Here is a 45890-nt window from a genome sequence, read left to right as displayed (position 1 = left end):
AAAAGCCCTGAACAGTTTGAGCAGGAGTATTATACTAAACTTGCAAGTTCAGTGTGCCGCTAAACCGGACCACCTCATACAGTATTTACCCATTGCCTAAACAGATATTTTTTATCGAATGCCTTGATTTGGTTAGACAAAAGGCATATGCTAACTTACAAGTTCAAAAACAACCTGCACGTTTGTAAGCATCTATGTTGAATATGCCTGCACTCTCTTTGAAAGTCGCCCGGATTCCGTTTGCAATAGCAGTACTGATACTACCCTTTCTGAATCTGTTTTTTCCGTTATCGCCAATAGACCCGTCTGGCTTTGGCTACCGCCTTACTGATTCGTTTAGCCGTGTTTTTCTCAACAACCGGGTGCTGGTTACCCCGGCCTTCCAACTGATACCAGGTGAGTCGGTGGCAAGTCTCAAAAAGCGAATCCGGCAAACATATACACCCAACCTTCACCCTTATTTAGTTTCGCACGGGCACTCATCGAACGTGCCGACGGGCTGGATCTATACAGAGTTGACCAATCCCACGGCTAAGCCCTCGGAGGTAGTGCTATCGTTCCTGCCGCACCGTTGCGGGCGGGCTACGTTATTTCTGGTTCGGCCGAGCCACGTTCGGCCGGGCCACGTTCAGCTCGACTCAGTGGCAACCCTACGCCAAAACACGCCCCTTTCGCAGCGGTTTTTCACCACCTATCAGTATGCCCTGCCCTTTACCGTGCCGCCAGGCCAAACCATAGGCGTGCTGCTCCGTACCGACACCTATGTGGGTTACAACGAGGTAGACCTGACCCTAAGCAGTCGGGCTTCGTTTATGGAAAAGTTACTGGTTAACAACATGATGGAGCTATTGGTCATTTTCAGTTGCCTTGTTATCGGGCTTACTACCCTGGCGGTGGGTATCGCTACACCCAGTCGGTTCATGAGCATCTTCGCCTGCATGATGCTGGTCATTATGCTACAGGTTGCTGCGTTTTATGGCTATCTGAGCGCCCTTCCTTATCCCGGTTTTATGTCTTTCAATAGCAGTAACATTATTTCCTGCTGCTGGTTTACGCTCATCGTTACGAGTCAGCTATTTATTTATGAAGTCTTTAAACCGGCAATCCAGGCGGTGCGCTGGTATAAACCCTGTATGTACACCCTGATTGGGATTTGTCTGGTTGGGGTATTGCTGCATTTGCTGCCCCCCCAGGTATATTCGTATCTGAATGTACCTATTAACCGAACCTTGATGGTGACGACCTATGTGGGCCTGTGCTTTCTGGGTTATTTCAGTTTTGTGGCCTACCGGCGGGCAGGTATTGCCTATATGGGATTGTTTACGCTGGTGTTTGTTGGCGATATGGTGGTGCGAAAATTGATCGAATTGTTGATAAACCAAAACTTGTCGCTGCTCAAATTTCCGTCGCCGGTCCATAATCCGCTGTTGCTGATTGGCTTGCTCACCTACCTGACCGTGATGCAGTTCCGGCGCGAACTCATTAGTAAACGCCGGATGGGCCAACAGCTTCGGCAAACTCAGGAACACATGGACGCATTGCGCCGACAGGAAATTGAGCGCATTGGCCGCGACCTGCACGATCAGGTGGGCAATACCTTAGCCTCAGCCACGGGCTACCTCAGCCACCAGCAGGCCGACCCGGGTAAAAGCCTTCAGCTCATTCGCACGGCCATTACCGAGCTGCGCTTTCTGAGTCATAACCTCGTCAAAGACGACAACCGCCCCCTGACCGAAAAAATCCAGACGCTGGTGGAGCGATTCAATGACTTCTCCGACATCCGGTTTGTGTTTAAAGATTATTCGGGCAACCGGGCCGACCAACTCACGGCTACTCAGCAACAGAGTATCTATCACATTGTGCAGGAGTTGTTTACCAACATTGTGCGGCACTCAGGCGCAAGCCGGGTGTATGTGCAGTTTTTTGTCGATGACCAAACCCTGGAGGTGTCCGTAGAAGACGATGGTGTTGGCTTTGACTTGACAACCGCCCTCGAAAAGGGCGTGGGCCTGCAAAATATGTTTAAACGGGCCGAACTGGCCCGGATTACCCTCTATTTCGATTCGACCCCTACCGGAACGAATGTCCAAATGACGCTACACAATGAAAAAGCCCTACCGAACCATTCTGATCGACGACCACAAGTTGTTTAACGATGGCCTGAGCCTGATCCTGAACAACTCCCCCGACTTCACGGTGGTGGCGCAGGTTTTTGACAGTCAACTAGCCCACGATGCCTGCGACCAACACCGCCCCGATTTGGTGCTGGTGGATTTCAATATGCCCGATCTGGATGGGTTGGCCGTTGTGGCGCAGATCCGGCAATTGCCTTTCCGTTGTCGGATTGTGGTGGTCAGTATGTATGCCGAGCAACCCGAAATTGCCCGTTTCATGGCCCTGAACGTGGATGGCTACCTGGCCAAAACCATTCCTGCCGTGCAACTGCTGGAGTCCTTGCAACGGGTGATGCAGAGAGAACGCGTGTTTTTGAGTGACAAGCGTCCCGTCACATCAACACTCCCCCCCGATTATTTCTGGCTCAACTACCAGCTCACCCGGCGCGAAGTGGATATTCTGCAACAGCTCAAAGCCGGTCTGTCGTCGGAGCAGATAGCTGTTGCGCTGGAGCTCAGCTATCATACAGTACAGACTCACCGCCGGAATATTAACCGCAAACTGCCCTTCAAAACGGATAAGGAGTTTTATGATTTTCTGAATATGCTGGGTGAGTGAGCAATTTTTACAGACGTACTGATCCAACGATACTCTGAAGATATAGGTTTTAGAATTGATGCGCTAAGGCTGGCAGGGCAAAGCGACAACCAGGTAAGAAAGGCCCTATCCAAACTCAAAACACATCATGACTCATTGGGCCCGGTTTCTCATTGGGAATCGGGCCTTTTTTGTAGATAGGCGCCCTTTTTCGCGCGCCAACCACTTCATTTTGATGTAGATCCCCACCAAAATTTTAATCTAAAATACCGGGTACCCGGTATTTTTTAGTAGTCTGATTTTTTCTTTTTCGAGAAAAACAGTAAGTTCTTTGGGGTTTGATAATCTAAACCGCTTTTTATGCAAACCTCTCTACTTACTACCCGAACTTCCACGGCGGGCATGTCCTGCCCGGCGGGCCAATCGCGGGACTATGCGCTGCTCCGTTTCCGGAGTGGCTTACTCTTCTCTCAACAGCTGCTGCCCCTAACCAGCCCCGACCTGAGCCGTTGACCTCATTATGGTGGCAGCAGCGCATCCTTAATGAGTGATGATCCGGAATAGCTACCACCTGCGGCTTTGGCCCAACCAAGTGGGTTGCTGTTCATTCTGTGGGTATCAGACAAACAGCATAGCCAAAGCCATAAGGCGCAATGCAATGTCACGTAAGTTTTTCAAAAGTACAGATACAATCAAGTCATTTATTAGTCAAAGCATGATTACCAATACTCTATTCTCTCTTGAGCGGCTGCGGGCTGCCTGTTTTCATTTGCTATCCGGGGCCGTCCGTAAGCGCACCCCGCCGGGCATCCCCCCCCTATTCCTGAGCCTGTTGGTTTGTTTATTTACCGCCCCCGACTGCTTTGGCCAGGCACCCACCAGCACCACGTTCAGCTACAATGGAACCAACGGCACCGATGGCTCGGTGCAGAGCTTCACGGTTCCCACGGGCGTTACCCAACTCACGGTGGTGGCCTTTGGGGCAGGGGGAACAAACAGTTCTGGGCTAGGTGGCCGGGTGGATGCGGTGATGAGCGTCACCGCCGGTCAGGTACTGAACATTTACGTGGGTGGATCGCCCGTTAGCATCGGGAACATAGGCGGCTACAATGGGGGGGCTGCCGGTGGTAGTGCCGGGAATAGTGCGGGTGCGGGTGGTGGTGCTACGGATATCCGGATTGGGGGTACTGCATTAGCCAACCGCGTGCTGGTAGCCGGTGGTGGTGGTGGTAGTGGTAATCAGAATCCTGGTCCGGGTGGTAAGGGTGGTGATCTAACGGGTGGTATTGGTGGTGGTACTGCTGGTGGTGGTGGTGGCACTCCATCCGCTGGTGGTGCTGGTGGTACTGGTAATCCTGGTGCTGGTTTTGGCGGTGCTAACGGTAATCCTGGTAGTCTGGGGCAGGGTGGTGTTGGTGGTAGAGGTGCTAGTCCTGCTGTGGGTGCTGATGGTGGTGGTGGTGGCGGTGGTTATTATGGCGGTGGTGGTGGTGGTGTTAATAGTGTTAACAGTGGTGGTGCTAGTAGTACTGGAGGAGGTGGTGGTGGTAGTTCCTATGCCGACCCCACCCTCGTTACATCGGTATCTCACACGCAGGGAGGCAACCTTAACGTTAGTGGTAATGGGTCCAGTCATGGGCGGTTAACGATTTCGTATCAGACTGGCCCCGCCCCGCAGACCAGTCCCGTCTCGTTCAGCTACAATGGCACCGACGGCACCGATGGTTCAGTACAGAGTTTCACGGTTCCCACGGGCGTTACCCAACTCACGGTAGTGGCCTTTGGGGCACGGGGACGGACAGGCGGGACCGCGGGCGTAGGCGGGGGCAGGGTAGATGCGGTGATGAGCGTCACGGCTGGCCAGGTACTGACCATTGTCGTGGGTGGGCAACCCACGGTCCCCCAAACGGGCGGCTACAATGGGGGTGGCACAGGTGGTACCACGGGTACCGGCGGTGGCGGTGGTGGTGCTACGGATATCCGGACTGGTGGTACAGCGTTGAGCAATCGCGTGCTGGTAGCCGGTGGTGGTGGTGGTGGTGGTTGTAATATTAATTTTGGTGGTCCTGGTGGTGGTCTTGGTGGTGGTGGTGGTTTTCCAGTTCTTGGTGGTGGTGCTGGTGGTCAGCAAGGCAATGGTGGTAATAGTGGTGGTGGTACTAGTACTTCTGGCGTTTTGGGTATTGGTGGTGATGGTGGTGATGGTGGTGGCGGTGGCGGTGGTGGTTATTATGGTGGAGGTGGTGGTGATGGTGGTAGTGGTTGTGCTACTGATGGTTCTGGTGGTGGTGGCAGTTCCTATACCGCCCCCAGCATTACATCGTTCACGCACACGCAGGGGGCAGGGTCCGGCAATGGGTTGTTAACGATTTCGTATCAGACTGCCAGCCTCTCGCTTTCCCTCATTACACAGACCACTCCCAACCCAACCAGTAGCAGCGCAACAGTCTCTGTCACGGCCACCAATGGAACTGGACCTTACAGCTACACATGGATTGCTCCGGCAGATATTACGCTCACACCCGGCACTAACAGTTCGTCGGTACAGGCCACGGCTAACGCGTGTATCACGGGGACTCGCACCCTGACGGTTCTGGTACAGGATAGCTCGTCGCCTCCCGTCAGCACGTCAGCCACGGTCACCCTCTCCTTTACCGGGGTTTCGGTTTCAGTCATAGCCACACCGTCGCTCACCATCGCCTCAGGCAGTAGTGTAACGCTCACCGCATCGGGGGCTGATAGCTACACCTGGAGCAATGGCTCAACAGCCAACCCGCTTGTTTTGAGCAGTGTAACCTCAGCTACGGCTTTCTCGGTGACGGGCGTAAGGGGCGTGTGTTCGGCAACGGCCAGTGCGGCTGTGAGTGTAACCCGGTCGTCGCCCTGTACAGATGGGTTAACCACCCCACCCTCGGCGAGTGGGTTTGCCGCATCGGGAACTCTGGACGCGAGCCACTGCACTATTGATCTGGTGGCAAATGGTTTTGGGTCATCGTTTGTGGTAACGGGGCCCGGCGGTTATGTGTATAGCTGTGTGTTCCGCTGCACGGGTCAGTATGCGTTGGTATTCAAAGGAGTGAAACTACCTGGTGAGTACACCTTGCGGGTATATAACCAGAACCTGTTTGCGCCGGTTGTACAGACCATCACAGTGGGCGGTACAGGCTGTAATTGATGCGAATCAATGGTACGGCTATTCGATAAATTAACGTAACAAACGGAAATAAACAGTCTGCTATGAGTCATAGCAGACTGTTTGAAGTGCCAAATATTGATCTGTAGTATCACAATCTAAGGATGAATATTTAGACATTTTTCTATAAAGGAAGTAAAAAAGTCCGGAGTACGAAGAAGAGGTAAGCTTTCTTCATGCTCCGGACTTTTTCATTTTATGCCAGGCAGGCGGGTATCATTTCTTATGATATGGCGTTTAGTAAGTGCATCAGGGAAGGTCTCGCCTCAACAGAGTCCCCTTCCCCCTACTCCCGCACCAGCGTCACCGCCAGTAGCCCGATGATTACGTCGTTGGCGATGGCCCGTACCCGCAGTTGTTTCAAGGTCTTGCCCGGCTGAAGCGGCAGGTCCAGCACGGTGGCCGCCCCGCCGTCGATGGCACGGTTGGTGAATCCCTTGATGCTGGTATAGTCAGTCTCTCCGCGTACGATCCTGCCCGTTTTCAGATGGACCCGGTACGGCACCGGCTGCGCCAGCCGGAAGGCATAGCCATCGACATAATAATCCTGCTCAACCGGCCACCAGGTATCGGGGTTGCGTAACGCTAACCGGTCGTGGGTGCCGTCGGTGTACTCCACCAAAACCTCTCCGTTATCGAGCTGACTCTGCATCGGGTTTGAGGTTCCGGCCATCAGCAGGTAGGCGTGTGCGGCACGGCCGGTCAACGGGACACTGGCTTCGTGCGGGTAATTATCCCACTGCGAGACGAACAGCGTGTTCGGCTGCGCGCCAACGCCCGGCGTCCGGAACGGGATACCGCCCGGCAGGTAAATCTCCTCTTTCGCACCGGCGAGCTGCCGCAGACCGGCGTCATCAATAACCGCGTCAGTGTTCGGGTAGCACCAGTTGCCGATGCCCTGCTCCGGTAGCTGCAACGTGGGCGAATCAGGGCGGGGCGACAGATACTTATTGCGGAAAATGTTGGTAATCCGGTCATTGAACAGCCCGGCCATCGGGACCGGTTCTGTGCGTTTGGGCGATGTGGTGGCCGTCCAGTTCATCAACTGACCGGTTGCCGGCTGACCACCCTGCCAACGCAGTGCCAGCGTGTTACTCCCCAACACAACCTGACTGGCGGGCACCGTAATCTCGCCGGACGCACTCCCCGCAGCCACCGAAACCGGCAGACTGTAGGTTGCATTTACCCGCAGGGTTCCCCGAACCGGTGTCTGCGTATGGTTCACGATGCGGAAGCGCAGTTCAGGGCTTTCTGCCGTCGTCGTGTGTTCAAACGATATCGGGTCGGTTACGGTAATGTGCAGCGGCTCCCACCACGTAAATGCCCCCTGCCGGAGCTGAACAAACATCGTCCGGTGTCCCTTTTCACCGGCAACGGTGCCGCTCAGGCTGCGGTCATCGTTTGTTAACCGGCCTGCGACCTGCTGCGGGTCAGCTACCCCGACAACCTTTGCCCTGGCAAACCGCGCCGATAACGCCGCACCAATCGCCTGTTCCGGCAGGGTCGGTGCGGCTTCCAGCGCTGCCCCCGACCAAACCAGGTCTATTTCATACTGTGCTGCGGCCTCCGCCTGTATGGCCACTACCGGACTACCAACCGAAGCCGGTACAACCGACCAGGAAACAGGCTTCCCATTGACGGTTACCTGCGTGAGTTGTTCCGTGTGCGCTTTTACCTGGAGCCGGAGCGCCATCGGCTGACCAAACGTTGGCTTGATCGCGTAGCGTTCGGTGGTCTGCCCACTCCTGCGTTCGCGGGTAAACGAAAACTGCACGTCGGGAATCGTCAGATGAGCCGTATCCCAGGCGTCGGGCAATCCCGGACGGATGGTCAGCGTATGGCTCAGGGCATCGGGCACAATCCCGAACAGGCCTTCCACCACCGACCGCGCCGCCATGCCGACCGGATCGGCAAAGTCGCGGTAGAGCTCGCCCCGGTTGGCATCGTAAAACGACAGCTGCTGAAAATTGCCCGGACTGGCGCCCACATACATGCTCTCGACCAGGGCACTTTTCCAGAGCCGGAAGGCTTCGTTCGTACGCCCTCCCTGCCAGTAGGCCAGGCTGGTGTGCATCAGTTCGGCCAGCACCACATTATTCAGCGACCAGTCATACGGCATCCAGTTGGTGGTTGACAGGGTATACAGGCTGGTGTCGGCCAGGCCCGTCGCCCGGATCGGGATGTGCGGGATTTCATGGTCGACATACCGAAGGGTCTGGTAGGCCCGCATCGGGTCGGGCACGTCAGAGTCAATGGCGTGGTAAACGGTCCAGAGTCCGGCCGCCGGATGCAGCAGTTGCTTACCCAATAAATCCTTGTATTCTGCGTACCAGCCTTTGCGCGGCAACCAAAGCTGGCTGTTTACCGCCCGTAAAATCGTATCGGCTTCCTGCCGGTACGGTTCCGGATTCTCGCCGATGAGTGCCGCCAGCCGCGCGGCTATGCGGTTAGCGCGGTAGTTATAGGCCGACGAATGCGTCACCCCGCCCCCGCTGTACTGTAAGGCATCGCTGGCCCAGATACAGCAATAGGCATCGTAAAGGCCGTCGTTATTGGCGTCGAAATTGCGTTTCTCCCAGGCCAGGTGGCGGGTCAGCACCGGCCAGATTTCACGGACAAAGGCTAGGTCGCCCGTCCAGTTGATGTGCCAGAGGAGTTCGTCGATGTAGACGAGGTTCATGTCATAGTGGTGTGGCCGGAAATCACCGTTGGGGTTCCGGCAGATGTAGCCGCTGCTGAACACGGTATTCCCCAGCTTTTCCTGCTGCCGGGCAAAATGCAGCAGGGTGTCCGGCACATTCGGGCCCGTCAGCGGTTCGGTGAGCTGCGATTTGGCATAGGCCCGGAAGTGGGTCCGCGACCGGTCGTGCCAGCCCAGCGGGTCACCGGCATACGGTCCCCGCCAGCCATTCAGCCGCATGCGCCAGGCCACGGCCCCGTGCATGTACGTGGGCGTTTCCCAGATGGCATCGGCCGCCACGCTCAGGGCACCACCCAGGGTATTGATCCATGGGTCCGGCGTCCGGATAATGACCCGGTCAGCCAGTGCTTTCCGGGCCTGTTCGGCCTGCACAGCCAGCGCCGGCAGTTCGGCAGCGGTCAGTGTCTGGCGCGTACCGGGCACCTGAATGCCCGCAACCACCGGCACACCGGCCGCTAACACCACTGACCCGACTACCACCGGCGCACCGGCGGCTTCCGAACGCAGCAGCTCAGCCGGAGAGGCTTGCTTCCCGGCGTCACCGGTTTTCAGTGTGGTACCGGCGGGGAACGTCCCAATCAATTTCCGCCGCTGAGCAGCAGCCCCGAAATGGAGCGTAAAGCCGGACGCGTTCAGGTCAATCTGGTTGGCCGCACAGTTTTCGGGTTTCAGGTAAAAGCTCGATTCCGGGTCGGCACCAATATCACCGTCGCGGTTCAGCTTTTTACCCGTCGCACCGCCAAAGGCATACACCAGCGACACCCCTTCGGACAACGTTCCGGTAGCACGTGCCTCAACCAGCAGCCCCTCGGCATCGCTCATGGCCCATACCGTCAGGTGCAGGGTAGCCTTGCCTAACAAGGGGTCTTCAATGGTATAGAGCATGGCTCCCGGCCGGTAGCGGGCGGTAATGGTGCCGGCGTCCATCAACCATTTACCCGTTCCGTTTGCCGCCAGCCCCAGCCGCAGCGTACCGCCGATACCCGGCAGGTAGAGCGCAAACTCCGGAAGATCCCCCGCTTCGGCGCGGAAGGCGGTGTTGGTCCCGTACAATGCCCGGTTAAACCGCCGCTTCCCATTGACCGTGACAAAATCGCCGCCGTCAGGGCGGTAATGCAGGGTACGCGGCTGGTTGTGCCAGCCCGGCTGCATCTGGGCGAACAACGCTGTATGCAGGCAAAGGCCGGTAAGCAACAGAATGAGTTTTCTCATAACAAACAAAACTTCCCGAAAGCAAAGGCAATCGGGAAGTCGGTTTACAAACAAATAATCAGCAAACTAGTCCGGTAACACGGATTGCCAATCCGTGCTACATAATAGCCTAATAACCGGCGTTCTGGACGTACAGTCCTTGTTTTACGTCCAGCTCGGTTTGCGGAACCGGATACAGGATGTAGTTTTTCTGGAACGGCAGCATCACTTTCTGGACATCTTCGGCCGTTACCCAAGCCGGAATAACCGTATCCACCACGCCAAACCGCACCAGATCATGCCAGCGCGAGCCCTCCGCCGCAAATTCGAGCCGGCGCTCTTTCAGCAACTGTGTCAGCGTTACGTTGGTCGTTGCGGCCAGCCCGGCGCGGGTCCGGATCTGGTTCACGATGGCATCTACATCGGCCTGCGCACCCGACGCCCCGCGCAGGATGCATTCGGCTTTCAGCATCAGAATATCCGCATACCGGAAGACAATGAAGTTGATCGGCCAGTCAACACGGTTAGTCGGCACCTTGGTCAGGTCAACGTATTTCTTGAAGAACGAGCGTGTTTCAGCCACACCATTGTAGACGTAGCCCGACTGGATGGTAAATGCCTTGCGCGTGTCTTTGGCATCATAGGCGTTCAGCAGGTCGGTCGATACCGGCCGGATCGTCAGACCACCCTGCACCGCTTTCCCCTGCGACTGAAACCAGGTATCCGGCACCAGTACCCACGGGAATGTGCCGCCCACCACCGGACTCAGACCCGTCTGGTACTGAATGTCAAAAATCACCTCGGCGCTGTTCTCGTTGGTGTAGGAGAACACGTTGGCATAGCTCGATTGCAGCGAGAACTTACCGCTGGCAATGATTTCGTTCAGCAGCGACAGCGCATTGCCCCACTCATTGGCACCCACACCCGGCCCTTCGATGTCGTAGTTTTTGCCGGAGCGTGTCATATACACCAGTGCCAGGGCCGCCTTTGCCGCAAATTTGGTTGGCCGGCCTTTGTCGGCCGTGGCGTAGGTTTCGGGCAGGTTGGTATTGGCAAACTGTAAATCGGAGATAATCAGCTTGTACACGTCTTCAACCGGACTGCGCGGAATCGCCAGTACCTCGTTGGCCGTAGCCGGTTTGTCGATCACCGGCACCTTACCGAACCAGCGTACCAGGTCAAAGTAAAAGAATGCCCGCAGGAACTTCGCTTCGGCTTCGAGGCGCGTTTTCAGGCTCTGGTCGGTAATGACCTTGCCGTTTTTCGCCAGCTGATCGAGCAGGACGTTGGCGCGGTAAACGCCGTTGTAATTGGCACTCCACGCATCCGACACGTACGGGTTCGAGGCAATCGTTTTGTGGAAGCTGTTGATGCCTTCCCAGTCACGGACACCACCATCCGACACGGCATAGAGGTTGTCTGAACGCGTTTCGGACAGGTTCAGCTGCCGGTCCGGATAGCCCCGCAGATCGTTATAGATTGCGTTTGAGGCTTGCAGGAAGTCATTGGTCTGCGTATAGAACGTAGCCGTTGTCGCCTGCGAAATAGGAATCTGCGTCAGATCGCTGGTACACGATTCCAGTACCAGAGTCGTTAAAGCAGGGAGTATATAGGATTTGAATGATTTCATGTCTGTTTTATTAAAACGTTACGTTCAGACCAAAGACCAGCGAACGAGGCAGCGGCAATCCGCCGTAATCACCCGGCTCAGGGTACTGCGAGCTACCCGACAAATCGGTATTCGACGCTTCGGGGTTGAATCCACCCTTGTATTTATCGAATCCGAAGAAGTTTTCAGCCGTCATGTAAATCCGCGCGCCCTGAACGAATTTCGTTTTCATCAGGCTACCCAGGTCATAACCCAGCGTAATGTTCCGTACCCGTACATAGTCCGATGAGTACAGCCAGTCCGTATTTTTAATCCGTCCGAAGGTTGAATACGCTTTACCCACAACACCATCGCCCGGGTCTGACGGCGAACGCCAGCGGTCACGGTAGAAACCCAGGGCGTTGTCGGTGAAGCCCTGACCTGTCCGGCCCAGCGCACGGCCCAGCAGTGAGTAAATCGAGCCGCCGTTCTGGCCCTGTACCAGCACCGTCAGGTCAAAGCCTTTGTAACGCAGGGTATTGGTAATACCCCACATGTATTTCGGCGTCGGCCGGCCCACAATCATGCGGTCGTTGGCATCAATGACACCATCGCTGTTGGCATCGAAGTATTTCGGATCACCCACGGTTTGCGACCCGTATAGCGCGGCCTTGTTGTCAATGTCCTGCTGACTCAGAATACCGGTTTGCTTCACTACGTAGATGCTGTACAGCGGCTGACCGATTTTCAGCATTGAATGCGAAATATCAAACGACGACGGAATCAGGATCTGATCGACACCGCCGGCCAGCGACACCACCTTATTGGCGTTGTGGCTGAAATTGAGCGAGGTATTCCACTTCAGGGCGCCGGTGGTATTCCGCGTATTCAGTTCAATTTCCCAGCCCGTGTTCCGGACACTACCCGCGTTGCTCAGGTACGAGGCGAAACCGGTTGCACCCGGCAGTGGTACGTTCAACAACAGATTCGTGTTCAGCTTGTTGTATACATCAAACGCAGCCGAAATACGGTTATTCAGGACTGATACGTCGAAACCAACGTCGAATGTCCGTGAGTTTTCCCAGCCCAGATCAGGGTTGGTCACCCCTGCCGGTGCCTGACCAACGGCAGCCACTCCGTTAAAGGTATAGTTGTACGTACCCAGTGTCGGGATGGTGCTGTAATCGCCGATGTTGTAGTTCCCCGACGTACCCCAGCTGGCCCGCAGTTTCAGGTCATTAATCGCCGGCACAGCCTTCATAAATGCCTCTTCCGACACGCGCCAGCCGACCGAAGCCGACGGGAATACGCCCCAGCGTGTGTTGGCCCCGAAGCGCGACGAACCATCGCGGCGGATACTGGCCGACAGCAGATACTTGCTGGCATAGCTGTACTGAACCCGACCGAAATACGAAATCAGGACGTTACGGGCTTCCGACGTGTTGCCGGTTACGCCGTTTGCTGCATTCAGCGTTGTAATGGCGTTGCTGCTATAACCGCCGTTCGAGCTCAGCGATGCCGACTCAATTTTATCGGAGTTATACGAAAGACCGGCCAGAACGGTTACGTCATGCTTGTCGGCAAAGAGTTTGCTGTAGGTCAGCGTATTTTCGTTCACAAACGTCCGTTTCCGGTACGTGCTGAACGAACCCGAAGTCAGGGTGGTCAGCTGTGCCAGACGGGTCTGGTATGAACCGGATACGCTGTACGGCGTGTATGATTTTGACGCGTTGTCGGTGTTATCGAGGTTGATGGTTGTCCGAAAGTTCAGGCCGGGAATGATCTGGTAATCCGCGTAGGTCGATGTCAGCGTGCGGAACCGCTTCGTTTCGCCGATGATGTTCTGCAACTTACCGATCGGGCTGTTCGGCGACACGCTCCAGCGGTACTGACCGTTGTTACCCACGTTCGGATAAACCCCCATTGTGTCTTCCTGTACCGGTGTAAAGCTCACCATCTGGTGCAGAATGTTATCTTTACCTTCTACGCCCGGATCGTTGTTCACCGAATAGGTCGGCGCAATGTTGAGGCCCAGTTTCAGCTTCTTGCTAGCATTGACTTCCACATTGGCCCGTGCCGAATAGGCTGTATAGTCGGTGTTGATCACCATACCTTCCTGACGGACGTAGTTACACGATATGTAATAGCGTACAAATTCGTTACCGCCGCTGGCCGACAGCTGATGGTTCTGGGTCAGCCCTTTGCGGAATGCCTCATCCTGCCAGTCGAGGTAGCGCAGGCCGGGGTGGCCCGGCTGTGCCCAGCGGTCGTCGGTCATGTAGGTTGTGTTCACCTGCCCGACCGGCAGACCCAGAATCACGCGGCGCTGTTCGTTAGTTTGGGATGCCGTCCGGTTCGGAGCCGATGCCACCCACTGGGCATTGATCATTTCCGTCGCGCGGTCTACCCACTCATCGGCGCTCAGCATGTCCAGTTTACGGCTACGCTCCATATATCCCGTAAAGGTGTTCAGCGTCACTTTCGGACGGCCTGACTGACCACGTTTGGTAGTAATCAGGACAACCCCGTTGGCGGCCCGCGACCCGTAAATGGCGGCCGCCGCGGCATCTTTCAGGACCTGAATTGACTCAATATCGTTCGGGTTGATGTTATCCAGCGGGTTACCAGTGGCAAAGTTACCCGAGCCGTTCGGGCGGGCCGTTGCCAGCGGGAAACCGTCAATCACATACAACGGCTCGTTACCGGCCGTAATAGAGCCCGTACCCCGTACCTGAATGCTGAAGCCTTTGCCCAGTGCACCACTCGTCTGCTTTACCTGCACACCGGCCATCTGACCCACCAGCGCCTGATCGACGCGGAGAATCGGCCGCTGGTCAATTGTTTTGGCATTGAACGACGCCACAGCGCCGGTTACATCGGCTTTCTTCGCCGTACCGTACCCGATCACCACCACTTCGCTGAGTGATTTAGTATCCGGTTCCAGCTTAATGTTAATGACTGACTGGCTTTTAACCGGAATTTCCTGCGTTACATAACCGATAAACGAAAACGTCAATACCGCATTGCCGGCATTGGTCAGTTTGAGGCTATAGGCGCCTTTTGCATCTGTAACAGCGCCGGTACTTGATCCTTTCTGCACCACGTTTACGCCTGGCAGCGGCTCACCGTTTTCGGATGTTGTAACAACACCCGTTATCACCTGCGCCATCGCCATACTGCTGAGCAGTAGCAGCGCGCTCAGGGCGAACGAACATACATAAAACAATCTCCTCATATCACATCAAAGGTTTCAAACTGATAGTATTAACCAAATAGTACTTTAATAGCGACAAATTTGACTTAAACCAGCCCGTTTACCCTCCCGTACCTACCTGTTATGATTATTTTTTGAATTTGTAAGTCATTGCCAGGACAGATGAATTGTATTATTTTTATACGTGCACGGTTCGCTCTGTACGCGTGCTGAAAACAGAAAACCGGGCTGTGTGTCGCCTTATACAGGAGACATACAACCCGGCTTCCGGACTCATAAACGGGCCTTACCGGCCGTGCTTACTGACGTTGATAATCGGCCTGAATACCTTCGTAAATCCAGTTTGCCAGCGCCTGCCGGTTGTCAGCAATCAGGAACCGGCGCTGGTCCTTGGTATTCTGAATATTGCCTAATTCAATGAAGACGGTCGGCGGATGGCTGTTTTTAACCACATACAGGCTGCTGCGCTCCGACACACTGCCCAGATACGAGCGGTTGGGCTGACAACGCCGGTAGCAATTCCCGAAACGCTGCTGTAAGGTGGTCGCCAGGCGCTTGCCCGCCACACTGTCTTGGTGGTGGTAGAAAAACACGTCGATCATTTCCCGCTCGCTCCGGCTATCGACATGGATGGCCAGCAACCGCTGGTAAGCATTCTTATGTTTTTTATGTAGCTGGTTAACCGCATCCGTTCCCTGTTTCAGACGGGCTGTCTGGTTCAGCGGAATCGCCAGATTCGGGTACGCCACCTCGTCATGGTCGAGTTTCAGGATTTTTTCGTCCCGGATACCGTCGTTTTTGTCCTGTACTGTCATGTATACCGTAGCGCCGTGTTCTACTAAAACCCGGGCGAGGCGGATGGTTACGTCATAGGCATATTCATCTTCGGCCAGTTTATGAACACCATACTGGCCGATCGCGCCCGGATCGGGACCGCCGTGACCGGGAGCCAGATAAAACACGGCTCCGCTCAGTTTCCGGTCTTTCACCACCACCCGCGCGTATTTTTCGCCCAGCAGCGGCATGGTTACCACGCTGGCCGCCGTGGCCACTTTTTTAGTGTCCAGCCGTTTGGTTGCCGCCGTGCGGGTAGTCTTTTTCACCGCCGTCGTTTTTTTCACCGACTGTTCCTTTTTAGGGTTACTCATAACCGGCTGCACCACACCGGCGGCCAATGCCCACAGTAAAGCCTGAAGCATTAGTTTCTGCCCTTTCCTCATTCCGTTACACATTGCTTTTCCGGGTAGTATACGCGTATTCATATTCAGTAAACGACTTTTAAAACAAATAGATTGAGCCGGCATTATCTAATGAACCAACTAGTCCATATGAAAGACCCGTTCGAGGGCGATGACCACCGGTGAGTTATCCGGATTGGTATCCATCAGGTCGGCCATGTAAGCCCACCAGCGTTTCATGATGTCGAGGGCAGGCAAGGTATCCGTTGTATGCCCTTCCACGCGCTTCTGTACCGCAAAGAGGCGGCCCGTTGACCTATCCAGAAAAATAGAATAATCCCGGACACCGGCTTCCGTCAGTAAGGCCGATAATTCAGGCCAGATTTCATCGTGCCGGCGCTTGTATTCTGCGTCAACGCCTGGCTTCAGCTGCATAGTAAACGCTATTTCTTCCATTTTTTGGGGTCGGGGTAAACGATTTCGGATGATGTTCAGCAAATTGGGGGCCAAACTTAGGAAACTCTCCTCTTTTTTTAAAACACTCGTTACTTACCGTACCGTTACCCCACGATTTCTATCTGCCAGTATGACAATTGCAAGTTTTCCCTGGACTAAGCAAAACCGGTTTTTTTGTGTTAAATTTGTAGGATAGTTGCTCAATGATTGGTACTACTTTTTGGCAAACTTGTCTACATATCACAACGAATCAGTCCTCTGGGATGCTTTCCGGCAAGGAGATATAGAGGCATTTGAGCAAATCTACCGGACCCACTCATCGGCTCTGCTCGGCTATGGCAAACGCCTGTCAACGGATCATGATCTGGTGAAAGACGCCATTCAGGACGTATTCATCGAAATCTGGAAACGCCGGGAAAACCTCCGCGATCTGCATACGATCAAATTCTACCTGTTCCGCGTACTCCGGAACAGACTGACCAATCTGCAACAGAAAGCCCTGACAGTCAGCACCGAAGAAGCGCCGATCGACGAAGAATTGCTGCTCACTCCTTCCATTGAGCTGATTCTGACGGAAGAAGAAACCCTGACCGATCAGCAGCACCGGTTGCAGCGCGCGATTGAGGCGTTGCCCAACCGCCAGCGCGAAGCCATTATGCTGGCCTTCTTTCACAACTTCAGCAACGACGAAATTGCCCGCATCATGGGCATCAATCATCAGTCGGTGATCAACAATCTCAACCGCGCCTTTGCTGCTCTGCGCGTTTCGCTGACCGATTTCTCCCTGATTCTCTGCATGCTTTTAAACTATTTTTAATTTTTTTTAAAATCCCTGAGTTGTTCGGGCCGGTTCTGCTCTATTGTCTGTAGAACGGTGCCTGAAGCATGAAAGAAAAAAATTACCGACGGGAGGATTTTGTTGCCGATTCCTATTTCCGGCAATGGGTAAAGAGTCCCGACGAAGCCTCTTCAAAATACTGGCAGCTCTTTCTGGACCAGCATCCCGAACAAGGGGAAACGGTCCGGCAAGCGACGGATCTCGTGCATAAACTTAGCGAGGTCACGACTCGGCTGGCGGGTACGGCAAATCCGGCCGAAGAGGATGCTATCTGGCAGGCAATTCACCAGCAGATTGTACAAAACCAGGAAGAGCCCCACAGTCCTGAACCGGTCGCCCGTCCGGTATGGGGCCGGTTCCGCTGGGTCGCAGCTGCCTCCGTGGCGGTAGTGGCCGGGCTAAGCTGGTGGCTGCTTTACCCGGACACGGCACCGTCTCAGCAAACACTGACTCACCAATCCGCTACGTCAACACCGCCGCAACTTGTCGAAAAAGTAAACACCACCCAACAGCCTGTATTCGTCGTGCTGACGGACGGCAGCTCTGTTATTCTGCAAAAAAACAGCCGCCTGACTTACGACAAATCGTTGTCGGGCAATCGCCGGGAAGTTACCCTTGACGGCGAGGCCTATTTCGACGTAGCCAAAGACTCTCATAAACCCTTTATCGTCTATGCCAACGATCTTGTAACGAAGGTATTAGGCACCAGTTTTAACGTCCGCGCCTACAGCGGCGCCAAAGATGTGGTGGTTACTGTCCGGTCCGGCCGGGTATCGGTTTTCCCACAGGCAGACATTACGCGTGCACCCGAACAACTTACTTCTGATAAATTGACCGGAATGGTTCTGTCACCAAACGAGCAGGCTGTATATAGTCGTACAGATGCCCGTTTGGTGCAGACCAGACCGAACGAAACAAGTGATGCCAAAGCACTTGCCTTCCAGCCGGTCAACGCTGACTATCAGGCTGTTCCTGTTCGGGAAGTATTTAAAGACATTGAACGATCGTATGGATTACCGGTTGTTTTTTCCAATCAGGCAGTCGGCAACTGCCGCCTGACCGCTGACTTACGGGAAGGAACGCTGGCGCAAAAGCTCGACATCATCTGTGCAACTGTCGAAGCAAACTGGGACATACAGGCTACGCAGATTGTTGTATCCGGAAGAGGCTGCCACCCTTGATCCTGATTTCCTGAATCCCTGTTACCAAAAATCCTGAATTATTAACTAATACTATACGTTTACGATGGCTTAAACGCGTTATCAATAAAAAAGGAGTCAGTAATGCACCACCATCACTGACTCCCGAAGATCCCCAGGTCCTGTGTAGAACATCCGAAAAACGGATGGCAGGGAAGATTTTGCCTAACCAAAAAACAAAACCCGATTCAAAGTTATGAAAAGACACCTATTCTCCAAGAATATTGGATGGACTGTCATGAAGTTAACTTTACTACAAGTAATATTAGCAGCTTTATTTACGAATGTTTCCCTCGCACTCGATGGACGTGCGCAGGGCGCATTAGATCGTCGGATTACACTTCAGATCGCCAATAAACGGATAAGCGAAGTGCTTGGCCGGCTGGAAAAAGCAGCCGACGTTAAGTTCTCGTATAGTCCTGATTTGATCCAGGCAAACCGGCAGGTTTCCCTGCGGGCGTCCAACGAAAGTCTGGCCAGTGTATTAACAGAACTCTTTGAGCCTCTGTCGATCCGCTATGAGATGATCGGTAACCGGATCGTCCTGAGCCGTGGCTCGCTGGTGTTTCGGGGCGCACCCGCTGCTCTCAAACTGCCCACTATTCCGCTATCGACGGCGATGCCTCCTCTGACCGTTCGCGGCCGGGTACTCGACGAAACAAACAAGCCGGTGCCAAGTGCCACGGTGTTGCTGAAAGGCACCTCAACCGTCGGTACGGTAACCGACGTGGAAGGCCGCTTCAGCCTGAATGTTCCGGAAGGAAATTCGGTGCTGGTTATTTCGTCGATCGGCTTCAAGTCGCAGGAAGTGCCGGTAAACAACCGCCTGACCATCGACGTCATTCTGGAATCGGATGTCCGCTCGCTGAATGAGGTAGTCGTGGTTGGTTACGGTACCCAGCGCCGCGCCGAAGTTACCTCAGCCGTTACGTCGGTGAAGGTAGAAGACTTCAACCAGGGTGGTACGCGGAACGCGCTTGACCTGATCCAGGGGAAAGTGGCCGGTCTGCAGATTACCCGTACACAGGGCAACAACCCGAACTCAGGTGTGGCCATCCAGCTGCGGGGTATCGTTTCGATCAACGGTGACCGCTCACCGCTGGTCGTTATCGATGGTATTCCGGGCGGTAACCTGGACCTGCTGCAACAGGACGATATCGAATCATTCGACGTCCTGAAAGACGGTTCGGCCGCTGCCATCTACGGTACCCGGGCCAACGCCGGCGTTATCCTGATCACAACGAAAAAAGGCAAGGCGGGTCCTGCCCGGTTCGACTACTCGACCTATGCACAGCGCGAAGTAGTGGCCAAGCGCCCCCGTTACCTGACGGCCGAAGAATGGCGGAATTACCGCAATGACCCGGCCAACGTGAAGGCCGGTCAGATGCAAGACCTCGGCGCGTCAACGGATTTCTACGATCTGCTGCTCGACAAGCAAAACATCAGCCAGTACCATAACCTGGCAATGTCGGGCGGTAGCAGCAACAGCAACTACCGGGCCTCAATGTACTACAACGAAGCCAACCCGATTACGATCCAGAACTGGCGCCGTCAGTACGGTGGCCGTCTGAGCTTCAACCAGCGCGGACTGAACGACCGGTTAACGGCTCAGGTGAATCTGGCCACGAACTTCAACCGTGCCAACCTGCTGGGTGGTTCAACCGGCGACTTTGAAAACGCGCTGGGCCGGAACCCGACACAGCCGGTGTTCGATACCAACGGTAAGTACTACGAAGAAGGCTCAACCACGAACCCGATCGGCCGCCTGAATCAGGAGAAAAACCGCCGCGATCAGCAGACGACATCGGCTGATGTCCGGTTTACGCTGGAACCAATCGACGGACTGAAAGCATCGGTATTCGGTGCCCTGATGCGGGATTCCCAGAACGATAACGAATACCGCCGGACGGATTCGCGTTTCTCACAGATCGGTACGCTGAACGGTACGCCGGTAAACGGTACAGGCTACGGCCGTAAGCGGAATTACCTGTTGAACAACTACACGTTCGAATCGACACTGGAGTACAGCCGTCGTTTCAACGACGATCACTCGATCCGCGCCCTGGCTGGTTACAGCTACCAGTACGGCGTAGAAGAATCGTTTGAAGCCGCAAACTCAGGCTTCCTGAACAACGCCTTCGAAGAAAACAACCTTGGTGCCGGCAACTTCATCCAGTTAGGTAAATCGTCCCTGGCCAGCAGCAAACAGGATAACACACTGATCGCGTTCTTCGGCCGGATCAACTACGATTATAAAGACAAGTACCTGTTGCAGTTTATCCTGCGTCGCGAAGGTTCGTCACGTTTCGGTGCCAACAACAAGTTCGGTAACTTCCCTGCGGTATCGGCGGGCTGGAACATTACCAACGAGCCGTTCATGAACCAGTATACGTTCATCAACAACCTGAAACTGCGTGCCGGTTTCGGGGTAACGGGTAACCAGGGTATTCCGAACTACCAGTCGCTGGTACGGCTGGGCACAGGTAACCTCTACCTGAACGACGATGGTGTATGGCGTCAGACGTATGGCCCGAACAACAACCCGAACCCGAACCTGCGCTGGGAACGGAAAAACGAAGTAAACGTCGGTCTTGATTTCGGTCTGTTCAACAACCGCCTGTCGGGCGCTATCGAGGTGTACAAACGCCGGACAACCGACCTGCTGGGTAACTTCAACACGCAGTTGCCGCCGTATATCCAGTCGACGCTGTTTACGAACGTAGGTACGGTTGACAACAACGGTATCGAAGTAACCCTGAGCGGTAACATCATGAAAAAAGGTGATTTCCGCTGGGATATGGACCTGATGGGAAGCTGGCAGAAAAACAAGCTGGTTGCTTTCTCTGACGACGTGTTCAAGGTTACGTTCCTGACTTTCGGTGATATCGGTGGTTTCGGTGCCCTCGGGCCGGCTATCCGTACGATTGAAGGCGGGCCGCTGGGCAGCTTCTACGGGAAGCGTTTCGCCGGTTTCACACCGGAAGGCAAATGGTTGTTCTACAAAGCAACCGGCGAAGCGGTAACGGCCGACAAAATCGTACCGAACGACGACTTCTCGTACATCGGCAACGGTATTCCAAAATATTATCTGTCGTGGACAAACAACCTGAAATACAAGAACTTTGACCTGACCGTTTTCTTCCGCGGCAAGTTTAAGTTCGACATCCTGAACCTGCAGCAGGCGTTCTCGGGTAACAAAGTGTATCTGCCAAACAACGTATTACTGGATGCCATTACGCGCAACAACCAGATCAACGACGTGTTGCAGTACTCTGACTATTACCTGGAGCGCGGCGACTTCGTGAAGCTGGACAACCTGACCCTGGGCTATAACTTTAAGTTCAAGACGCCGTTTGTCCGCAATCTCCGTCTGTATGCAACAGGACGCAATCTGCTTACGATCACCGGCTACCGGGGCTTAGACCCTGAAGTAGACGATACAGGGCTGGCACCTGGTATCGACGGCCGCGGCTTCTATCCGCGCACCCGCTCATTCACCGTTGGTCTTAATGTCGGATTTTAATCAGAACCTACCCTATGAATCGCATAACAAAAGGACTTTTGATGACCGGCCTGGTTGGCGTTATGTCAGGCATGAATGCCTGCACAAACCTCGACGAAACGCTGTATAGCCAGATCAGTGCCGATAACTTTTACAATAACCGTCAGGAAATTCTGTCGGCCGTACTACGGCCTTATACCCACGCCAATGCCTGGATGGCCCCGACCGGTCAGCGCAGTTTCTGGCGGTTGAACGAATTCTCGGCCGATCAGCTGGCATGGCCGCAAAAAGGCCGTCACGGCTACGACGACGCGCAGTGGATCCGTCTGCACGGCCACAGCTGGGTATACACCGAAAGCAACATCTGGGACCCATGGCGGCTGATTTTCACCGGTATCGGTTTCTGTAACAACACCATCGGTGATTTTGACAAAATCAACTTCCAGGCAGCCGGTGTCTCCAACCAGGAGCGCGACGCCTTCCTGGCTGAGCTGAAAGTGTTCCGGGCGTACCACTACATGAAGCTCATGGACCTCTACGGCAATATCCCGCTCGTAACTACAGTGGGAACGCCCCTGAGTCCGCCGACGGTGCCGCGTGCCGAAATCTTTGCCTTTGTCGAAAAAGAACTGAAGGAAAACGTTGACAAGCTGCCGAACCTGAGCAAGGCCATGATCGGCCGGGTTACCAAGGCGGCCGGTTACTCGATGCTGTCGGAACTGTACCTGAACGCTCAGGTATGGTCAGGCACGGCCCGCTGGGATGAGTGTATCGCGGCTTGCGATAAAATCCTCAAGGGCGAAACCGGCGGCCTGAACGGCACTCCGGCTCTGGATGCCGACCTGCTCGCCACGTACAGCAATACCAACGACAACTCAAAGGAAATCCTGTTCCAGCTGGTGTATGACTACCAGCTTACGCCGACACGTTGCGGCTGGAGCGGCGACTTCTACCACTTTGCCCAGCGGTTTATCTACGACGGTGACGCCAACGGGAACAACGGTGTGGTGGTTATCCCGAGCGCCTACGACGCGTTCAAGGACAATGACCTCCGGAAATCGACCTGGATGCTGATCGGGCCGCAGGTATATGCAACGAACCCGTCGCAGCCGGTACTGGCAACGGAAGAATACAAAGGCAAGCAGCTGGTATTCGTGAAGGAAATCCGTCGTGCATCGGAAGGCGGTACCCGTTCGACGATGATCGACGGGGAGGAAAACAGCGGCGCGCGCTTTAATAAGTACCGCCCGGGCCGTCAGTCAGAAGCGAAATACTGGAGCAACGACTGGGCGCTGTACCGGTTGACCGACATCTATTTCAACAAGGCCGAGGCCCTGATGCGCAAAAACAACGGAACGGCCACGGCCGAAGCCGTTCAGCTGATCAACGATACCCGCAAGCGGGCATTCAGCGCGGCTGATTTCGCCAAAGAAGCGTATACGACTACCACCCTGACGATGCCGGAACTGCTGGCAGAGCGCGGTCGTGAGTTTATCTTCGAAGGCAAGCGCCGTACCGACATGATCCGTTTCGGAGCATTCCATACGTATTCATGGTGGGATCACCAGCCAAGCAACGAGTCGAAGAACCTGTTCCCGATTCCGCAGCTCCAGATGGCAGCGAACCCGAACCTGAAACAAAACCCCGGCTACTAATCGGCCGTAAATGAATATACCACATAGTCCCATAGGGCACATAAGAGATAATAAATCTTTATTTTTCTATGTGGCTATGTGGTATAAAACCATCAGACAATGTTTGTGTGCTTAGTGATTGAGTGATCCGCCCGCTGTCTTGACATCCTGTACTTATTGGCAGTTCAGGGCTATTTACCGTGAATCCTGTACCTGGTTACCAACGAGCCGGGGGATTATATAAAAATGAAAAAACGCCTAATCGCTTTACTACTCACTACCGGTTTGGTTTACCAGGCCAACGCCCAGCAAGTTACCAACGTTACCGACCCCGTCGAGTGGGTTAATACTCTGATGGGTACCGACTCCAAACCGTCGCTCTCCAACGGAAACACCTACCCTGCTATTGCCATGCCCTGGGGGATGAATTTCTGGATGCCGCAAACCGGCAAGATGGGAAACGGATGGGCGTATACGTATGCATCCGACAAAATCCGCGGGTTTAAGCAGACACACCAGCCGTCGCCCTGGATGAATGATTACGGCCAGTTCTCGATCATGCCTGTCAGCGGCAAACTCCGGATCGACGAAGACAGCCGGGCCAGCTGGTTTTCCCACAAATCCGAAGTGGCCAAACCCTACTACTACAGCGTCTACCTCGCTGATCACGACATTACCACCGAAATTGCCCCCACGGAACGGGCTGCCATGTTCCGGCTGACGTTTCCTAAATCCGACAGTTCATTTGTTATTCTCGATGCGTTCGATCGTGGCTCATACGTAAAAGTGATCCCGTCGCAACGAAAAATCATCGGATATACCACCAAAAACAGCGGCGGGGTTCCTGCCAATTTTAAAAATTACTTTGTCCTGACGTTTGACAAGCCGTTTGCCATGGCGCAGGGCTGGAAAAACTACAAAGTATCGAAAGACACCCTCGAACTTCAGGCGGCTCACGTTGGTGCGGTGGTCGGGTTCAAAACGACCAAAGGCGAACAGGTGCACATCCGCGTCGCCTCCTCGTTTATCAGCTACGAGCAGGCCGAACTGAACCTGCGCGAACTGGGCACCGACTCATTCAACGGCGTAATGGCCAAAGGTAAAGCGGCTTGGAACAAGGAACTGAACCGCGTGAAAATCGAAGGCGGCAGCATTGACCAGACGCGTACGTTCTACTCGTGTCTGTACCGCGCCCTGCTGTTCCCGCGTAAGTTTTTCGAGATTGATGCCGCCAACAAGGTGGTTCACTACAGCCCCTACAACGGCGAAGTGCGGTCGGGTTATATGTTTACCGACACCGGCTTCTGGGATACGTTCCGGTCACTGTTTCCGTTCCTGAACCTGATGTATCCGTCGCTGAATAACCAGATGCAGGAAGGTCTGGCCAACGCCTACAAAGAAGGTGGCTGGTTGCCGGAATGGGCAAGCCCTGGCCTGCGGAACGTGATGGTAGGATCGAACTCGGCGTCTATCGTGGCCGAAGCCTATCTGAAAGGCGGCCGTGGCTACGACATCAACACACTGTATGAAGCCCTGCTGAAAAACGCCAATAACGAAGGCCCGATGGATGCCGTCGGCCGCCGTGGCGCGCAGTACTACAACAAACTGGGGTATGTGCCGTATGATGTAAAAATCAACGAAAACGCCGCCCGTACCCTCGAATATGCCTACGATGACTTTGCCATTTACCAGCTGGCGAAAGCCCTGAAACGCCCGCAGGCCGAAATTGACCTGTTTGCCAAACGCTCGCAGAACTACCGCAACCTGTTTGACCCGCAGACCGGTCTGATGCGCGGTAAGAATCAGGACGGACAGTTCCAGACTCCGTTCAATCCGTTTAAGTGGGGCGATGCCTTTACGGAAGGCAATAGCTGGCACTATACCTGGTCGGTTTTCCACGACGTGCAGGGCCTGATCGACCTGATGGGCGGCCGTCAGAAATTCGCGGCCAAGCTGGATTCGGTGTTCAGCCTCGCGCCGGTTTTCGACGAAAGCTACTACCGTGGTGTCATCCACGAAATCCGGGAAATGCAGATTGCCAACATGGGCCAGTATGCCCACGGTAACCAGCCAATCCAGCACATGATTTACCTCTACAACTACGCCGGCGAACCGTGGAAAGCCCAGTACTGGCTGCGTGAGGTGATGAACCGCCTGTACCTGCCGACGCCGGACGGCTACTGCGGCGACGAAGACAACGGTCAGACCTCGGCCTGGTATGTCTTTACGGCCCTTGGCTTCTACCCTGTCTGCCCCGCCAGCGACCAGTATGTGATCGGCTCACCGCTGTTTAAGAAAGCAACACTCACCCTGGAGAACGGTAAAAAAGTGGTTATCAATGCTTCTAATAATAGTGTCGACAACCGGTACATCAATACGGTTTCTGTAAACGGCAAACCGTATGCAAAAACGTGGCTGAGCCATCAGGCGCTGTTACAGGGAGCAACCATTGATGTAAACATGAGTGCCACGCCGAACAAACAGCGGGGCACAAAGCCGGAAGATGCTCCTTATTCGTATTCAACTGACAAAAAATAAACGCGCTATCCCGAACCCTTAAACACCAAATTTAATCCTTGTTTTTCAATGCTCACAAAACCCTCACAAGTGCTTACGCGTTCGGTTGCCACCGGCTGCTGGCTGCTGAGCCTGGGCCTTTTCAGCCCGGCTATGGCCCAGAACGGTCAACCGAACACGGTTTCGCTCAACGACTTGAGTGCTTTCCGGAATCCGGGCGGCGGTAACGTCGGCAAAAACTGGCAGATCGCCAGCGACGTCACGGCTGATTTTGCCAAAACCAACGTGCTGACCAGCAAATCCGGCTCCGGTGTGCTGGTGAACCTGCCGACCGACCGCGAGAAGGCCAACCTGTTGTCGGCCCTCGAACACGGCGACCTCGACCTTGACCTCGAGTACATGATGGCCAAAGGCTCCAACTCAGGCATCTACCTGCAGGGCCGCTACGAAATCCAGCTGATCGACAGCTGGGGCCAGAAAACGGCGAAAATCGGCGACAACGGATCGATCTACCAACGCTGGGACGAAAGCCGTCCGGAAGGCCAGAAAGGCTACGAAGGCCATGCCGCCCGCCAGAACGCAACGAAAGCGCCCGGCCTGTGGCAGCGTATGCGGATTTCGTTCCAGGCGCCACGCTTCGACAAAAGCGGTAAGAAAATCGAAAACGCTAAAATCCTGCGCATTGACCTGAACGGCGTGACGATCCACGAAAACGTGGAACTGACCGGCCCGACGCGTGGTCCGCTGAAAAACGACGAAGTTGCCATTGGGCCGCTGCTGATTCAGGGCGACCATGGTCCGGTAGCGTTCCGGAATATCCGGTATACCGTTTATAATAAACCTCGTCCCGAACTGACCGGCCTAACCTACGCGGTATATGCAGGTCAGTTTGACAAGGAAAATGCCCTGGGTCAGGCGGCTCCCGAAGCAAAGGGAACAGCTCCCAAACTAACGGCTAACGTTACCGTTAGTCCGAATAACTTTCTAGTGCGCTATTCTGGTTTACTCAACATTAAGGAAGCAGGCGAATATGCCTTCAATCTGGCCGGTGCAGGTGGGTTTACATCCATGAAAATCAACAACCAGACGGTTTTCCCATGGGCTAACTCAAACCGCCGCTCCTCAGCCTCTGTTTCGCTGCCGGCCGGTGATTTACCGGTTGAAATTATCTATTCAAAAGTACAGGGCCGCGCCACGCCGTCAATCGGTCTGTCGCTACAGGGTTCAGGACTCCGTGAGTTTTTCATCGGCGATAACCTGGCCGAAGGGGGCTTCAACGACAACGGCCCGATCCTGATTCACGCGCCGAACAACACAATCCTGCGCAGCTTCATGGACGTTCCGAACGAGAACGGCATGGGCCGCCGGATGCGGGTAACGCACGGTATTTCGGTGGGTAGTCCGGAGCAGATTCACTATACCTACGACCTCGACAACGGGTTCCTCGTACAGGTATGGCGTGGTCAGTTCCTGGATGCAACACCGATGTGGAATAGCCGGGGCGACGGTTCATCGCGGCCGACGGGTATGGTGCAGCGACTGGGTCTGCCGCAACTGGTGCTGAACAAACTGAGCTCACCGCAGGCAGCCTGGGTTACCGACACCACCGGTACCGGCTTTAAAACCGAAGGCTACTCGCTTGACGAAAGCGACCGCCCGACGTTCCTGTACAAAATCTTCGGTTCAGGCGTGCAGGACATGATCCGTGTGCTCGACAATGGTAACGGTATTCAGCGCGACATCACCATCAGCAACCCGGCGGCAAATCTGTACGCCCGGCTGGCGGATGGTGCTTCGATTGAAGCGGCCGGCGACGGTTCGTACCTGATCGACGGCAAGTCGTACTACATCAAAACGGCGGGCAACGTTAAACCGGTGATTCGTCCGGCCGGCAACCGCCAGGAACTGATTGTTCCGGTCAGCAGTGGTAAACTGAGTTATTCGATTCTGTTCTAAACTCCATGAGAAACTTACATAAACTTTTGCTTTCCACCTGCCTGATGACGGCTTTCCTGTCGACGGCGCAGGCGCAGGAATCTCCGAAAGAAGAAGATTTTTTCCGGATCATGCGGGTACCGGCTCCGGAAGGGACCCTGCTCGAAGTCGGCGGTCTGACTGTACTGCCGAACGGTGATCTGGGCATCGGCACCCGTCGCGGTGATGTATTCATCGTTGAAAACCCGACCAGCCGCCGGCCGTTTTTCCGTAAATATGCCTCAGGGCTGCACGAAATTCTGGGTCTGGCCTATAAAGACGGCTCCCTGTATTGCGCGCAGCGCGGTGAACTGACCAAACTGGTCGACTCAAATAAAGACGGCAAAGCTGATTTGCTGAAAACGATTTTCTCGTGGCCGTTATCGGGTCACTACCACGAATACAGCTTCGGGCCTAAAATCGCACCGGACGGCTCGTTTTTCGTATCGGGCAATGTAGCCTTCGGTGACGAAGAATGGTGGGCGGGCGAAAGCCGTGTCCCGTGGCGGGGCTGGGTGATGCACATCACCGAAGATGGTAAAATGGAACCATGGGCAACGGGGGTTCGCTCTCCTTGCGGCCTGGGTATGATCGACGGTGAACTGTTCTACTCCGACAACCAGGGCGACTGGATTGGCTCGGGTGGTGTATGGCACCTGAAAAAAGGCGCGTGGGTAGGTCACCCGGCCGGTCTCCGCTGGTCTAACATGCCAAACTCACCGGTGAAGCTGACGCAGCAGCAGTTGTATGCCAAAATCGACCCGCGGAAACGCCGGAACGAGCAGGGCCGCGCCATCAAACCGGAAAACGTAGCCGACGAAACACCGATTCCACTCTACACGCTGAAGGAGCAGTTCCCTGAATTGCAGCTACCGGCGGTTTGGTTACCTCACGGTATTTTCGGGATTTCGAACTCCGAAATTGTGGCGATTCCGGAAGGCAGCTTCGGTCCGTTCAGCGGTCAGCTGCTGGTTGGTGATCAGGGCCAGAGCAAGATCATGCGCGTCTACATGGAGAAAGTAAACGGCGAATTCCAGGGTGCGGCTTTCGATTTCCGCGCCGGCTTCCAGTCGGGTGTACTCCGGATGGCGTGGGGCAATGACGGCTCCCTGTTTGTCGGTGAAACTAACCGTGGCTGGGGCTCTGCCGGTGAAGCAACAGAAGGTCTGCAACGACTGGTCTGGAACGAAAAGATGCCGTTCGAGATGAAGGCGGTCCGTGCCATGCCGGACGGCTTCGAAATCGAATTTACATCGCCGGTTGACCGCAAGTCGGCCGAAGATCTGGCTTCGTATTCGGTCAGCAGCTTTATCTACAAATACCACCCGGTATACGGTAGTCCGCCGGTAAACCGCGAAACAAACGCGATTAAAGGCGTTAAACTGTCGGCCGACGGCATGAAAGCCCGCATCATTGTGGACAACCTGCGCCGCTACCACATCCACGAAATCCGTCTGGATGGTGTTCGCAGCACCGATGGTTCGTACTCACTGGTTCACCCGCTGGCGTTCTATACGCTGAACAACATTCCGACCGGCCAGAAACTGGCCATGAGCGAAGTAAGCACGTTCAGTTCCGAAGCCAAACCTGCCGAAACACCGGCCGCCGCCCCCGTACGGGCGACCCCAAGTGGTCGCCCTGAAACCGGAAGTGGTCGCCCGAAAACCGCACCCAAAACCGGTGCCGCCACCAAACCGGCGTCAACAAAAACCGAAGCGGTTGCCAGCGCCAAAGCACCAACGTACGACGAAGTAAAAGGCTTATTAGCGAAACATACCTGTCTGGCCTGCCATCAGGCGAACAAGCGTCAGGTAGGTCCGGCCTATTCCGAAGTCGCCAAACGAGGCTATACCAACGAACAGATTGTTGAACTGATTCACAATCCGAAGCCACAAAACTGGCCGGATTATGCGACAGAAATGCCGCCGATGCCACAGGTTCCGAAGGCAGACGCGTTAAAGATTGCCGCCTGGATCAACTCCCTGTCGACAGAAAAAAAGTAGACTAAAACTAACAGCAAAAAAGCCTGACCGCATTGTGTCAGGCTTTTTTTATGCTGTATGTAGCCAAGAACTCCTACCGGCAGGCCGTGCCACTCACGACAAGAGGCACAGTTGCCGAGCACGCGCCGCTGGAAACAGTCAGTGTATAGGTTCCGGGGGTAGTCACACCCGGAATTGTAACCGTATGCGTTCCTGCCTGCCGGTACACGGTTGAATAGACAAAGCCATTGGGGCCTGTCATGACAAAACTACTGCCAATGCCGGTGCTGCTCAGATCGACGGAACAGGTGCCGTTGCCCAGCACACCGCCTGCCACCACACTGCTGACAGATGGCTGGCTCCCAACCGTTACCTGAGCGGTGGCCGTTGCACTTAGCCCGTTGCTGTTCACCGTCAGCGTGTAGGTATAATTTCCGGGACTCACTCCGTTCAGCGTTTGCGAAAAGGTAGCCCCCGCTGATGTTCCCGTGAGCGGATTACTTCCGTTCGTCAGCGTGTAGGCATAACTACCGGTCACATTACCGATGGTAGCCGTCAGGGTTAGCGGAGTACCTTCACAAAGCGAGGCCCCGGCTGACGCAAAACCGGTTACGACAGGGGCTGCAGCAATTGTAAACGAATTTGTACTGCTTACGGTACCGGTATTTCCGGCAGCATCCGTTGCTTTGGCTTTGACCGTATGAGTGCCCTCCTGTAGGGCACTGCTTACCGTATAAGACCAGTTGCCGGATCCGTTTGCCGTTGCCGTTCCGATGTCTGTATTATCAACCGTGACGGTCACCGTACTACCGGCTTCAGCCGTTCCGCTGACGGCAGGTTTGGTATTACTTATCACCGCACCGTTGGCCGGAGCACTCACCACCGGGGCAGCCGGTGCAACCGTGTCAACGATAAATGTATTGGTATTACTGTCCACGCTGGTATTACCGGCAGCATCCGTTGCTTTAGCTTTGACGGTATGAGCCCCATCCGACAGGGCACTGCTTATGGTAAAGATCCAGTTACCCGAAGCATTGGCCGTAGTAGTACCAACAGTACTCCCGTCAATCAAAATTGTTACGGTGCTGTTAGCTTCGGCGGTTCCGATAACGGTAGGTTTGTTGTTACTCGTTGTAGCACCGTTGGCAGGGGCACTCACCACCGGGGCAGATGGCGGAGTAGTATCAACCGTCCAGGTGTAACTAGCCGGCGTCGGATCGACGTTACCTAACAAATCAACCGCCTGCACCTGAAACGTATGCAGTCCGTCGGAAAGGCCGGTATACGTTTGCGGAGAAGTACCAGTGATAAAGCCTCCTGTGTCCAGCTTAACTTGAAAGCTTGCCACACCAGACCCACTGCCATCACTGCCGCTGAAGGAAATCATTGCATTTGTAGAGTTAGATATAATGAGCGGGGTAGCGGTAATAGTTGTATTCGGCGGAGTAGAATCAACCGTCCAGGTGTAGCTAGCCGGCGTCGGATCAATGTTGCCCGATGCATCGATCGCCCGCACCTGAAAAATATGCATCCCGTCGGAAAGGCCGGTATAGGTTTTCGGGGAAGTAGCGGCGCTAAAACTTCCGCTGTCCAGTTTTACTTCAAACGTCAGACTTGCGGCGGGTGTCTCATTATCCGAGCCGGAAAAGCTAAACGTCGCAGATGTCGAATTCGTCGGATTAGACGGATTCGACATAATGGTTGTATCCGGCGGGACTGTTTCAGCCGACAGGGTATTTCCGCTGACTGTGGCCCGAGCGGCACTGCGCTGCATGGCTGCGTTGGTACGCCGGCGCTTGTATTCCAGGGTGCGGGTTAGCCGCACCGTATACTGCCAGCTACTGGTTTGGTCGACTACAGCCGACGTATTTAAACCGGTAATACCATACTCAGGTGTACTGACAATCGTACCGGATTGTCCTGATTTGGTATCCAGCCCCAAACTAATACTGTTATGACCAATTGTAAGAAAAAGCAGCGTCAGAAGCGCATGCCACCATGGCTTCATGCGCCTTCCCCTGTGCAGGTAATGTGTTTTCATAGGTAAGTTTAGGTTTCTAAAACAAGCTCTCAATTAACAAATTGGGGATTACAAAAACTAACATATCGGCATGAATCATCCGTAAGATCAGGTCTTGTATATCGGTTAACAAACAACAAAAGGCTCCGGATGTCCGGAGCCTTGACACTAAAGCCGTTTACCTTAAAACGTCCGTTTCACCGGTCGCAACGTGACCGGCCCGAGCAGACCCGAAGGTCGGGGCAACCAGTTTTCGGCGGTGAAGTTGCCGTCTGTGCCACGGTTTTCGCGCAGCCGGGGCGACATGTTAACATTATAAAACGTCTTCCAGGCCACCTTCCGCTTATCCAGGTCAGCAATGCGGTTGGCCATTCCGTTTGATACCGTTACGGTCAGCGTATTGGTCGCCGCCAGCGCACTTGCCGGTATTTCCAGCTGATAAACCGGCCCCAGCACCGTCCCCAGTTCTTTGCCGTTGAGCTGCACGCGGGCACTCTCAGCGACCTTACCTAAATCCAGCACCCAGGCATCGGCAACGCCCGCCGGTTTCGGAAAGCTCAGCGTGTAGGTAGCGGCCCCGGAAAACGTCTTTACCGCGTCTCCGTCAAGCTCGGTCCACGACCCCAGTTTTTCCGTCGTCACCGGCGACGGCAATGCGGGTCCGCCCGACACAAAGTTGATCGTCCATTTACCAGTCAGCGGAATGGCCGCTGCCACGGCCTCGACATACGGATAACCCGTCGCCTTGATCATTCTGGCAGAGGTTTCGAGTATACACGATTCGCCTGGCTGCAACTGCACATACACGTCCATCCCCGTTGCCGATGCCTGCTTCCGGGCCATACCCAGCAGCTCCGTCATCGGGTTATACAGGGCCACCGAATTAGCTTTGGTAGCCAGCGGCACCCAGCCGTCGATGGCTTTGTCGCTCCAGTTCGTAAGAAAGTAATAGTTCCCTTCGGCATGTTCGCGGCGGATAAACTCCAGTCCGCTGTCAACCAGTGTTTCCCGCTGTACACCGGCCGCTTTCAGGGTTTCGTCTAAGCTGGTCCCGACAAAAATGCGCCCCTGCCCTGCTTTCGCCTGTCGGATGCCGCCGGTTTCGGTAAACGCCAGACCGGCCAGCAGTTTTTTGAAGGCCGCCTGCCGGACGGTCAGATTGGCCATCCCCGGCACATCGTCGGGCAGCTTGTTGGCAAAGACGATGGTTGCTCCCTGCTGCGCCAGCTTTATCAACTGCTCCAGCGTTGGCAGCGGCATGTACTGCGCTTCGGGCACTACGATGGTCTGGTAGCCAGCCCCGCCGGTCTGCAGCCTGCCACCCGTAGCCGTCACACCAAGCAGCTGCTTATCCGAAATAAAATCAAACCCATAACCCCGCTCCCACAGATCTTTAGCATGATGCTCAACCGGCAACCCCTTGAAGCCATGATCAATACCGTCGAAATGTTGCAGCATCACCTTACCCTGACGGGTATACGCATCGAAAATAGGCAGGTATACCAGCACATCATTGCTGGCCTTACCTTGTTGCAGAAAGGACTGACAACGGGCCACGTACTGGTTCAGTTTACCAAAATCAGTCCAGAAACTGTTGTTCGGGTTAAAATGAACGGCGGCGTAGAACAACCAGCCCGGCCACGCTGCCTGCTGCGGCGAATAGTTGGTGCCGTGGTAAAACGTGTGGTTGACGCCCCCGAGCAGAAAACGGTCCATGGCCTTTTTGACATCGCTCAGTTTGGTCAGAAAGTGTTCGTTTTCCCAGGTCGCGGACTCGGAGGAGGTCAGTTTTTTACCCGTCACGTGGGCCGCCGACGAGGCAAATTTAATCCGCATCACGTCGATACCCTCGATTTCGGGAATGTCCGTAACGGCGTAGAGATCCAGAATATTAGCCGGTGAGCCGTGGGCCTGATTCCGGATAATTTTACCGTGTTTCTTCGCCCAGTCCGACCAGACTTTGGTGTAGTTTTCGAGCAGCAGCTCCGAGATGGTTTCACGGTAGTCGCTCAGCACCCGTTTGTTTGGCTCGGTGTCGGGTTTGCCGAACAGCGCGGGCAGGTGCAGCCGCAGGTCATAGCCGCGCCGTTTTTTAAATTCATCGAACATAGCCGGTGTCCAGTTGCTCTCTCCGCTGGCATCGTCAACCTCATAGGAGTCGTTGAAAAACGCCCGCAGACCGGTCAGGTCACGGCCCTTAAACGCTTTATCGAAATAGCTCAGGTAATGCTCCGTGGCGGGTTTCGAGAAGTGATCAATCACATCGCCCTCGCCGCCGGGTCCGGCGCGTTCGACCATTTTACCGTGCCAGCCTTCAAAAACGGCGTAAAGCGTCCAGGTTCCCGCCGGAGCAGTCCAGTTCAGCCTACCACTGCCGTCTACCTTTCCGGTGAGGTCAACGATCTGGCCGTTATCGGCATAGGCCATGAGGCACTGCAACGGCAGTGGTTTTTCGAAACGCACCTGATCAAAGGCATGAAGCTGAAGGTCCGGATTTTTCGTGATCGGCTCCACCAGCTGTTTGATGTCAATCGGCTGGCCGACAATGCGCGTGATCGGTTTCTGGCTATAAGCGACAGGCTCCTGAAGTTGTTCGCCGGCCTTCAGCGTGAAGGTTTTTGAGGCCACATACTTACAGGCATCCGCTTGGTTTACCCACGGACCGCCAAACGGCCAGCCCGAGGCCTGCGCCATATCAACACCCATGTTCAGGCGGCGGGCTTCTTTCAGCGTATGACCCAGCACATCCATCCATTTCGGCGACAGAAAATTGATAAACTGGCTTTCGGCGCCCTTAACGCCATAAATCGGGGTTATTTCGACGCCGCCCAGCCCTGCTTGCTGATACTGTTCCATCAGCCGGGTCAGGTCAGTCGGGCTTACAGCACTGCCCATCCACCACCACCGTGTCCAGGGCTTTGTCTCCTGCGTGATGGCCGGCCATTTGGGCTGCGCCTGTGTTAGAGTTGAAAGAGCAAAGGCGGGAACGAGCGACAGGTACACAGCTCGTTTTACCAGTTTAGTTGATATACGCATTGATGTTGTCAGGGCTTTCACTTTTATGCCTAAAAGAAGAAAATCCTGACATTCTAGCCGTACTGTACTTATCTGGTTTTGGGGAAATGTACTATTACTTTCCCCGTTTTCACATTAAAGCATCCATTATTATCTATAATATGCTAATATTTATATTCATATAAATTAATACATAAATACATATGCGCTATTTCATCACAAGTTTACTGTGTTTTTTTTGTTACCTGGGATACTGCCAAAACAAACTTTCTATTGATGATCAAGGATTTATTATTAATGCGTTTGATACCCGCTTCAAGGCGGGCGATTCGCTAATGTGGGCAACGACGACGTATTCTGACAAAAACTGGGACACATTTAGGGATACTCCTGAACAACGTACAACACTTAATAAAGCCGGATCAGGCTGGTTCCGCTGTCGGATACAAGGTAAAAAACGTTATAAAGAAGAAAAGTGGGTGTTGATAATAAAGCAGTCAGGAAACTCAACCATTTATCTGGACGGGAAACGAATCGCCAACGTTGTGGCTGATCAGCGAGCGAATTCCGGGGAGCGGATAGCTCTGGTGCAACTACCTGTTACGTTACCCGACACCGGAAACCATGTGCTGGCCATCCGGCATCAATTCCGTGACGAAGATCTTTTGTTTGCTGATACAGATACAGAACCGTTTACAATCCGGATCGAACGGCAACAGAAAAGTCTGATGAATCAGATAATTGTTTCGTCTATGACCACTGCGTTTAACGCGGTGATCACGGGCTTCTTTGTCATTCTGGCCTTACTACACTTCATGTTTTACCGGGCCAATCCGGATCAGCGGGTAAACCTTCTGCTTGGTATCTCTTCGCTATGCTTTGCCTGCATGGCCGGCATTCCGGTTTTTGACTACTTTGTTTCAAATCTCAGAGAACAATCCGTACTCAACCTGATACAATATGCCGGATTACACATTGGTATGAGCGGCTTGCTGACGGCTGTATATACCTATCTGCACCGGTCCAAAGGCTGGCTGTTCATTATTTCAATTGCTTTGCTAAGCATCCATTTCGGGTATCAATGGCTCATCGGAAGTCCCCCAGACTACCTGATTGCATTAACGTTCTGCTTGTATGCGTTAGACTATATCCGGACCAGCTGGCTCGGTAAAAAACGCGGACAGCCGGGTGACAGATTACCCTGGAACTCGCTGCGGTTTTCATTTGCTACCCTTAGCCTTATCATTTTACTAGCTATCCTGAATGGTTTGCTTTCTTCTAAATTAGTAATCACCAGTACACTGCTGTTGGTAGTATTGATTTTGCTTTTCTTTTTGTTCCTGCTAAGCGTACCTATCGGGCTATCCTTTTCGCTGGTTCACGACTACACACACACACATGCCTCGTTACAGCAGAACCTTGATGAAGTGCAGCGGCTTTCGGCGCGTTCGCTGGCTCAGGAACAGGAGAAACAACAGATTCTGGCCGCCCAGAACGACACCCTCGAACGGTTAGTACAGGAGCGCACGGCCGCCCTGAATGAATCCATTGAACACCTGAAAACCACTCAGGATCAGCTGATACAGAAAGAAAAAATGGCTTCACTCGGCGAACTAACCGCCGGTATCGCCCACGAAATCCAGAATCCGCTCAACTTTGTCAATAACTTCTCGGAGGTCTCGGCCGACCTGATTGCTGAGATCAAAGACGAACAACAACGCCCCGCCGACGACCGCGACGAAGGGCTGGTCGACGAGATTCTGGGTGACCTGCGGCAAAACCTCGAAAAGATCACCCACCACGGCAAGCGGGCCAGCTCTATTGTAAAAGGCATGCTCGAACATTCCCGGACATCGGCGGGCGAGCGGCAGCCAACCGACCTTAACGCCCTTAGCAGTGAATACCTGCGGTTGGCCTATCAAGGTTACCTGGCAACGCACAAAACCTTCGACTGCCAGCTCGTTACCGACTTTGACCCTGCCCTGCCACTGGTTAATCTGGCAACGCAGGATATTGGCCGTGTTATCCTGAGTCTGCTTAATAACGCCTTTTACGCCCTCAATCAGAAACAGCAGGCCATCCCTGACGGTTTCCAGCCAACTGTCTGGCTAAGTACCACGAATTCAAATGCCACGAATTTTGTCGCACTGAGGATCCGTGACAACGGTCCCGGCATTCCAAAGGACATCCTTGGCAAAGTGTTTCAACCTTTTTTTACAACCAAACCCACCGGCGAAGGCACAGGTCTGGGTCTGTCGCTCGCCTACGATATCATAACCAAAGCCTATAAGGGCGACCTCCTCATCGACAGCACCGAAGGTGAAGGCACGACCTTTACCATACGTCTTCCTTTATAACTTTGAGTATCTGGCTAATAAACCTTCCCTTCACCCTACGTTCGCTCACTAGCCCCCTCTCTATGCAATCAGGCTTTGGATGGGGCTAGTTCAAGCTAAGCCGAATCGATCAGGAACCTGGCTTTTATTCAGAAGAAATGTACTATCTTTCTTTATCATCCTTATCCGAAAAATGCTTGCCAATTACCAGGGATGTACTAATATTGATCTCTCGGTAACAGCCTTTTCCTGTATTCATGCGCTACGCTATTCTTGTTTGCCTGGTTTTCGTTAGTCATCTGGCCCACTGTCAGTTTATTTCTTTTTCCGGGAGTAATGAAGGTTTTAGTTTCAAAGCAGACGATTGCCGGTTTAAAGCGGGCGACTCGCTGACCTGGGCACAGCCCGCATATAATGCTAAAAGCTGGGATACGTTTGATGATACGCCTGAACAGCGGACTGCTCTGCTGAAGGCAAAAACGGGCTGGTTCCGCTATAGCCTACAGGGAAATAAACGCTATAAGGAACGAGCGTGGGACCTGATTATCCAGCAGTTAGGCGATTCAAAAATTTATTTCGACGGCAAACTGATTGCCACTGTTGTGGCCGACCGGCGATCAAGTACTGATAATCGGATGGCTTTTGAACCTATCCCCGTTATGCTGCCGGACACGGGGAAACATGTGCTGGCAATCCGGTTTCAGTATCAGGATGAAGACCTCCTGTTTGCCAATACCTCCCTCGAGCCGTTCAGAATCTGGATTGAGCCACGCCAGCTCACACTGGTAAACCTGACAGCGAATGCCTCTGTGAATGCGGCTGTCGGTGCCTTAATTGCCGGCATTTTTGTCATTCTGGCCTTGCTTCATCTGATGTTCTTCCGGGCAAACCCAGAGCAGAAAGTCAATGGGCTGCTCAGTATTTCGTCCGTTTCTTTTGCCTTGATGTTTGGCGTATCGGTTTTTGAATACCATAATGCCAACCTGAGAGGTCAATCGGTGATTGACCTGATCCAGTATGCCGGGCTGCATATCGGCGCGGGTTGTTTATTGATGGCTGTCTATGCCTATTTGCAACGGGCGAAGGGCTGGATATTCGCTATTTCGATTACGCTGCTAACCATCTCCTTTGGTTACCAATGGCTTGTCGGGAGTCTTCCGTCCGGCCTGGCGGCGCTTACATCTACTTTTTTTGCCTTTGATTACATCCGGACCAGCTGGCTTGGTAAAAAACGTGGTCAGGCCGGTGATAAATTACCCTGGAATTCCCTGCGGTTTTCGTTTATCTCCTTTTTACTAGCCACCGGACTGAGCCTGGTAAACGGCATCATGGCTGGCTTCTATGATTGGGATTTCAATAACCTGATGTTTCTGCTGATCATTATTTTGCTGTTTTTCCTCTTTCTGCTGAGCGTCCCTATCGGACTATCCTTTTCGCTGGTACAGGATTACACGCGTACGCATACTTCGCTACAGAAAAACCTCGACGAAGTGAAACGGCTTTCGGAGCGCTCACTGGCTCAGGAACAGGAAAAGCAACAGATTCTGGCCGCCCAGAACGAAACCCTCGAACGGCTGGTACAGGAGCGTACCGCCGCCCTGAATGAATCCATCGAGACCCTGAAAGCTACGCAGGACCAGCTGATCCAGAAAGAAAAAATGGCCTCTCTCGGTGAACTGACCGCCGGTATTGCCCACGAAATTCAGAATCCGCTCAACTTCGTCAATAACTTCTCGGAAGTATCGGCCGACCTCGTTGCCGAAATTGAAGACGAACGGCAACGCCCTGCCGATGACCGCGACGAAGGACTAGTCGACGAGATTCTGGGCGATCTGCGGCAGAACCTCGAAAAGATCACCCACCACGGCAAACGGGCCAGTTCGATTGTTAAAGGCATGCTCGAACACTCCCGCACCTCGTCGGGCGAGAAGCAGCCAACCGACCTTAACGCCCTCGGCGACGAATACCTGCGGCTGGCGTATCACGGCTACCGGGCAGCCCACAAAACCTTCAACTGCCAGTTGGTGACCGACTTTGACCCTACGCTACCCTTAGTCAATCTGGCAACGCAGGACATTGGCCGCGTTGTACTGAATTTGCTCAACAACGCCTTTTACGCCCTTGACCAGAAGCAGCAGTCTGCCCCGGCCGGCTTCCAGCCAACGGTTTGGGTATCAACTCATGTATCAGCTAGTGGCGGCTCCCAAACAGCACCGGCTGCCGGTCGTGCCCCCACTACGGCAAACACGCCTGATTTTGTCACGCTGGTGATCCGCGACAACGGCCCCGGCATTCCCGAAGACGTCATTGGCAAGGTGTTTCAGCCTTTTTTCACCACCAAACCTACCGGCGAAGGCACAGGGCTGGGCCTGTCGCTTTCCTTCGACATCATCACCAAAGGCCACCAGGGCGACTTTTTTGTCGACAGCACCGACGGCGAAGGCACGACGTTTACAATAAAGTTACCCATATAACTTTTGTTACCTTTTGTTCTGGTTGTTACTGGTGGTTCCAACCTTAGGAACCACCAGTAACCCTGGTAACAACTAGAAACAACCAGCAACCACCAGAACCATCAGTAACCATCAGCAACCCCAGTAACCACCAGAACCATCAGCAACGATAGGATTCAAGGAGAAATTTTGGTTCCATAAGCGGCAACTTAGCGTATCTTTGTGTGAATTTTATCGGGAGTATCACCAATAAGTTAACAATCTAATGGTTGATGTATTATTAGGCCTCCAATGGGGCGACGAGGGGAAAGGCAAGATTGTGGATGTTTTGGCGCCACAATATCAGGTAGTTGCCCGCTTTCAGGGCGGCCCGAATGCCGGTCACACCCTCGAATTTGATGGTTTCAAACACGTTTTACACCAAATTCCATCGGGTATTTTCCGGAATGAAACCCTCAATATTATCGGTAACGGCGTTGTATTAGACCCAATCGTGTTCCGCCGCGAAATCGACGGCCTCGCCAAATACAACCTCAACATCCACCAGAATCTGGTCATTTCAAAAAAAGCATCAATCATTCTGCCAACCCACCGTCTGCTCGACGCCGCCTTTGAGCAGTCGAAAGGCGAAGCAAAAATCGGTTCTACCCTGCGCGGGATCGGCCCGACCTATCAGGACAAAGTGGCCCGCCTCGGCCTCCGCGTCGGTGATATTCTGTCGGCCAACTTCCGCAAAAAATACGATACGCTGGTTTCCCTGCACAAAACGACGCTCGATCACTATCAGTTTGATTATCAGTCGGTATTACCACAAGCCGAAGACGATTTCTTCTCGGCAATTGAGTTCATGAAGCAATTTCAGCTGACCGACAGTGAATATGCGGTCAACGGTGCACTGAAAAATGAGCAGCGCGTACTGGCCGAAGGCGCTCAGGGCTCCCTGCTCGATATTGATTTCGGTTCATACCCGTTCGTAACCAGCTCCAATACCATGACTGCCGGTGCCTGTACGGGCCTTGGCGTCGCCCCCCGTCAGATCGGCGAGGTATACGGCATTTTCAAAGCCTACTGCACCCGCGTCGGCAGCGGTCCGTTCCCAACGGAACTGCACGACGAAACGGGCGAAGCGATCCGTAAGGAAGGCCGCGAGTTCGGTGCGACTACCGGCCGTCCGCGCCGTTGCGGCTGGCTCGACTTGCCCGCGCTGAAGTACGCGATCATGATCAACGGCGTATCGCAGCTGATTATGATGAAGGTCGATGTCCTGAACATCTTCGATACCATCAAGGTGTGTACGCACTACATCCTGCCCGACGGCACCCAGACCGAGCAGTTCCCGTATGACCTCTGCGACGTGGACGTGATGCCGGTTTATAAAGAATTTAAAGGCTGGAATACCTCACTCGACGGTATCCGCGCATTCGACGACATTCCGGCCGAACTGGCGGAGTATGTAACCTACCTCGAAGCCGAGCTGAACCTGCCGATCAGTTTCATCTCGACCGGCCCCGATCGTGAGGCTATCATCCATCGTCAGGCTGTCGCGTTGTAAGTCTTCCATTTCCTTTACGGCTAAAGGGATGTGTTCGCGTCAGGTGACCACATCCCTTTTTTTTCGCGTATTTAGCCAGCAGGGAATTATAAATCTGCTTTTTGTCTCTTTCCTTACTATTAACTCAATTCTCAAATTATGAAACTTCTTCGCTTCGGCAACCCCGAAAACGAAAAACCTGCTGTTGAACTTTCAGAAGGCAAACGCATCGACGTATCAGCGTTTGGCCAGGATTATGACGAGACTTTTTTTGCTACCGGTGGTATTGACCAACTGGCTCAGTGGCTGGAGTCGAATGCCGCTTCATGCCCGGAAGTACCCGCTGATGCGCGGCTGGCTTCGTGCGTAAAGCGCCCGTCGAAAATTGTTTGCGTGGGCCTGAACTACGCCAAACATGCGGCCGAAACCAACGCTCCGACTCCTGCCGAGCCGATTCTGTTTTTCAAATCGACCACGGCGCTCTGCGGCCCTAACGATAATGTAGTGATTCCGAAGCGGTCAGAAAAAACCGACTGGGAAGTTGAGCTGGCGATCATCATCGGCAAAAAAGCAACGTATGTGGAAAAAGACGAAGCCTTTGACTACATCGCCGGCTATGCAACGCACAACGATTACAGTGAGCGCGCCTTCCAGATTGAGCGTGGTGGTCAGTGGGTAAAAGGAAAGAGCTGCGATACGTTTGCACCGCTGGGCCCATACCTCGTTACGAAAGACGAAGTAGCCAACCCGAACAGCCTGCGTTTGTGGCTGTCAGTAAACGGCGAAATGCTGCAGGACTCAAACACCGACGACATGATTTTCGACGTACCGACGCTGGTCAGCTATATCAGCCAGTTCATGACCCTGCTGCCGGGCGACGTCATCACGACCGGTACACCGGCGGGTGTGGGCCTGGGCCTTAATCCGCAGCGTTTCCTGAAGCCGGGCGACGTGGTTGAACTCGGTATCGACCAGCTGGGCAGCCAGCGCCAGACGGCCATTGCCTACAGCTAATTATATGCATCCGGTACGGTCTCACAGCCGTACCGTTTTTTCTGTTTTCCCATGACCATTGACGCACATCAGCACTTCTGGCTTTATAATGCGGAACGTGATGCGTGGATTACCGAAGAGATGTCGGTGATCCGGCGCGATTTTTTACCGGCCGACCTGGAGCCGGTCCTGGCCGAAAACGGTATCGACGGCTGCGTAGCCGTGCAGGCCGATCAGTCGGAAGCCGAGACCATGTTCCTCCTGTCGATGGCCGACGCCTATCCGATTGTGCAGGGCGTTGTCGGCTGGGTCGATCTGCGGGCCACTAACCTCTACGACAAGCTGGAATACTTCTCGCAGTATGAGCTGCTGAAAGGCTTCCGGCACGTGGCACAGGCCGAAGCCGATGACTTTCTGGCGCGGCCCGACATCATCAAAGGTATCCGCCAGCTGACGGCTTTCGACTTTACCTACGATATTCTGATTTACCCGACGCAGCTCAAAGCCGCCCTGCATCTGGTGCGGGAGCTGCCCGACGTAAAGTTTGTGATCGATCACATTGCCAAGCCCTATATCAAGGACCAGAAAATCAATACCTGGTCGAACTACATGGCCGAGATCGCGAAACAACCCAACGTTTACTGCAAGGTATCCGGCATGGTGACCGAAGCCAACTGGCAGGGCTGGACAACCAAAGACTTTTTCCCGTACCTCGACGTGGTATTCGAAAGTTTCGGCCCCGACCGGATCATGTACGGTTCCGACTGGCCGGTTTGCCTGGTAGCAGGCAGTTACGGGCAGGTTAAAAACATCGTGGAAGAATACGTGGCGCCGTGGGGCACTGAGGTCCGCGACAAGGTTTTCGGCCAAAACGCCGTGCAGTTTTATAACCTGTAATGTGAAGTAATAGCAGACAAATAGTCCCTGAATGCTTCACAGACACAGTGCAGGAGATTACCTGATACATCATTTTTCACCACATAGCCACATAGTTAAACAAAGAAGTCTTATTCTCACATGTGCTCTATGTGGCTATGTGGTCAACCAACTTTTTAACGCATGAATCTGAACCTACAGGATAAAATCATCATTGTGACCGGTGGTGCCAAGGGCATCGGCGAAGGCATCTCAACCGCACTCGCCGCCGAAGGAGCCATTCCGGTTATCGTTGGCCGGAACGCCGCCGACAACCAGGTAGCGGTCGACAAAATCGTGGCAGCGGGCGGCAAAGCCTTTGCCATCGAGGCCGAGCTGACTCAACCGGACGCCTGCAAAAAAGCCGTTGACGAGACGCTGGCCCAATTCGGCCGGATCGACGGGCTGGTCAACAACGCCGGTGTCAACGACGGTGTCGGGCTGGAAAACGGCAGCTACGAAGCCTTCATGGCCTCACTGCACAAAAACGTGGTGCACTACTACCTGATGGCCCACTATGCCTTGCCGGCGCTGAAAGAAAGCAAGGGGTCTATCGTGAACGTAGGCTCGAAAGTGGCCGAAACCGGCCAGGGCAACACCTCCGCCTATGCCGCGGCCAACGGCGGCCGCAACGCCCTGACCCGCGAGTGGGCCGTGGAACTGCTGCCCTACGGTATCCGGGTAAACGCCCTGATCGTGGCCGAGTGCTGGACCCCGCTCTATGCCAACTGGATCAAAACGCTGCCGGATCCGGACGAAAAACTAAAGGATATTGTCAGCAAGATTCCGCTGGAAAAGCGCATGACCACAGCCGAAGAAATCGCCAACATGATTGTGTTCCTGCTGTCGGATAAATCCAGCCACACAACGGGTCAGCTGATCCATGTCGATGGTGGCTATACGCATCTCGACCGGTCAATCACCTAGTGATCGTTTTCCGTCGCCGCCCCGGTTCACCTCCGTGCGGCAACGCCATTAACAAAGCCCGTTAACCCTCTTACCAACTTACTTTATGGCCTCGATTTCACCGTCGGCATCCGCAAAAGCCACCTCGGCCCCACAGGGTAATACCACCCTTGCGTTTGCGCTGGTTACCAGTTTATTTTTCCTCTGGGGTTTTGCCATCAGTATGCTCGACGTACTGAACAAAAAATTCCAGCTTGTGCTTAACCTCTCCAAGTCGGAATCGGCGTGGGTGCAGGTTGTTACGTTCGGCGCCTATTTCGTTATGGCCCTGCCAGCCGGTTACATGATGAAACGGTTCGGCTATAAGCGGGGTATCCTGATGGGCCTGCTGCTGTACGCAGCCGGCGGTCTGCTGGTGTATCCGGCCGGCGAAGCCCAGTCGTGGACATTTTTTCTGATTGCGCTCTTTATTCTGGCCTGCGGCCTGGCCTTTCTGGAGACGGCCGCCAACCCCTATGCGTCTGTGCTGGGCTCGCCCGAAACATCGGAGCAGCGGCTTAACCTGGCTCAGTCGTTCAACGGGCTGGGAGCCATTACCGGTCCGGTAATCGGTGGCTGGCTAATGTTTGCCGGCAGCAGCAATACTTCTGCCGAAGCGGGCTGGGATACCATCCAGCTTCCGTACATCATCGTCGGAATCATTGTCCTGGTCGTTGCCGCTATTTTCTACCGCACGCCGCTGCCTGAAATTCAGGAAGAAGCGCTGGTAACGGACGGTCATGCGCATTCGGGCAAAACACTCTTTCAGCACACGCATTTCGTACTCGGTGTGTTTTCGCAGTTCCTTAACGTAGGGGCGCAGGGCTGTATCTGGGGCTTTTTCATTAACTACGCGACAGAAAGCGCCCACATCTCGGATCAGGAAGCTGCCTACCTGCAAGGCATTGCGATGGCGTTCTTCATGGTAGGTCGTTTTGTCGGTACGTTCTTCATGCGCTTTACCCGCGCCAACGTGCTGCTGGGCATTTACTCCGTGATCATGGTAGCCCTGCTGTTTGTGGTGTACCTGCACCTCGGTCAGGTATCGCTGTATGCCCTGATGGCCTTCTTCTTCTTCCAGAGCATTACGTTCCCGACCATCTTTGCGCTGGGCGTAAAAGATCTGGGCCAGTTTACGAAACAAGGGTCATCGTACATCATCATGGGCATTGTGGGTGGTGCCGTCTTCCCGCCGATCATGGGTATGATTGCCGACAACACCAACACCGCCACCTCATTCCTGCTCCCTGCCGCCTGCTTCGCCTTCATCGCCTGGTACGGATTTAAGGGATCGCAGATTAAAAATTGAGTGATTGAGCGGATGAGTGATTGAGTGAACAGAAACACCCAATCGCTCATTCGCTCAATCACCCATTCACTCAATAGCCTATGCGTTACTGTCTTGCGCTTGATCTGAAGGATGATCCGGCATTGATTGCCGATTATGAGCGCTATCACGAAAAAATATGGCCGGAGATCGAGGAGAGCATCCGGTCGGCGGGGATTACCAACATGGAAATCTACCGCATCGGGCCACGGTTGTTTATGATCATGGAAACCGACGACACGTTTTCCTTCGACCGCAAAGCGGAGGCCGACGCGGCTAATCCGAAGGTGCAGGAATGGGAAGCGCTGATGTGGCACTACCAGCAGGCCCTGCCGATGGCGAAACCGGGCGAAAAATGGCTTCTTATGGACCGCATTTTTGCCCTGTAAGCCCGCCGTTTGCCGCCAAATTACCCAAACCGGACAGTTGTCCGGTTTTTTTATGCCGTTTACGAAATAGGCATACGAAAAATATGA

Annotated in this window: 26 protein-coding genes; 19 read left to right on the top strand and 7 right to left on the bottom strand. The window is 54.1% G+C overall.

What is annotated here, in order from left to right; genetic code table 11:
• Positions 1 to 203 precede the first annotated feature (203 nt).
• The 4 genes from AC23NW_RS28905 (at position 204) to AC23NW_RS28890 (ending at position 5887) form a co-directional block, all read left to right on the top strand.
• A complete protein-coding gene (locus tag AC23NW_RS28905) occupies positions 204 to 2153 on the top strand; it encodes an ATP-binding protein (protein WP_487453957.1) in 1950 nt (649 codons plus the stop codon).
• Positions 2104 to 2733, top strand: a complete 630-nt coding sequence (locus tag AC23NW_RS28900) for a response regulator (RefSeq protein WP_487453956.1) — start codon at positions 2104 to 2106, stop codon at positions 2731 to 2733. Before AC23NW_RS28905 ends, AC23NW_RS28900 begins: the two co-directional genes overlap by 50 nt.
• A gap of 339 nt (positions 2734 to 3072) precedes the next feature.
• Entirely contained in the window at positions 3073 to 3225 is a 153-nt protein-coding gene (locus AC23NW_RS28895) for a hypothetical protein (protein WP_487453955.1), read from the top strand.
• Positions 3226 to 3427: 202 nt separating this feature from the next.
• The gene (locus AC23NW_RS28890; RefSeq protein WP_487453953.1) at positions 3428 to 5887 is read left to right on the top strand and encodes a glycine-rich protein; all 2460 of its coding nucleotides are present in this window, start codon (positions 3428 to 3430) and stop codon (positions 5885 to 5887) included.
• Positions 5888 to 6191: 304 nt separating this feature from the next.
• Here AC23NW_RS28890 and AC23NW_RS28885 read toward each other — a convergent pair whose 3' ends face one another.
• The 5 genes from AC23NW_RS28885 to rhaM form a co-directional block, all read right to left on the bottom strand.
• Positions 6192 to 9818 carry a DUF4450 domain-containing protein gene (locus AC23NW_RS28885; RefSeq protein WP_487453951.1) on the bottom strand — a complete coding sequence of 1209 codons (3627 nt, stop codon included), beginning with the start codon at positions 9816 to 9818 and terminating at the stop codon, positions 6192 to 6194.
• Between the two features lie 109 nt (positions 9819 to 9927).
• Positions 9928 to 11427, bottom strand: a complete 1500-nt coding sequence (locus tag AC23NW_RS28880; protein ID WP_487453949.1) for a RagB/SusD family nutrient uptake outer membrane protein — start codon at positions 11425 to 11427, stop codon at positions 9928 to 9930.
• Between the two features lie 10 nt (positions 11428 to 11437).
• Positions 11438 to 14620, bottom strand: coding sequence for a SusC/RagA family TonB-linked outer membrane protein (locus AC23NW_RS28875; protein WP_487453948.1), 3183 nt, complete (start codon positions 14618 to 14620; stop codon positions 11438 to 11440).
• 278 nt (positions 14621 to 14898) lie between these two features.
• A complete protein-coding gene (locus tag AC23NW_RS28870; protein ID WP_487453947.1) occupies positions 14899 to 15798 on the bottom strand; it encodes an N-acetylmuramoyl-L-alanine amidase family protein in 900 nt (299 codons plus the stop codon).
• A 120-nt stretch (positions 15799 to 15918) separates the two neighbouring features.
• On the bottom strand, positions 15919 to 16233 hold the full coding sequence (gene rhaM, locus AC23NW_RS28865; protein WP_487453946.1) for an L-rhamnose mutarotase: 315 nt from the start codon (positions 16231 to 16233) through the stop codon (positions 15919 to 15921).
• A gap of 229 nt (positions 16234 to 16462) precedes the next feature.
• On the opposite strand from rhaM, the gene AC23NW_RS28860 reads away from it, so the two are divergent.
• The 7 genes from AC23NW_RS28860 to AC23NW_RS28830 all read left to right on the top strand — a co-directional run bounded on the left by AC23NW_RS28860 (position 16463) and on the right by AC23NW_RS28830 (position 29900).
• Positions 16463 to 17050, top strand: a complete 588-nt coding sequence (locus AC23NW_RS28860) for an RNA polymerase sigma factor (protein ID WP_293837309.1) — start codon at positions 16463 to 16465, stop codon at positions 17048 to 17050.
• Positions 17051 to 17118: 68 nt separating this feature from the next.
• A complete protein-coding gene (locus AC23NW_RS28855) occupies positions 17119 to 18252 on the top strand; it encodes a FecR family protein (RefSeq protein WP_487453944.1) in 1134 nt (377 codons plus the stop codon).
• Between the two features lie 256 nt (positions 18253 to 18508).
• A complete protein-coding gene (locus AC23NW_RS28850; protein WP_487453942.1) occupies positions 18509 to 21793 on the top strand; it encodes a TonB-dependent receptor in 3285 nt (1094 codons plus the stop codon).
• A gap of 14 nt (positions 21794 to 21807) precedes the next feature.
• Complete coding sequence (locus AC23NW_RS28845) at positions 21808 to 23427, top strand: RagB/SusD family nutrient uptake outer membrane protein (protein ID WP_293837306.1); 1620 nt, start codon at positions 21808 to 21810, stop codon at positions 23425 to 23427.
• 225 nt (positions 23428 to 23652) lie between these two features.
• The gene (locus tag AC23NW_RS28840) at positions 23653 to 25944 is read left to right on the top strand and encodes a GH92 family glycosyl hydrolase (protein ID WP_487453940.1); all 2292 of its coding nucleotides are present in this window, start codon (positions 23653 to 23655) and stop codon (positions 25942 to 25944) included.
• 48 nt (positions 25945 to 25992) lie between these two features.
• Positions 25993 to 27879, top strand: a complete 1887-nt coding sequence (locus AC23NW_RS28835) for a 3-keto-alpha-glucoside-1,2-lyase-like domain-containing protein (protein WP_293837304.1) — start codon at positions 25993 to 25995, stop codon at positions 27877 to 27879.
• A gap of 5 nt (positions 27880 to 27884) precedes the next feature.
• Entirely contained in the window at positions 27885 to 29900 is a 2016-nt protein-coding gene (locus tag AC23NW_RS28830) for a c-type cytochrome (protein WP_487453939.1), read from the top strand.
• Between the two features lie 73 nt (positions 29901 to 29973).
• Here the strand turns inward: AC23NW_RS28830 and AC23NW_RS28825 are convergent, their stop codons facing one another.
• Both AC23NW_RS28825 and AC23NW_RS28820 read right to left on the bottom strand, forming a co-directional pair.
• A complete protein-coding gene (locus AC23NW_RS28825) occupies positions 29974 to 31920 on the bottom strand; it encodes an Ig-like domain-containing protein (RefSeq protein ID WP_487453937.1) in 1947 nt (648 codons plus the stop codon).
• 162 nt (positions 31921 to 32082) lie between these two features.
• Entirely contained in the window at positions 32083 to 34935 is a 2853-nt protein-coding gene (locus AC23NW_RS28820) for a glycosyl hydrolase (protein WP_487453935.1), read from the bottom strand.
• Between the two features lie 524 nt (positions 34936 to 35459).
• On the opposite strand from AC23NW_RS28820, the gene AC23NW_RS28815 reads away from it, so the two are divergent.
• From AC23NW_RS28815 to AC23NW_RS28780, 8 genes are all read left to right on the top strand, one after another.
• Entirely contained in the window at positions 35460 to 37271 is a 1812-nt protein-coding gene (locus tag AC23NW_RS28815) for an ATP-binding protein (protein WP_487453933.1), read from the top strand.
• Positions 37272 to 37507: 236 nt separating this feature from the next.
• Positions 37508 to 39724, top strand: a complete 2217-nt coding sequence (locus AC23NW_RS28810) for a sensor histidine kinase (RefSeq protein WP_487453931.1) — start codon at positions 37508 to 37510, stop codon at positions 39722 to 39724.
• A 244-nt stretch (positions 39725 to 39968) separates the two neighbouring features.
• Positions 39969 to 41255, top strand: coding sequence for an adenylosuccinate synthase (locus tag AC23NW_RS28805; RefSeq protein ID WP_487453930.1), 1287 nt, complete (start codon positions 39969 to 39971; stop codon positions 41253 to 41255).
• Positions 41256 to 41393: 138 nt separating this feature from the next.
• Complete coding sequence (locus AC23NW_RS28800; RefSeq protein WP_293845887.1) at positions 41394 to 42248, top strand: fumarylacetoacetate hydrolase family protein; 855 nt, start codon at positions 41394 to 41396, stop codon at positions 42246 to 42248.
• Between the two features lie 51 nt (positions 42249 to 42299).
• The gene (locus AC23NW_RS28795) at positions 42300 to 43124 is read left to right on the top strand and encodes an amidohydrolase family protein (RefSeq protein WP_487453928.1); all 825 of its coding nucleotides are present in this window, start codon (positions 42300 to 42302) and stop codon (positions 43122 to 43124) included.
• A 162-nt stretch (positions 43125 to 43286) separates the two neighbouring features.
• Complete coding sequence (locus AC23NW_RS28790; RefSeq protein WP_487453926.1) at positions 43287 to 44069, top strand: L-fucose dehydrogenase; 783 nt, start codon at positions 43287 to 43289, stop codon at positions 44067 to 44069.
• An 85-nt stretch (positions 44070 to 44154) separates the two neighbouring features.
• The gene (gene fucP, locus AC23NW_RS28785) at positions 44155 to 45396 is read left to right on the top strand and encodes an L-fucose:H+ symporter permease (protein ID WP_487453924.1); all 1242 of its coding nucleotides are present in this window, start codon (positions 44155 to 44157) and stop codon (positions 45394 to 45396) included.
• 80 nt (positions 45397 to 45476) lie between these two features.
• Positions 45477 to 45803, top strand: coding sequence for an L-rhamnose mutarotase (locus AC23NW_RS28780; protein ID WP_293846012.1), 327 nt, complete (start codon positions 45477 to 45479; stop codon positions 45801 to 45803).
• Positions 45804 to 45890: the final 87 nt, after the last annotated feature.

The sequence above is a fragment of the Arsenicibacter sp. R0_47 genome (assembly GCF_057652235.1).
This window is presented reverse-complemented; position numbering and strand designations above follow the sequence as displayed.

What these genes read in the sequence shown, in the direction of transcription:
- rhaM (WP_487453946.1), bottom strand. Translation starts at nt 16,233, where the DNA reads ATGGAAGAAATAGCGTTTACTATGCAGCTGAAGCCAGGCGTTGACGCA.
- AC23NW_RS28855 (WP_487453944.1), top strand. Translation starts at nt 17,119, where the DNA reads ATGAAAGAAAAAAATTACCGACGGGAGGATTTTGTTGCCGATTCCTAT.
- AC23NW_RS28795 (WP_487453928.1), top strand. Translation starts at nt 42,300, where the DNA reads ATGACCATTGACGCACATCAGCACTTCTGGCTTTATAATGCGGAACGT.
- AC23NW_RS28805 (WP_487453930.1), top strand. Translation starts at nt 39,969, where the DNA reads ATGGTTGATGTATTATTAGGCCTCCAATGGGGCGACGAGGGGAAAGGC.
- AC23NW_RS28905 (WP_487453957.1), top strand. Translation starts at nt 204, where the DNA reads ATGCCTGCACTCTCTTTGAAAGTCGCCCGGATTCCGTTTGCAATAGCA.
- AC23NW_RS28845 (WP_293837306.1), top strand. Translation starts at nt 21,808, where the DNA reads ATGAATCGCATAACAAAAGGACTTTTGATGACCGGCCTGGTTGGCGTT.
- AC23NW_RS28825 (WP_487453937.1), bottom strand. Translation starts at nt 31,920, where the DNA reads ATGAAAACACATTACCTGCACAGGGGAAGGCGCATGAAGCCATGGTGG.
- AC23NW_RS28790 (WP_487453926.1), top strand. Translation starts at nt 43,287, where the DNA reads ATGAATCTGAACCTACAGGATAAAATCATCATTGTGACCGGTGGTGCC.
- AC23NW_RS28830 (WP_487453939.1), top strand. Translation starts at nt 27,885, where the DNA reads ATGAGAAACTTACATAAACTTTTGCTTTCCACCTGCCTGATGACGGCT.
- AC23NW_RS28820 (WP_487453935.1), bottom strand. Translation starts at nt 34,935, where the DNA reads ATGCGTATATCAACTAAACTGGTAAAACGAGCTGTGTACCTGTCGCTC.
- AC23NW_RS28900 (WP_487453956.1), top strand. Translation starts at nt 2,104, where the DNA reads ATGAAAAAGCCCTACCGAACCATTCTGATCGACGACCACAAGTTGTTT.
- AC23NW_RS28840 (WP_487453940.1), top strand. Translation starts at nt 23,653, where the DNA reads ATGAAAAAACGCCTAATCGCTTTACTACTCACTACCGGTTTGGTTTAC.
- AC23NW_RS28875 (WP_487453948.1), bottom strand. Translation starts at nt 14,620, where the DNA reads ATGAGGAGATTGTTTTATGTATGTTCGTTCGCCCTGAGCGCGCTGCTA.
- AC23NW_RS28810 (WP_487453931.1), top strand. Translation starts at nt 37,508, where the DNA reads ATGCGCTACGCTATTCTTGTTTGCCTGGTTTTCGTTAGTCATCTGGCC.
- AC23NW_RS28880 (WP_487453949.1), bottom strand. Translation starts at nt 11,427, where the DNA reads ATGAAATCATTCAAATCCTATATACTCCCTGCTTTAACGACTCTGGTA.
- AC23NW_RS28835 (WP_293837304.1), top strand. Translation starts at nt 25,993, where the DNA reads ATGCTCACAAAACCCTCACAAGTGCTTACGCGTTCGGTTGCCACCGGC.
- AC23NW_RS28890 (WP_487453953.1), top strand. Translation starts at nt 3,428, where the DNA reads ATGATTACCAATACTCTATTCTCTCTTGAGCGGCTGCGGGCTGCCTGT.
- AC23NW_RS28800 (WP_293845887.1), top strand. Translation starts at nt 41,394, where the DNA reads ATGAAACTTCTTCGCTTCGGCAACCCCGAAAACGAAAAACCTGCTGTT.
- AC23NW_RS28870 (WP_487453947.1), bottom strand. Translation starts at nt 15,798, where the DNA reads ATGCTTCAGGCTTTACTGTGGGCATTGGCCGCCGGTGTGGTGCAGCCG.
- AC23NW_RS28895 (WP_487453955.1), top strand. Translation starts at nt 3,073, where the DNA reads ATGCAAACCTCTCTACTTACTACCCGAACTTCCACGGCGGGCATGTCC.
- AC23NW_RS28850 (WP_487453942.1), top strand. Translation starts at nt 18,509, where the DNA reads ATGAAGTTAACTTTACTACAAGTAATATTAGCAGCTTTATTTACGAAT.
- fucP (WP_487453924.1), top strand. Translation starts at nt 44,155, where the DNA reads ATGGCCTCGATTTCACCGTCGGCATCCGCAAAAGCCACCTCGGCCCCA.
- AC23NW_RS28885 (WP_487453951.1), bottom strand. Translation starts at nt 9,818, where the DNA reads ATGAGAAAACTCATTCTGTTGCTTACCGGCCTTTGCCTGCATACAGCG.
- AC23NW_RS28780 (WP_293846012.1), top strand. Translation starts at nt 45,477, where the DNA reads ATGCGTTACTGTCTTGCGCTTGATCTGAAGGATGATCCGGCATTGATT.